Source organism: Coprococcus sp. AM97-35, from assembly GCF_027697525.1.
In the GTDB taxonomy this organism is placed as follows: domain Bacteria; phylum Bacillota; class Clostridia; order Lachnospirales; family Lachnospiraceae; genus Allocoprococcus; species Allocoprococcus comes.
Genome location: NZ_JAQESL010000015.1, coordinates 4,869 through 61,841 on the forward strand (window position 1 = coordinate 4,869; position 56,973 = coordinate 61,841).

At 42.1% G+C, this 56,973-nt stretch carries 51 protein-coding genes and 1 pseudogene; 44 read left to right on the top strand and 8 right to left on the bottom strand.

Translation table 11 applies throughout. The annotated features are described in order from the left end of the window. Nucleotides 1-46 precede the first annotated feature (46 nt). The 11 genes from thiD (at nt 47) to PG840_RS11095 (ending at nt 14,683) form a co-directional block, all read left to right on the top strand. Nucleotides 47-859: a bifunctional hydroxymethylpyrimidine kinase/phosphomethylpyrimidine kinase gene (gene thiD / locus PG840_RS11045; protein WP_022220835.1), complete on the top strand. Its 813-nt coding sequence runs from the start codon at nt 47-49 to the stop codon at nt 857-859. Between the two features lie 4 nt (nt 860-863). Then, the gene (gene cytX / locus PG840_RS11050; RefSeq protein ID WP_118219817.1) at nt 864-2,036 is read left to right on the top strand and encodes a putative hydroxymethylpyrimidine transporter CytX; all 1,173 of its coding nucleotides are present in this window, start codon (nt 864-866) and stop codon (nt 2,034-2,036) included. Nucleotides 2,037-2,126: 90 nt separating this feature from the next. Further along, entirely contained in the window at nt 2,127-2,309 is a 183-nt protein-coding gene (locus tag PG840_RS11055) for a hypothetical protein (protein WP_117824734.1), read from the top strand. Nucleotides 2,310-3,530: 1,221 nt separating this feature from the next. Beyond that, nucleotides 3,531-4,235, top strand: a complete 705-nt coding sequence (locus PG840_RS11060; RefSeq protein WP_022220838.1) for an ABC transporter ATP-binding protein — start codon at nt 3,531-3,533, stop codon at nt 4,233-4,235. Nucleotides 4,236-4,251: 16 nt separating this feature from the next. Next, complete coding sequence (locus PG840_RS11065; protein WP_270205465.1) at nt 4,252-7,881, top strand: FtsX-like permease family protein; 3,630 nt, start codon at nt 4,252-4,254, stop codon at nt 7,879-7,881. A gap of 230 nt (nt 7,882-8,111) precedes the next feature. After that, entirely contained in the window at nt 8,112-10,175 is a 2,064-nt protein-coding gene (gene htpG, locus PG840_RS11070; protein ID WP_022220840.1) for a molecular chaperone HtpG, read from the top strand. Between the two features lie 175 nt (nt 10,176-10,350). Next, complete coding sequence (udp, locus tag PG840_RS11075) at nt 10,351-11,124, top strand: uridine phosphorylase (RefSeq protein ID WP_270205466.1); 774 nt, start codon at nt 10,351-10,353, stop codon at nt 11,122-11,124. After that, nucleotides 11,125-12,321, top strand: coding sequence for a phosphopentomutase (locus PG840_RS11080; protein ID WP_270205467.1), 1,197 nt, complete (start codon nt 11,125-11,127; stop codon nt 12,319-12,321). A 24-nt stretch (nt 12,322-12,345) separates the two neighbouring features. Continuing rightward, nucleotides 12,346-12,768, top strand: coding sequence for a cytidine deaminase (locus tag PG840_RS11085; protein WP_055249114.1), 423 nt, complete (start codon nt 12,346-12,348; stop codon nt 12,766-12,768). 61 nt (nt 12,769-12,829) lie between these two features. Then, the gene (add, locus tag PG840_RS11090) at nt 12,830-13,801 is read left to right on the top strand and encodes an adenosine deaminase (protein WP_270205468.1); all 972 of its coding nucleotides are present in this window, start codon (nt 12,830-12,832) and stop codon (nt 13,799-13,801) included. A 57-nt stretch (nt 13,802-13,858) separates the two neighbouring features. Beyond that, nucleotides 13,859-14,683 carry a purine-nucleoside phosphorylase gene (locus PG840_RS11095; RefSeq protein ID WP_270205469.1) on the top strand — a complete coding sequence of 275 codons (825 nt, stop codon included), beginning with the start codon at nt 13,859-13,861 and terminating at the stop codon, nt 14,681-14,683. A gap of 195 nt (nt 14,684-14,878) precedes the next feature. Here PG840_RS11095 and PG840_RS11100 read toward each other — a convergent pair whose 3' ends face one another. After that, complete coding sequence (locus PG840_RS11100) at nt 14,879-15,373, bottom strand: DUF5721 family protein (protein WP_022220846.1); 495 nt, start codon at nt 15,371-15,373, stop codon at nt 14,879-14,881. A 104-nt stretch (nt 15,374-15,477) separates the two neighbouring features. Here PG840_RS11100 and PG840_RS11105 point away from each other — a divergent pair, with 104 nt between their 5' ends. The 13 genes from PG840_RS11105 to PG840_RS11165 all read left to right on the top strand — a co-directional run bounded on the left by PG840_RS11105 (nt 15,478) and on the right by PG840_RS11165 (nt 29,225). Beyond that, nucleotides 15,478-16,188 carry a TraX family protein gene (locus PG840_RS11105; protein ID WP_270203233.1) on the top strand — a complete coding sequence of 237 codons (711 nt, stop codon included), beginning with the start codon at nt 15,478-15,480 and terminating at the stop codon, nt 16,186-16,188. Nucleotides 16,189-16,288: 100 nt separating this feature from the next. After that, nucleotides 16,289-17,071 (top strand): GDSL-type esterase/lipase family protein, encoded by a 783-nt coding sequence (locus PG840_RS11110; RefSeq protein WP_270205470.1) that lies wholly within the window; start codon nt 16,289-16,291, stop codon nt 17,069-17,071. Then, nucleotides 17,068-17,562, top strand: coding sequence for a DUF4358 domain-containing protein (locus tag PG840_RS11115; RefSeq protein WP_270205471.1), 495 nt, complete (start codon nt 17,068-17,070; stop codon nt 17,560-17,562). The genes PG840_RS11110 and PG840_RS11115 overlap by 4 nt, the downstream gene beginning before the upstream one ends. A 21-nt stretch (nt 17,563-17,583) precedes the next feature. After that, complete coding sequence (locus tag PG840_RS11120) at nt 17,584-18,981, top strand: MBOAT family O-acyltransferase (RefSeq protein WP_270205472.1); 1,398 nt, start codon at nt 17,584-17,586, stop codon at nt 18,979-18,981. A gap of 141 nt (nt 18,982-19,122) precedes the next feature. Beyond that, nucleotides 19,123-20,190 (top strand): DHHW family protein, encoded by a 1,068-nt coding sequence (locus PG840_RS11125; protein ID WP_055249146.1) that lies wholly within the window; start codon nt 19,123-19,125, stop codon nt 20,188-20,190. 12 nt (nt 20,191-20,202) lie between these two features. Further along, nucleotides 20,203-20,979: a pseudouridine synthase gene (locus PG840_RS11130; protein WP_117835494.1), complete on the top strand. Its 777-nt coding sequence runs from the start codon at nt 20,203-20,205 to the stop codon at nt 20,977-20,979. 16 nt (nt 20,980-20,995) lie between these two features. Next, nucleotides 20,996-22,957, top strand: a complete 1,962-nt coding sequence (gene ligA / locus PG840_RS11135) for an NAD-dependent DNA ligase LigA (protein ID WP_270205473.1) — start codon at nt 20,996-20,998, stop codon at nt 22,955-22,957. 50 nt (nt 22,958-23,007) lie between these two features. Continuing rightward, nucleotides 23,008-24,441 carry an ATP-dependent Clp protease ATP-binding subunit ClpX gene (gene clpX / locus PG840_RS11140; RefSeq protein ID WP_055158510.1) on the top strand — a complete coding sequence of 478 codons (1,434 nt, stop codon included), beginning with the start codon at nt 23,008-23,010 and terminating at the stop codon, nt 24,439-24,441. A gap of 251 nt (nt 24,442-24,692) precedes the next feature. Next, nucleotides 24,693-25,949 (top strand): cation:proton antiporter, encoded by a 1,257-nt coding sequence (locus tag PG840_RS11145; protein ID WP_117824175.1) that lies wholly within the window; start codon nt 24,693-24,695, stop codon nt 25,947-25,949. Between the two features lie 102 nt (nt 25,950-26,051). Then, nucleotides 26,052-27,740 carry a S8 family peptidase gene (locus tag PG840_RS11150; RefSeq protein WP_270205474.1) on the top strand — a complete coding sequence of 563 codons (1,689 nt, stop codon included), beginning with the start codon at nt 26,052-26,054 and terminating at the stop codon, nt 27,738-27,740. 32 nt (nt 27,741-27,772) lie between these two features. After that, nucleotides 27,773-28,060, top strand: a complete 288-nt coding sequence (locus PG840_RS11155) for a hypothetical protein (RefSeq protein ID WP_270205475.1) — start codon at nt 27,773-27,775, stop codon at nt 28,058-28,060. 2 nt (nt 28,061-28,062) lie between these two features. Then, entirely contained in the window at nt 28,063-28,530 is a 468-nt protein-coding gene (locus PG840_RS11160; RefSeq protein WP_270205476.1) for a signal peptidase II, read from the top strand. A gap of 203 nt (nt 28,531-28,733) precedes the next feature. Beyond that, nucleotides 28,734-29,225, top strand: a complete 492-nt coding sequence (locus PG840_RS11165; RefSeq protein WP_270205477.1) for a DUF2798 domain-containing protein — start codon at nt 28,734-28,736, stop codon at nt 29,223-29,225. Nucleotides 29,226-29,492: 267 nt separating this feature from the next. Here PG840_RS11165 and PG840_RS11170 read toward each other — a convergent pair whose 3' ends face one another. Both PG840_RS11170 and PG840_RS11175 read right to left on the bottom strand, forming a co-directional pair. Next, complete coding sequence (locus tag PG840_RS11170; protein ID WP_022220860.1) at nt 29,493-30,857, bottom strand: MATE family efflux transporter; 1,365 nt, start codon at nt 30,855-30,857, stop codon at nt 29,493-29,495. A 2-nt stretch (nt 30,858-30,859) separates the two neighbouring features. Further along, nucleotides 30,860-31,303 (bottom strand): MarR family winged helix-turn-helix transcriptional regulator, encoded by a 444-nt coding sequence (locus tag PG840_RS11175; protein ID WP_270205478.1) that lies wholly within the window; start codon nt 31,301-31,303, stop codon nt 30,860-30,862. 285 nt (nt 31,304-31,588) lie between these two features. Between PG840_RS11175 and PG840_RS11180 the strand changes: the two genes are divergently transcribed. After that, a complete protein-coding gene (locus PG840_RS11180) occupies nt 31,589-33,139 on the top strand; it encodes an L-glutamate gamma-semialdehyde dehydrogenase (RefSeq protein WP_117835485.1) in 1,551 nt (516 codons plus the stop codon). A 206-nt stretch (nt 33,140-33,345) separates the two neighbouring features. On the opposite strand, the gene PG840_RS11185 is transcribed toward PG840_RS11180, so the two are convergent. Continuing rightward, entirely contained in the window at nt 33,346-34,209 is an 864-nt protein-coding gene (locus PG840_RS11185) for a YitT family protein (protein ID WP_117824170.1), read from the bottom strand. Nucleotides 34,210-34,451: 242 nt separating this feature from the next. Between PG840_RS11185 and PG840_RS11190 the strand changes: the two genes are divergently transcribed. Beyond that, entirely contained in the window at nt 34,452-35,387 is a 936-nt protein-coding gene (locus tag PG840_RS11190) for a D-2-hydroxyacid dehydrogenase (protein ID WP_118198516.1), read from the top strand. Nucleotides 35,388-35,453: 66 nt separating this feature from the next. Here the strand turns inward: PG840_RS11190 and PG840_RS11195 are convergent, their stop codons facing one another. The 3 genes from PG840_RS11195 to pepT all read right to left on the bottom strand — a co-directional run bounded on the left by PG840_RS11195 (nt 35,454) and on the right by pepT (nt 39,002). After that, nucleotides 35,454-36,806, bottom strand: coding sequence for a DUF4367 domain-containing protein (locus PG840_RS11195; RefSeq protein ID WP_181988890.1), 1,353 nt, complete (start codon nt 36,804-36,806; stop codon nt 35,454-35,456). After that, on the bottom strand, nt 36,787-37,326 hold the full coding sequence (locus PG840_RS11200) for an RNA polymerase sigma factor (RefSeq protein WP_118217458.1): 540 nt from the start codon (nt 37,324-37,326) through the stop codon (nt 36,787-36,789). The genes PG840_RS11195 and PG840_RS11200 overlap by 20 nt, the downstream gene beginning before the upstream one ends. Before the next feature lie 455 nt (nt 37,327-37,781). Next, the gene (gene pepT, locus PG840_RS11205; protein WP_270205479.1) at nt 37,782-39,002 is read right to left on the bottom strand and encodes a peptidase T; all 1,221 of its coding nucleotides are present in this window, start codon (nt 39,000-39,002) and stop codon (nt 37,782-37,784) included. A 327-nt stretch (nt 39,003-39,329) separates the two neighbouring features. On the opposite strand from pepT, the gene PG840_RS11210 reads away from it, so the two are divergent. From PG840_RS11210 to feoB, 7 genes are all read left to right on the top strand, one after another. Next, nucleotides 39,330-39,914 carry a 50S ribosomal protein L25 gene (locus PG840_RS11210; protein WP_118217460.1) on the top strand — a complete coding sequence of 195 codons (585 nt, stop codon included), beginning with the start codon at nt 39,330-39,332 and terminating at the stop codon, nt 39,912-39,914. Between the two features lie 283 nt (nt 39,915-40,197). Continuing rightward, a complete protein-coding gene (locus PG840_RS11215) occupies nt 40,198-40,356 on the top strand; it encodes a hypothetical protein (RefSeq protein WP_008374277.1) in 159 nt (52 codons plus the stop codon). Beyond that, nucleotides 40,353-41,693, top strand: coding sequence for a TrkH family potassium uptake protein (locus PG840_RS11220; protein WP_117556823.1), 1,341 nt, complete (start codon nt 40,353-40,355; stop codon nt 41,691-41,693). Before PG840_RS11215 ends, PG840_RS11220 begins: the two co-directional genes overlap by 4 nt. Nucleotides 41,694-41,708: 15 nt before the next feature. Further along, a complete protein-coding gene (locus PG840_RS11225; protein ID WP_117556825.1) occupies nt 41,709-42,362 on the top strand; it encodes a potassium channel family protein in 654 nt (217 codons plus the stop codon). Between the two features lie 20 nt (nt 42,363-42,382). Next, a complete protein-coding gene (locus tag PG840_RS11230; RefSeq protein WP_227084649.1) occupies nt 42,383-43,450 on the top strand; it encodes a sensor histidine kinase in 1,068 nt (355 codons plus the stop codon). After that, on the top strand, nt 43,440-44,141 hold the full coding sequence (locus tag PG840_RS11235; protein ID WP_118198520.1) for a response regulator: 702 nt from the start codon (nt 43,440-43,442) through the stop codon (nt 44,139-44,141). Before PG840_RS11230 ends, PG840_RS11235 begins: the two co-directional genes overlap by 11 nt. Nucleotides 44,142-44,269: 128 nt before the next feature. Continuing rightward, a complete protein-coding gene (feoB, locus tag PG840_RS11240; protein ID WP_270205480.1) occupies nt 44,270-46,615 on the top strand; it encodes a ferrous iron transport protein B in 2,346 nt (781 codons plus the stop codon). A gap of 43 nt (nt 46,616-46,658) precedes the next feature. Here the strand turns inward: feoB and PG840_RS11245 are convergent, their stop codons facing one another. Next, entirely contained in the window at nt 46,659-47,558 is a 900-nt protein-coding gene (locus PG840_RS11245; RefSeq protein WP_118217462.1) for a LysR family transcriptional regulator, read from the bottom strand. A gap of 270 nt (nt 47,559-47,828) precedes the next feature. Between PG840_RS11245 and PG840_RS11250 the strand changes: the two genes are divergently transcribed. From PG840_RS11250 to PG840_RS16860, 11 genes and pseudogenes are all read left to right on the top strand, one after another. Then, nucleotides 47,829-48,950, top strand: a complete 1,122-nt coding sequence (locus tag PG840_RS11250) for a 5-methyltetrahydropteroyltriglutamate--homocysteine S-methyltransferase (RefSeq protein WP_118217463.1) — start codon at nt 47,829-47,831, stop codon at nt 48,948-48,950. Nucleotides 48,951-49,040: 90 nt separating this feature from the next. Continuing rightward, nucleotides 49,041-49,565 carry a nitroreductase gene (locus tag PG840_RS11255; protein WP_022220868.1) on the top strand — a complete coding sequence of 175 codons (525 nt, stop codon included), beginning with the start codon at nt 49,041-49,043 and terminating at the stop codon, nt 49,563-49,565. Nucleotides 49,566-49,576: 11 nt separating this feature from the next. Continuing rightward, nucleotides 49,577-50,527: a radical SAM protein gene (locus PG840_RS11260; RefSeq protein ID WP_270613652.1), complete on the top strand. Its 951-nt coding sequence runs from the start codon at nt 49,577-49,579 to the stop codon at nt 50,525-50,527. A gap of 776 nt (nt 50,528-51,303) precedes the next feature. Then, nucleotides 51,304-52,611, top strand: coding sequence for a putative ABC transporter permease (locus tag PG840_RS11265; protein ID WP_270540597.1), 1,308 nt, complete (start codon nt 51,304-51,306; stop codon nt 52,609-52,611). Between the two features lie 141 nt (nt 52,612-52,752). Further along, the gene (locus PG840_RS11270; RefSeq protein WP_270613653.1) at nt 52,753-53,754 is read left to right on the top strand and encodes a permease; all 1,002 of its coding nucleotides are present in this window, start codon (nt 52,753-52,755) and stop codon (nt 53,752-53,754) included. Between the two features lie 260 nt (nt 53,755-54,014). Next, nucleotides 54,015-54,356 (top strand): ArsR/SmtB family transcription factor, encoded by a 342-nt coding sequence (locus tag PG840_RS11275; protein ID WP_270613654.1) that lies wholly within the window; start codon nt 54,015-54,017, stop codon nt 54,354-54,356. Beyond that, a complete protein-coding gene (locus PG840_RS11280) occupies nt 54,349-55,281 on the top strand; it encodes a CobW family GTP-binding protein (RefSeq protein ID WP_117556840.1) in 933 nt (310 codons plus the stop codon). The genes PG840_RS11275 and PG840_RS11280 overlap by 8 nt, the downstream gene beginning before the upstream one ends. Nucleotides 55,282-55,296: 15 nt before the next feature. Then, entirely contained in the window at nt 55,297-55,542 is a 246-nt protein-coding gene (locus tag PG840_RS11285; RefSeq protein WP_270613655.1) for a thioredoxin family protein, read from the top strand. Beyond that, a pseudogene (locus PG840_RS11290) lies at nt 55,509-56,576 on the top strand (ATP-binding protein); the annotation flags it as partial. The gene PG840_RS11285 and the pseudogene PG840_RS11290, both read left to right, overlap by 34 nt. A gap of 6 nt (nt 56,577-56,582) precedes the next feature. Further along, complete coding sequence (locus PG840_RS16855) at nt 56,583-56,789, top strand: hypothetical protein (RefSeq protein WP_330674132.1); 207 nt, start codon at nt 56,583-56,585, stop codon at nt 56,787-56,789. A 1-nt stretch (nt 56,790) separates the two neighbouring features. Continuing rightward, nucleotides 56,791-56,973, top strand: a 183-nt coding sequence (locus PG840_RS16860) for a hypothetical protein (RefSeq protein WP_330674133.1), incomplete at its 3' end; no start/stop codon positions are given.

Below are 56,973 nucleotides of genomic sequence, written 5' to 3' on the forward strand. Positions count from 1 at the left end.
TAGTTACAAAATATTTAGAATTATGAAAAGAGAGGAAGAGAGTCAAATGAGAACAGCACTTACAATTGCAGGAAGCGATTCAAGCGGAGGAGCAGGTATCCAGGCAGATATCAAAACAATGATCAGTAACGGAGTCTATGCTATGAGCGCAATTACGGCTCTTACTGCACAGAATACAACCGGAGTTACCGGAATTATGGAGGTAACGCCGGAATTCCTAGGAGAACAGCTGGATAATATTTTCACGGATATTTACCCGGATGCAGTGAAGATTGGAATGGTATCTTCAAGTGGTCTGATCACAAAGATCGCAGACAAATTAAAAGAATATGATGCGAAAAATATTGTAGTTGATCCGGTTATGGTAGCAACAAGTGGAGCAAGACTGATCAGCGAGGAAGCGATTGATGCGCTGAAGAGCTGCCTGCTTCCGATGGCAACCGTTCTGACTCCGAATATCCCGGAAGCAGAAGTGCTTGCAGGTATGAAAATCCAGTCGCAGGCGGATATGATAAGAGCAGCAGAAGAGATCGGCACCAAATATCACTGTGCAGTTCTTTGTAAGGGCGGGCATCAACTGAACGATGCCAATGATCTGCTGTGGAGAGATGGTGGATATAAGTGGTTCTACGGAGAGCGAATCGACAATCCGAACACGCACGGAACAGGATGTACTTTATCCAGTGCGATCGCATCAAATCTTGCAAAAGAATATGATTTGGATGAGTCAGTAGAACGTGCGAAGAAATATATTTCCGGAGCACTTGCAGCAATGCTGGATCTCGGTAAGGGCAGTGGTCCGATGAATCACGGATTTGCAATTAAAAATGAATATACAGAAAGCAAAGTGGAGGAATAGAAGTATGAATGAAAAGAGAACCTCTATCTTTGAAAATGGACTGATCTGGTTTGGGGCAGGCGTGTCCCTTGCAGAGATCCTGACCGGTACTTACTTTGCGCCGCTTGGATTCGGAAAAGGAGTTCTGGCGATTATTATTGGTCATATCATAGGATGCATGATGCTTTTCCTTGCCGGAGTAATTGGTGGAAAGACCAGACGAAGTGCAATGGAAACAGTAAAAATGAGTTTTGGCGAGAAGGGAGGAATCTTCTTCTCCTTCCTGAATGTGCTGCAGCTGGTTGGCTGGACAGCGATTATGATTTATGATGGAGCACTTGCAGCAAATGGTGTTCTTCATACCGGCAGATGGGTATGGTGTCTGGTGATCGGTGTACTGATCATCTTATGGATTGTGATCGGAATCACAAATCTTGGCAAGATCAATACGGTTGCAATGGCTGCTTTATTTATCCTGACACTGGTACTCAGCGGAGTGATCTTTGGTGACGGATCGGTAGCAGGCGCAGGTGGGGATGCCATGACGTTTGGTGCAGCAGTAGAGCTTTCTGTTGCCATGCCACTTTCCTGGTTGCCACTGATCAGTGACTATACAAGAGAAGCAAAAGAACCGGTAAAAGCAACCGCAGTCAGCACCGTTGTTTATGGAGTTGTCAGTTGTTGGATGTACGTGATCGGTATGAACGCTGCAATTTACACAGGAGAGTCTGATATTGCAAGTATCATGGTAAAAGCTGGACTTGGAATAGCAGGACTTCTGATCATTGTATTTTCTACCGTTACGACAACCTTTCTGGATGCTTACTCAGCAGGAATTTCGTCAGAGTCAGTATTTTCAAAAATCAATGGGAAATATGCAGCAATTGTTGTAACTGTGATCGGAATGATCGGAGCAATCATTTATCCGATGGACAATATTACCGATTTCCTGTACCTGATCGGTTCTGTATTCGCGCCGATGATCGCAATCCAGATTGCGGATTTCTTCATTCTGAAGAGAAAGGACAGCCTGGAAGTATCTCTGGATGTCATGAATGGTGTGATCTGGGTGATCGGTTTTATACTTTACCGTATTCTGATGAATGTGGATATTCCGCTTGGAAATACACTCCCGGATATGGTCATTACCATCGTGATCTGTATTCTTGCAAGAAAATGTATAAAGACAGAAAAATAGCTTTGAAAGAAAATGGAAATGCCGTGTTGACATTTCCATTTTCTTTTGACAGAACATGTAGCGATCTACAGAAGAGAGGCGGAAAAATGAATGCTGATGCCTGGAAACGTGGTAAAAGTTTATAAGAAAGAAGTTTTGGATAATTTAGTTAGCGGATGGAATAAAGTGGGATTTTTATCCTGCAAAATATATATGGAAAAAGAGTTGGGTAGAATGAAAAAAGAGCTTACGACATATGATCGGGGGAAATGTCGTAAACTCTTTTTTCTGTAATTTCATTAAAGGAGAAATGAAAATAAAAAGTATCAAAATACTGAAAACGTCTTATTTGGTTTTGATTCCTAATCAAGTGGGGCAATTGTGACTGACTAAGATGCCGCCCCACCGAGGAATTCTTATCTAGTTGTTATCTTCAAGCTGATATTATAATACCAAGAGGCTTGGAATTTGTATATTCGCAAAAAAAACAAAAGAAAAATGCTTTGAAAAATAAAATTGTGCAAAATAACAGGGGTAAAATCAATTTATACAAAAGGTTATTTGGAATTTGGAAATTGATAATAAAATTTGCATAAATGCAAAAAAAATGAGTGCAAATGATTTTTTTTCTAAGAACAAATGTGTTTTCAAGAAGGAATTATGAATGCTTATTATAAATGTCAATATAAAAAATTTTTCGAACATGAGGAGACCGATATGAAAATCCTGAAATAGAAAAAGAGCTTACGACATATGATCGGGGGAAATGTCGTAAACTCTTTTTCCAATAATTTCATTAAAGGAGAAATGAAAATAAAAAGTATCAAAATACTGAAAACGTCTTATTTTGTTCGGTTAAGTGTTATCCTTAACTTGTTTTTATAATAGCATTTGCAGGGAGTTTTGTATATTCGCAAAAAAAACTAAAAGAACTGCAAAGTTAAAATAAAATTGTGCAAAATAACGAAGTGCAAAACAAGATTGACAAAAGAATGTAAAAAAAGGAAATTTTAACGGTAAAAATATATAATGTCTAATAATTAACAAGAAGTTACAGAAAGTTACAAGGAAAACTGTAATTTTTGAAAGTATATTCCGGAAGCAGGGTGGGAAAAACAGAGGAGGATACTGTTTGTGAATGCCGGAAAGATTCAGATAATGGAAAAAGAGCTTGCGACATATGATCGGGGGAAATGTCGTAAGCTCTTTTTCTGTAATTTCATTAAAGGAGAAATGAAAATAAAAAGTATCAAAATACTGAAAACGTCTTATTTAGTTTCGTTAAGTGCTATCCTTAACTTGATATTATAATACCATGTGTATGCTCTTCTGTAAATTCGCAGAAAAGACAAATGTTACAAAAATGATACTGTAAAATTGTGCAATATAGCCAAAAACGGTGCAAAAAATGGAAAATGTGAAAGTTTTATAATCTTACGACTTCATATTTGATTTGCTTTTTCAATATGTTAAAATTAAAAAAAGCAGAAAATTTTATAGATAAGGGGAAAGATGATGAAAGAATTTGTTGAAATGCGGGATGTCCGTAAGATTTACCGTATGGGTGAAGTTGAGATTGCCGCAGCAGATGGAATTGATTTTCAGATAAAAAAAGGTGAATTTGCAGTTGTGGTAGGCCCAAGTGGTGCGGGAAAAACGACAGTGCTTAACATTCTGGGGGGAATGGATACGGCAACAAGTGGAGAGGTCTGGATCGATGGAAAGAATATTGTAAAGTATTCGCCGAGGCAGCTTACTTCCTATAGAAGGGATGATATTGGATTTGTATTCCAGTTTTACAACTTGATTCCGAACCTGACGGCGCTTGAAAATGTAGAGTTGGCACTGCAGATCTGTAAGGATCCGTTGGATGCGGAGATGGTTCTTAGGGAAGTGGGACTGGCAGATCGTATGAAGAATTTCCCGGCACAGCTTTCCGGTGGGGAGCAGCAGAGGGTATCGATTGCACGTGCACTGGCAAAGAACCCGAAGCTTCTTTTGTGTGATGAGCCGACAGGGGCGCTGGATTACAATACCGGTAAGGCAATATTAAAGCTTTTACAGGATATGTGCCGTGAACGAGGGATGACAGTGATCCTGATCACACACAACTCAGCGATCACGCCGATGGCAGATCGTGTAATTAAGATGAAGAATGGAAAAGTCGGAAGCATGAAGCTGAATGAAAGACCGGTTCCGGTAGAGACGATTGAATGGTAGGTGGACGTAAAGACCGATGAAGAAAAATATTTTACGCAAAGATTTTATAATAGAAATAAAAAAGACGATGGGACGGTTTGTATCAATCTTTTTTATCGTAGCATTGGGTGTCGCATTTTATTCGGGAATCCGTGCATCAGAGCCAAGTATGCGGATCACTGCAGATCAGTATTTCGATGATTCAGAGCTGATGGATCTGAAGGTAATGGGAACCATGGGACTTACCAAAGCGGATATCAAAGCAATTGGAAAGGTATCAGGAATTGAAGCTGTAGAAGGCGGATACAGCAAAGACGTGCTTTGCCCGGTTGGAGACAATGAAAAGGTTGTCCATATGCTGAGTATGCAGAAGAATTTTGATCAGGTTTCGGTTGTGGAAGGCAGGCTGCCGGAAAAAGCCGGAGAATGTCTGGTGGATGAAGATTTTCTGAGCTATACAGACCTGAAGGTTGGCGACACGGTAACTTTCCATTCCGGCGATGGAGAGGCATTGACGGATTCGCTGGTTACAGATACATACAAGATTGTCGGGATCGGGAACAGTCCGCTGTATATTTCATTTGGAAGAGGAAGCAGTACGATCGGAACCGGAGAGATCAGTGGATTTGTTGTAGTGGATAAAGCTTCTTTTGACATGGATGTTTATACGGAAGCTTATGTGAAAGTGAGCGGTGCAGAAGAGAAAACTGCATTTACGGATGAATACAATAATCTGTCGGATGCAGCAAAGGAAGCCGTGAGTGCAATCGAAGAGGAACGCTGTGCAGCCCGCAAACAGGAGATCGTAGATGAGGCAAATGAAAAGCTTGCTGATTCGGAGAAGACAGTGAATGAAAAATCGCAGGAACTGGAGGATGCGAAAAAAGAGCTGGAGAGTGGGAAAAGCAAGGCAGCCGAAGAACTGGAAAAAGCAAAGCAACAGATTACGGATGGAGAAGCGGAGCTTGCGGATGCAAAGCAGCAGATCGCAGACGGCGAGACACAGCTTGCCGATGCAAAAGCGCAGCTGAATGATAAGCAGGCACAGCTTGATTCAGCGGAGGCACAGTATGAATCCGGAAAAGCACAGTTGGATCAGAAAGAACAGGAGCTTGCAGATGCGGAACAGGTTTATCTGAGCAATTACTCGAAATATATGCCGATCATTACGGCGGGGAAGGAACAGATTCCAGCAGGAAAGTCACAGATCGCGGATGGGAAGAAACGGTTGGACGAGGGACTTGCACCGCTTAATCAGCTGAAAGACGAACTGGCTGGGATTGAAGATGAAATCAGTCAGTGTGATTCAAAAATTGCAGGATTGAAGACGCAGCTGGACGGAATGGACAGCGAGGTATATCGGAAATATGTAAATATTCCTAAAGAGAATAGAAATGAAGAAGAACAAGCTTATGTAGAAAAATGGGAGAATTTAAATACAAAGCTTGCCGGTATGCAGGAACGGAAGACACAGCTTGAAAATACAAAGCAGGAGAAACTGAACAAGGCAGGTTTTGCCACAGAAGCAGACCTGGAGGCACAGATTACTAGCCTGACTAAGCAAAAAGAAGATCTGGATGCAAAAGAGACGGCACTTCTTCAGCAGGAGCAGACACTTGCCGCACAGGAAGAAGAGCTGTTAAGTGCAGGCAGACAGATTACAGACGGCAAGAGTCAGATTGCAGCAGCCAGATCCCAGCTTGACAGTACAAAATCACAGATCACGGACGGAAAAGCACAGATTCAGTCTGCATGGGCACTTCTGAATGAAAAAGAGGGCACTTTAAATGCAAGTAAAGCACAACTTGCATCCGGTGAACAGGAGCTTGCGGATGGTCGGAGTGAATATGAGCAGGCAGCAAAAGAAGCTGAAGACCGGATCACGGACGGGCAGGTGAAGATCACAGACGGAGAAAAGCAGCTTGTGGATGCAAAGCAGAAGATCGCAGACGCAAAGGCTGAGATCAAAAAGATTGAGAATCCGAAATGGTACGTGCAGACGAGAGAGGATGCGCTGACAGAATATCAGGGCTATGGGGATAATGCAGACCGGATGCGTTCCATTGGAAAAGTATTTCCGGTACTCTTCTTCCTGGTGGCAGCACTGATCAGTCTGACGACGATGACACGAATGGTAGAGGAGCAGAGAGTCCAGATCGGAACGATGAAGGCACTCGGTTACGGAAAAGCTGCAATTGCAGGGAAATACATTGGTTATGCTCTGATTGCAACGCTTGGCGGAAGTATTTTCGGAGTACTGGTCGGGGAAAAGATCCTGCCGTTTATCATTATTTATGCTTATATGATCTTGTATAAGCATCTGCCGGCGATCCTGGTACCGTACCATATGATCTATGCACTCCAGGCTTCGGGAATCGCAGTTGCCTGCACACTGATCGCTACGATCGCATCCTGCTACAAAGAGCTGGCAGCAGAACCGGCAGAGCTGATGCGTCCGGCAGCACCGAAGCAGGGGAAGCGGATTCTTCTGGAGCGGATCGGAATTATCTGGAAGCATCTGAATTTTACATGGAAATCGACCGTGCGGAATCTGATCCGGTATAAGAAGCGATTCTTTATGACCATTTTCGGAATCGGCGGCTGTATGGCACTGATGGTAGTCGGATTCGGAATGAAGGACTGTATCTATGAGATCGTCAGCCTGCAGTATGAGAAGGTGCAGTTCTATGATGCGGCAACCTACATGAGTGACGACATATCCGAAGAGAACAGACAACAGCTCCATGATTATCTGGATCAGAATGCAGATATAAAAGAGACGATCGAAGCGCGGATGCAGAAGACCGATGTAAAATCTGCATCCGGTAAAAAGACACTTTATCTGATGGTGCCATCGGATAATGAAAAGATTGAGAACTTTTTAAGCTTCCACAGCAGGACCAATAAGGACGAGGTTTATTCACTGAAAAAAGACGAAGTGATTCTGACTGAGAAAATGGCATCCCTTCTGAATGTAAAGGTGGGAGATGAGCTTACGATCGAGGACGAGGACAGGGGAGACCAGACGGTGACGGTTGGCGCCATCTGCGAGAACTATATGAGCCATTACCTGTATCTGTCACCGGAAAAATACGAGGAATTATATGGTGTACCGGCAGAATATAACACGATCATCTACAGTGTAAAGGACGGAAAGGATGATCAGATCGAGAAGATCGGAACAAAGCTTCTGTCGATGGATGGAGTACTGAATGTAAGTTATACCAGCAGTATTGAAGGAAGGCTGGATGACATGCTGCGAAGCCTGAATCTGGTCATCGTGGTACTGATCGTATCTGCCGGAATGCTGGCATTTGTGGTACTGTACAATCTGAACAATATCAACATCACCGAGCGTCAGAGAGAGCTTGCAACCTTGAAGGTTCTGGGATTCTACGACGGAGAGGTTGCCTCTTATGTATACAGAGAGAATATCCTGCTGACGATCATTGGATCGGTTGTGGGTATGGTGCTTGGTAATCTGCTTCACCGGTATATCATCCTGACGGTTGAGGTGGAAGAAGCGATGTTCGGACGTCAGATACACTGGCAGAGTTATCTGTACAGTTTCTTGTTTACTGTAGCATTTTCTTTATTTGTAAATTGGGTAATGTTCTACAAGCTGAAGAAGATCGATATGGTGGAATCTTTGAAGAGCGTGGAGTAAAAGCTTTTGCAAGTGTATGTCAAAGATTTCTTATAGACGGTACACAAAGAATCGGAAAATATATTTCACAGAAAGTTTATATTCTTCACAGAATTATTAGCACTCTTGTCAAAAGAGTGCTAATTTTCTATTGACATTTAGAAATCAGGGTATTAAGATATTTCATAGACAGAAAAATACGGTATTTGAAACCGTAAAAAGATAGAATATGAAATTTAGGAGTGATAAAAATGGCAGCAAAAAAAGGTAGTCTTTCAATCAGCAGCGAAAATATTTTCCCGATTATCAAGAAATGGGTATATTCTGATCATGATATTTTCGCAAGAGAGCTTGTTTCCAATGGATGCGACGCGATCACAAAATTAAAGAAGCTGGACATGATGGGAGAATATACACTTCCGGATGATTATAAAGGAAAGATCCAGGTTATTGTAAACCCGGAAGAGAAGACTTTGAAATTCATCGATAATGGTCTTGGTATGACTGCTGATGAAGTAGAAGAATATATCACACAGATCGCATTTTCAGGAGCAACCGAATTCCTGAACAAATACAAAGATAAGACAACAGAGGACGATATGATTGGACACTTTGGTCTTGGATTCTACTCTGCCTTCATGGTAGCTGATGAAGTTCATATTGATACCCTTTCTTATAAAGAAGGTGCAAAACCGGTACACTGGGTAAGTGAAGGCGGTACAGAGTATGAGATGGAAGAAGGGGATAAAGAGGAAGTTGGTTCTGAAATCACCTTATTCCTGAACGAAGATTGTGTAGAATTTTCAAATGAATACAGAATCCGCGAAGTCCTTGAGAAATACTGTTCATTCATGCCGGTAGAGATTTTTGTATCCAAAGCAAATGCAGAACCGGAATATGAGACGATCCCGGAGGATGAAGTCCTGGATACCGATACGGTTGTTGAACATATCCATGAAGACGCCAAGATGGAAGAAAAAGAAAATGAGAACGGTGAAAAAGAAATGGTTGAAGTTTCACCGGCATCCGACAAAGCAAAGATCGTGAAACGCCCGGTATCGATCAGTGATCCGGCACCGCTGTGGACAAAGCATCCAAACGAATGCAGCAAAGAAGATTATATTGATTTCTACCGGAAAGTATTTATGGATTACAAAGAACCTCTGTTCTGGATTCATCTGAACATGGATTATCCATTCAACTTAAAGGGTATCCTGTACTTCCCTAAGATCAATACCGAATACGATTCCATTGAAGGAACCATCAAATTGTACAACAATCAGGTATTTATCGCAGACAATATCAAAGAAGTTATTCCGGAATTCCTGATGGTATTAAAAGGAGTCATTGATTGTCCGGATCTGCCGCTTAACGTATCACGAAGCGCACTGCAGAATGATGGATTCGTACAGAAGATCTCCGAATACATTTCCAAGAAAGTTGCCGACAAGCTTTCAGGAATGTGCAAGACAGATAAAGAAAACTATGAGAAATACTGGGATGACATCAGCCCATTTATCAAATTCGGCTGCCTGAAAGATGAAAAATTCTGCGAGAAGATGAGCGATTATGTTCTGTTCAAGAACCTGGATCACAAGTATATGACACTCAAAGAATGCATCGAAAAAAATGGCGGAAAAGCAGAACCGGAGGAAAAGACCGAGGGTGAAAATGCAGAGCAGTCAGCAGAAAAGAAAGAAACAGAGAAGACAACAATTTACTATGTAACAGATGAACAGCAGCAGAGCCAGTATATCAATATGTTCAAAAAAGAGGGACTGGACGCAGTGATCTTGTCACATAATATTGATTCTCCATTTATTACTCAGATGGAGCAGAAGAACGAACATATCAAGTTCCAGAGAATCGATGCAGATCTGACTGATCACTTCAAAGAAGATGTATCTGAAGAAGAAAAAGAAGCATTCAAAGAAAAAACTGACAGTCTGGTCGAAATCTTCCGCAAAGCACTTGGCAATGACAAACTGGAAGTAAAAGTGGAAAAGATGAAAGATGAAAATGTGGCATCTATGATTACACTTTCCGAAGAATCACGCCGTATGCAGGAAATGATGAAGATGTATGGAATGTCAGGCATGGATCCGTCTATGTTCGGAACAAATGCAACCCTGATCCTGAATGCAAATCATCCGCTGGTAGAATATGTTGTAGCACATAAAGATGGCGAAAATACAGAAATGTTCTGCCATCAGTTATATGACCTGGCAATGCTGGCACACAAGCCACTCAGCCCGGAAGAGATGACAGAATTTGTGAAACGCAGTAATGAAATTATGATGAAATTGGCAAAATAATCTTGTTGTAGATACCCGGAAAAGTCTGAACCATTCAGATTCCCATTTTCGCTTATGCGAAAAGGTCTGAATGGTCAGGCTTTTTTTGCTGTATTTGGAAACACTTTCCACAAAGTGTTGATGAACTTCCCGGCCTTTTATAGTATAATATAACAAAAGAGAGGCGGTGGATACGATGAAGAATTATTCAAAGGATATAAGCAGACAATATCATATTCAGGTGGCCAACGGGGAAATCGGCCGTTATGTCATTCTCCCGGGAGATCCAAAGCGCTGCAAAAAAATAGCACAGTATTTTGAAGATCCTGTGATGATTGCGGATAACCGGGAATTTATCACTTATACAGGAACTTTAGATGGCGTAAAGGTAAGTGTCACATCTACCGGAATTGGGGGACCATCAGCAGCAATTGCGATGGAAGAATTAGCCAGATGTGGAGCTGATACGTTTGTACGGATTGGAACCTGCGGTGGGATACAGCCGGAAGTAAAAAGTGGGGATATAGTAGTTGCTACGGGTGCCGTCAGAATGGAAGGGACTAGCAAAGAATATGCGCCGATCGAATATCCGGCAGTGGCAGACCTTATGGTGGTGAACGCACTGGTCAGTGCTGCGAAGGAAAAGGAATGTGAATTTTATACCGGAGTGGTACAGTCAAAAGATGCATTTTACGGACAGCATGAGCCGGAGAAGATGCCGGCAGGTTATGAACTGATCAATAAATGGGAAGCCTGGAAGAAACTGGGATGTCTGGCATCAGAGATGGAGACGGCAGCACTTTACATTGTGGCAGCAAAGCTTCATGTACGCGTGGGTGCGTGTTTCCTTGTAATGGCAAATCAGGAAAGAGAAAAACTGGGACTTGAAAATCCGGTAGTACATGATACAGATATGGCAGTACAGGTGGCAGTGGAAGCCATCAGAAAGTTGATCAAAGAGGATCGGTAAATGAAAGAAACAATATATAAACGAATCTTTGTGATCGTTCTGGATTCGCTCGGAATTGGTGCAATGCCTGATTCTGAGAAATTCGGTGACAGGGATGTAGATACATTTGGTCATATTTTAGACAGAATGGGAACACTGGAGATTCCAAATCTTCAGAAGCTTGGTATGCTGAATCTGCATACCGGGGGAAAGATGTATGGAATCGAGAATCCGGTTGGAAAAATTACCAGACTGAAAGAGGCGAGTAACGGAAAAGATACGATGACCGGACACTGGGAAATGATGGGAATTTATACAAAAAAACCATTTAAAACCTTTACCGAACATGGATTTCCACCGGAACTGATCGCAGAACTGGAAAAACGTTGCGGGAAAAAAGTGATTGGAAACCGTAGTGAGAGCGGAACAAAGATCATTGAAGAACTTGGGGAAGAAGAAATTGAAACAGGTGCAATGATTGTCTATACCTCTGCGGATTCTGTATTGCAGATTTGTGGAAATGAAGAGACATTTGATCTGGCAAATCTGTACCGGTGTTGTGAGATCGCAAGAGAGATCACGATGAAGGATGAATGGCGCGTGGGACGAGTCATTGCAAGACCGTATGTAGGAAAGAAAAAAGGTGAATTTAAAAGAACCAGCAACCGCAGGGATTATGCACTTGAGCCGACCGGAAAGACTGCACTTGACGCACTGAAAGATGCGGGAAAGGATGTGATCGCAGTCGGAAAGATCCATGATATCTTTTGCGGGGAAGGAATCACAGAATCGTATCATTCCAACAGCTCCGTGCATGGAATGGAGCAGACCATTGAGATTTGCAAAAAAGATTTTGACGGACTGTGCTTTGTAAATCTGGTTGATTTTGATGCACAGTGGGGACACCGGCGCGATCCGGTTGGCTACGGACATGAGATTGAGAGATTTGATAAAAATCTTGGAATTTTGCTGGATGATCTGCGGGAGGATGATCTTCTTATTATTACCGCCGATCATGGAAACGATCCGACCTACACAGGAACCGATCATACACGGGAATATGTACCGTTTTTGGCGTATTCCAAAAAGATGGATGAGGGTGGCGTGATTATGGAGGAAAATACCTTTGCAGTGATCGGGGCAACGGTCACAGATAATTTTGGTGTAAAAATGCCGGAAGGAACGATCGGGCATTCGATTCTGAATGAACTTATTTAGCAAGAAAAAGCAGGAAAAAAGAGAATGAAAAAAGAACAAATTAAAAAAATGATAGAAATCGCGCTTTCTCAGCTTGCATATTCTTATACCCCTTATTCTGACTTTAAAGTGGGAGCTGCGCTGCTTGGAAAGAATGGACGGATATATACGGGATGCAATATTGAAAATGCGGCTTATACACCGACAAACTGTGCGGAGCGTACCGCGTTTTTCAAGGCAGTCAGCGAAGGAGTAAAAGAATTTGATGCAATCTGTATTGTAGGAGGAAAGGGCGGTGTTGTGACAGAGTATGCACCGCCGTGCGGAGTATGCAGGCAGGTCATGATGGAATTCTGCGATCCGGAGACATTTCAGATCATTCTTGCAGTAGATGCAAAGCATTATGATATCTATACCTTGAAAGAAATGTTGCCAAAAGGTTTCGGACCATCTAATCTTACAGAATGAGAAAGGACTCAGACTCCAAAAGAAGATTTTTGAAGAAAAGGAAAAAGAGAAGGAATGAAAAATGACACAGGAAACCTTGAAAGAATTACCAAAGATTGAGCTTCACTGTCATCTGGACGGTTCTCTTAGCAGATCATTTATTGAAAAAAGGCTTGGAAGAACTGTAAGACCTGAAGAACTCAGTGTTTCAGAAAACTGTACAAGTCTGAATGAATATCTGGAAAAATTTGACCTTCCCGGCAGATGTATTATGGATGAAGAGGGACTTTCCGGAGCTGCGTATGATCTGCTCTCCCAGATGAACGAAGAAAATGTCTGTTATGCGGAGATCCGTTTTGCTCCGCTTCTGTCAGAGACAAAAAAGATGGACAGCCGGAAGGTGATCGAAGCAGTGATCAGCGGAATGGAGCGGGGGAAAAAAGATTTTGGAATCGAGTATGGTGTGATCATCTGTGCAATGCGACATCACAGCACTGAGGATAATATGCGGATGATCAAGACGGCAAGAGAATATCTGGGATCCGGAGTTTGTGCAGCAGATCTTGCAGGAGCAGAAGCATTGTATCCGATGTCTGAATTTATGGATATTTTTACAGAGACAAAGAAGATGGGAATGCCATTTACACTCCATGCCGGAGAATGTGGAAATCCACAGAATGTCATAGATTCGATAAACGTGGGAGCTGGAAGGATCGGGCATGGGATCGCGATGCGTGGCAACCAGGAGATCCGGAAAATGGCAAAAAAAGCAGATATTGGTATCGAGATGTGTCCGATCAGCAATTTACAGACCAAATCTGTAAACTGCATGGCGGAATATCCGATGCGGGAATTTCTGGATGCAGGGTTAAAAGTATCGGTCAACACAGATAACCGAACGGTAAGTAACACCAGTCTTACAAAAGAACTGGAATTTATTCAAAAAAATTATAGAATCCGGGACGAAGAAATCCTTCAGATGATGAAAAATGCAATTGATACTGCATTTGCCGATGATTCTATAAAAGATAAAATTTGCAAAATGCTGAAATAAAGAAACTACAAACAGAGAGGATTGACTCTGAAGAATAAGAGAAAAGAGGAATTCTGTATGAGCAATGAAATTTATGAAAAGCTGGAAATATGCCGGAAAAGCATTCTCCAAAAAACGAATTTTAAACCGGAAGTGGCAGTGATTCTGGGCTCCGGTCTTGGCGAATACGCATCAAAAATCAAGATAGAACAGATCATTCCATACACAGAAATTGAAGGTTTTCCGGTGTCGACAGTTGTGGGACATAAAGGACAATTTGTATTTGGTTATGTAAAAGAAGTTCCGGTTGTGATCATGCAGGGACGTGTGCATTATTATGAAGGGTATCCGGTAACAGATGTGGTGCTTCCGGTGCGGCTGATGGGAATGTTAGGCGCAAAGAAGCTGATTCTTACCAATGCATCAGGCGGAATCAATACCGGATTCCATCCGGGCGATCTCATGCTCATCACAGACCAGATTATGAGTGGAATCCCTAATCCACTGATCGGTGCCAATGTTGAAGAACTTGGAACCCGTTTTCCGGATATGAGTGAAGCCTATAGTGAACGGATGCAGCAGATCATAAAGAAAGAAGCCCAAAAACTCGGCATTCCTCTGAAAGAAGGTGTATACCTTCAGCTTACCGGTCCATCTTATGAAACTCCGGCAGAAATCCGTATGTACCGCACCTGTGGGGCTGATGCCGTAGGCATGAGCACCGCCTGCGAGACGATCGCTGCCCGCCACATGGGAATCGAAGTCTGCGGCATCTCCTGTATCACCAACCTCGCCTCCGGCATGACATCACAACATCTGAACCACCAGGAAGTTCAACAAACCGCCGACCGGGTGGCTGAGCAATTCCAGGAATTACTGACAGCAATCATTACCCACGTATAAGAAACGGAACATATATCTGAATTTACCCAGAACCAGGTCCAAGGTTCCAGATTTTCCGGAACCCGCCGACCGTCCTCTTGCAATTCCGAGTTGAGGCATTGTGTAAGAATTTTGCCAACGAGATAGAAAGACAAAGAGCATAAAATACTGCATACAGTATTTTATGCTCTTTGTCTCATCACTATTTTCAAAATTTTACTCAACCTCAAACGGAATCTCGTACTTCGCAAAAATCCGCTGCGCCATCTTGTCCCATGCCTGCTCCAGTGATTTGTCCAGCGTGAACAGGTTCATAGATGTTCCTGTCGTACAGCTAAGTTTTGTCCCGTCATATTTAAAATTCAGGTACAGTCCCTGCACATCTGCCGGAGCAAAGGAAAGATGTTCCTGTTCGAGAAGCCGTGCAATATTCGGTGCTGACATAGAAAGAACAAAATGAAATCCCAGCGGAGTACGCTTTCCTTTGATCAGAGAAAGACAAAACTCGCGAAGTTCCTTCCAGAGAGCATATTCCCGGTCATCCAGAGCTTCTTTTTCTTCAGCACTGAAGAAATCTTTTTTCAGTCGTCCGTTAAATTGAAAGGTATTAAAAGTTGTGATATCTCCTTCAATAAATAAAAAGGAGTCAAATGCAGGATGCAGTAAAAGTGCGTTCATGCATTTTTTTGTATCCAGAGAAAAAATAAGCATAGACTTCCTCCCGTCATCAGTGTAATAGTATCAGTATAGCATAAATCTTGAGATATGTATAAGAATTTGATACAATACGGGAAAGAAGAAGGATGGATGACAAGATGAAAATAGAATTAAACCGGGATCAGATCAAATACATTGCAGTGTTTACTATGCTGCTCAATCACGTTGCAAATATATTTCTGCAACCAGGAACCTTTGCCTGCGAAGCGCTAAAGGATATCGGTTATTTTACAGCACCGGTCATGTGCTGGTTTCTGGTTGAAGGATACCGTTATACAAGGTCAGTAAAAAAATATGCCGGAAGACTGTTGATCTTTGCTGTCATTTCACAGCTTCCGTATTATCTGGCATTTGCGCGGAATCATCTGGCACCGTGGTATACTTTAAATATGATATTTACACTTTTTCTGTGTCTGTGTCTGATGATCGCAGAGGAAAAAATATCAGATCCGGGAAAGAAAAGTCTGGTTGTACTGGGAATTATAGCAGTAAGCAGTATCTGTGACTGGGCAATTCTGGCTCCATTGTATACGCTTTGGTTTTACCGGGCAGGAGAGGATCCAAAGCGCCGGAAAAAGGCTTTTTTTATTGCAGCACTTGTTCTGGGGATTACGGTGACAGCAGAACTTCCGGGAGTTGCAGGAATCGCAGCGGGAGCAGGGGCAATGATTGCAGTACTGGCAGCGGGAGTCTGTGTTTTGGTATTTTATAACGGAAAAAAATCACAGAAACATTTTCTTGTGAAAAAGTATTTTTTTTACGTGTTTTACCCTGCACATTTGGTGATTTTGGCATTATTAAAGATTTGACTTTTATAATAGAAGAAAGTAAAATGAATAGGTTAGAGTATTTATCACATGATTCAATGAAAATGAAACTCATATTTTAATAAAAGATAGGATGCATAGCATGAAGAAAAGAACGATGGAGAAAGAACATCAGGCAGAAGAAAGAAGAAAAAAAGTTCTGATGGAAATTGCAGGAGCGGTTGTTGTACTGACGGTAATCGTAAGTATTGGTCTTTCGCATCTTGGAACAGATAAGGTGAATACATCAGCAGGAGTAAAAGCAATCAAGAAGTTAGAAAAAGCAGATGTATCTGAGGTGGAGACCAAAATTTCAAATATTGAGAAAGAAGAAAAACAGGCGACAGAGGACTGGCAGAACCGTCCGTTGTCCGAAAAATTTGCGCATGCGGTGATTCTCGGAGATTCGATCACAACCGGTTTTACCGTATATGATGTGCTTGATACTTCTAAGGTTGCAGCGGAAAAAGGAATGCACCTTGATCAGACCGGTGATCTGATCAGGACAGCAGCAGAGTTAAAGCCGGAAGTCCTCTTTCTGGCACTTGGACTGAATGACATTTCCGGAACAGATGGAGATACAGATGCATTTATTGAAAAATACAAAGCGGTACTTGCAAATGTGCGTGAGCAGATGCCCGATGCAGTGCTCTATATCAACTGTATTCTTCCTGTTTCCGCTCAAAAAGAAGAAGAAGAGCCGGTTTATGCCAAGATTCCGGATTATAATACCGCACTTAAAGCAATGTGTGATGAAGAAGGAATTACATTTATCGATAATACAGAGATCGTAAAAGATGAGTATTATGAGCAGGATGGCGAGCATATGAAGGCGGAGTATTATCCAATCTGGGCAGAACATATGGCGGAGGTGGCCGGAATATGACAAAGAAAAAAGGGGAATTTACAGTTCTGCGTAATATCAGAGCTGGGATGGTAATTATTTTGCTTATCTATATCGGTCTGATCTTTCAGTCTAAGGGAGACAGCGATACACCGTTTGCAGATGTACAGAAAGCGGCTGTGGATGCGGCAGATGACAAGAACATGACACTTGCCGGAACCCAGGAAATCAAGAGATTCTATGGGATCAATCCAAAGGATTATGAAGATATAACACTGTATTATACGAATGAAACAATGGGAGTCAACGAGCTCCTTCTGGTGAAAACAAAGGACGAGAATGAGGCAGAGGCAGTTGAAAAAGCCGCAGAACAGCGAAAAAAGACACAGCTCGATAATTTTGAAGGATATGGGGCCGAGCAGGTAAAGCTTCTGGATGCTTCGATCATTAAGACGAAAGGTACATACGTGCTTTTTGTTATTTCACCAAAAGCTGAAACTGTAGAAAAGGCGTTTACAAAGAGCCTGAAGTAGATAAAAGGAAACGAAAAAGTTATGTTATTTAGTAGTCTGGTATTTTTGTTTACATTTTTGCCAATTACACTGTTGGTATATTATTTGGTGTCGCGTAAGGTAAAAAATGTGGTACTTTTGATCGCTTCCCTCATATTTTATGCGTGGGGAGAGCCGGTCTATATCTTCCTGATGCTGATTTCCATTCTGTTCAATTATTTTTGCGGAATGGACATTGCATTAAAAGCAGGAAGAAAATCGCAGGTGCGCAGTCTGATCTTTACGATCGTTGTAAACCTGTTTATTCTTGGATTTTTCAAATATTACGGATTTATCGTAACAAATTTAAATGCGATCCTTCCGTTCTATATTCCATATAGAAAACTGGAACTCCCAATCGGAATTTCTTTCTATACTTTCCAGACATTGTCTTACATCATTGATGTATATAGGGGAAATGTAGACGTACAGGTAAATCTGATTGATTTCGGAACCTATGTTACAATGTTCCCACAGCTGATCGCAGGTCCGATCGTACAGTATGCAGATGTGGAGAGACAACTGCGTGAAAGAAAGGAATCACTGACGAAGTTTGGATACGGTGCCTGGTTCTTTGTGATGGGACTGGCAAAGAAGGTGCTTTTGGCGAATACGATTGGTTCGATTTATGAAAATATCGCGGCGATGGATGGAATGTCAGTAGTGACTGCGTGGCTTGGATGTCTTGCCTACACTTTCCAGATTTATTTCGATTTCAGCGGTTATTCGGACATGGCAGTCGGACTTGGAAAGATGTTCGGATTTGAGTTTATGCAGAACTTCAATTATCCGTATATTTCCAAAAGTGTTACCGAGTTCTGGAGAAGATGGCATATTTCGCTGGGATCATGGTTCCGCGAGTATGTGTATATTCCGCTTGGAGGAAACAGGGTAACGGTTCCGCGGCATTTACTGAATCTTCTGATTGTATGGTTCCTGACCGGTCTCTGGCACGGGGCAAGCTGGAACTTTGTAGTATGGGGGCTCTTCTACGGAGTGATCCTCATTACTGAAAAATATTTTACAGGAAAAATACTTGCAAAGCTGTCGGGGGCAGTCCAGACACTTTACACAATGATTCTGGTCATGCTCGGCTGGGTACTGTTCTTCAGCCCGACACTCGGAAGCGCACTTACCTGGATCGGCAATATGTTCGGACAGGGTGCAACCGGATTTATGGATAGCCAGGCATTGTATCTGATCATGCGAAACTGGCTCTTCTGGGTGGCAGGGATCATAGGAAGTACACCGTTTATGCATCTGCTCGGAAAGCGGCTGGTATTTAATGAAGAAAGACCGCATACGGTTCTGGCAGGCTGCCTGATGACAGGACTGTTTGTACTGTGTGTGGCATATCTGGTGACAGAAAGTTACAATCCATTTTTATATTTTAGATTTTAAGGAAAGACAATGGTAGAAAGAAAGAATAATAAACAAAAAAACAGAACAAAGTATTTTCTGCCAGGAGGGAAAAAACAGATCCAGGCAGTATGTGCGTTTTTATTTTTGGGAGTCCTTATTCTCAGCTGCGGAGTAAACCTTATGCATAAAGACAGGCAGATGTCAGAAAAAGAAATGCGTATGCTGGCGCAGAAACCGGAAATTTCTCTTTCCGGAATTGCTTCCGGAAGGTTTATGGAGCAGTACGAGGAGTATGTATCGGATCAGTTTGCAGGAAGAGATACCTGGGTAAGAATTAAGACATTCGCGGACAGTGTGGCGGGGAGGACAGAAGAAGGTGGTGTTTTCAAAGGAAAGGATCATTATCTGATGGAAGATGTTGCTGTGGCAGATGAAAGTGATCTGAAAGAGAATCTGGATGCAATGAAGAATTTTAAAGAGCGTTATCCGGATATCCAGATGCATATGATGCTGGTCCCGAATGCGGCAAATGTTATGGAGGACAAGCTTCCGGCATTTGCGGTGACTGCCAGTCAGAGCAGACAGATCAGCCGTGTAAAGGCAGAACTTGGAGATTCTTATGACTGGATCGATGCAGAAAAAGTATTGGATGCTCACAAGGATGAAGCAATTTATTATCACACGGATCATCACTGGACTTCTCTTGGTGCATGGTATGCATTCCAGGGAGCAAAGACGCAGCTTGGACTGGATAAGAGTGAAGAAATTAAGATGAAAGCCTATGCGGTATCGGATTCTTTTAACGGAACGTTATCCGCAAAGAGTGGATATGAGACAGATTATAAGGAACCAATCTATATTTATCTGCCAAAGAGTGCGGATGCACCACAGGTTGCAGTCAATTATGTGGAAGAACAGAAAAAGAGTGCTTCTATGTATGATTCATCCAAACTGGATGAGAGAGATCAATATTCCGTATTCTTCGGTGGAAATCATGCAATGATCGATATCCAGTCAACACAGACAGAAAAACGCAGACTTCTGGTGTTCAAAGATTCATATGCAAACTGTTTTCTTCCGCTTCTGGCTCCGTATTACCGGGAAATCGTTGTGATCGACCCTCGTTATTATACCGGTAAATTAAGTTCTGTGATGTCAGATAAACAGTTTGATGATGTGCTGTTCCTGTATAATGCCAATACATTCTTTGAAGACCGGATGCTGGCGGGGGTACTGGATGAGAATTAACAGGAGAAAAACATGGCAAATAAAATAGAAAAGCAGTTTCTGGACACGGAAAATAAAGGACCGGTCCGGCTGAACAAATATTTAAGTGAAGCTGGTGTATGTTCCAGAAGGGAAGCGGACAAACTGATAGCAGCCGGACAGGTGACGGTTGACGGTGTGCGTGCAGAGACCGGAATGAAGGTAGAGCCGTGGCAGGTTGTCCGGATTGGGAAAAAGCAGGTATCCAGACAGGAAGAGATGATCGTGCTTGCGGTCAATAAGCCACGTGGAATTGTCTGTACTGAGGAAAGACGGGAGAGAGACAGTATTGTACGATTTCTTAACTATCCGGTACGGATTACTTATGTAGGACGTCTGGATAAGGATTCGGAAGGACTGCTTCTGATGACGAACAACGGTGACATTATCAACCGGATGATGCGTGCGGCAAATAAACATGAAAAAGAATATAAAGTTACAGTTGATAAGCCGGTAACAGATGAATTTCTCAAGGAGATGGCGGGTGGTGTCCCAATCCTGGATACTGTCACAAGACCATGCCAGGTGGAAAAGCTTGGAAAATATAAATTTAAGATCATTCTGACACAGGGACTCAACCGGCAGATCCGCCGGATGTGTGAGGTACTTGGCTACGAGGTAAAGGAGCTTCGGAGAGTGCGGATCATGAATATCGAACTTGGTAATTTAAAGCCGGGAGAATACCGGAAGGTTACGGATCAGGAACTGAATGAACTCTATGAGCTGATCAGGGATTCAAAGTCAGAGCCGACACCGTGGAACAATAATTAAAAGTGTGGATTTGGATATGGATAAGATGAAAAGGATGCAGGAGCTGGTAGAGCTTCTGAATAAAGCCGGAAAAGCTTATTATCAGGATGCGCAGGAAATTATGAGCAATTATGAGTATGATGCGCTGTATGATGAACTGAAAGGTCTGGAAGAAGAGTTGGGAACCGTTATGGCTTCCAGTCCGACTGTGAATGTAGGATATGAAGTATTAAGTGAGCTTCCGAAAGAACGTCATGAGTCACCGATGCTTTCTCTTGACAAGACAAAAGAAGTGACAAGGCTGAAGGAATTTGTTGGAGACCAGACGGCTGTGATCTCATGGAAGATGGATGGTCTGACGATTGTTCTGACCTATCGTGACGGCGAGCTTTTTAAGGCAGTTACAAGAGGAAATGGAGAAGTCGGTGAGGTCATTACCAACAATGCGAAAGTATTTAAAAATGTGCCGCTTCATATTCCGTATAAAGGGGAACTGATCCTGCGAGGGGAAGCGGTGATCGGTTACAAAGATTTTGAGCGGATCAATGAAGAAATTGATGACGTGGATGCAAAATATAAAAACCCACGGAATCTGTGCAGTGGTTCTGTCCGCCAGCTGAACAACAAGATCACGGCACAGAGAAATGTAAAATTCTATGCATTTACCCTGGTACGTGCAGAAAATGTGGATTTCCACAATTCCAGAAAAGAACAGCTTGACTGGCTGGAACAGCAGGGATTTGATGTGGTGGAGCATTATCTGGTGACAAGAGAAGAACTGGATGAGAAGGTTGCATTTTTTGCAGAAAAGATCGTAGAAAATGATTTTCCGTCAGATGGTCTGGTCCTTGTATATGATGACATTGCGTATGGGCAGTCGCTTGGGAGAACGGCAAAATTCCCACGTGATTCTTTTGCTTTCAAATGGGCAGATGAGATCCGAGAGACGCACCTTCTGGAGATTGAATGGAGTCCGTCAAGGACAGGGCTTATTAACCCGGTAGCGATCTTTGAACCGGTAGAGCTGGAAGGAACAACGGTAAGCCGTGCAAGTGTACACAATTTAAGTATTATGGAGGAGCTGCATCTGGGAATCGGGGATACGATCGAAGTCTATAAGGCGAATATGATCATTCCGCAGATCGCGAAGAATCTGACCGGCAGTGACAATATTGAGATCCCGAAAGTCTGTCCGGTTTGTGGTGGAGCTACGGAGATCCGTCAGATGAATGATGCAAAGTCGTTGTATTGCACAAATCCGATGTGTCAGGCAAAAAGAATCAAATCCTTTGCATTGTTTGTCAGCAGGGATGCACTCAATATTGACGGGCTTTCTGAGGCGACACTGGAGAAATTTATTGCGAGAGGATTCATTCACAAATACAGAGATATCTTCCATCTGGATTCCTATCAGGAAGAAATTCAGACGATGGAAGGCTTTGGAGAAAAATCCTATGCGAACCTGATCGCAAGCGTGGATAAGGCGAGAAGCACAACACTTGCTAAAGTGGTATATGGACTTGGGATTGCAGGAATCGGTCTCGCAAATGCAAAACTGATCTGTCGCCATTTTAAAAATGATGTGGAAAAAATGACAGGAGCATCTGAAGAAGAACTGAGTGATATCCAGGGTGTAGGTCCGGTGCTTGCAGCGGCATTTGTAAAATATTTTGTATCAGAGGAAAGAAAAAAGGAATTTAAGCTCCTTCTTGGAGAACTGGAGATCCAGCCGGAAGAGATGGCAGAAGAACAGAAATTTGCAGGTATGAGTTTCGTTGTCACTGGCAGCGTGAATCATTTTGCAAACCGGAATGAGGTAAAAGAACTGGTTGAGAAGATGGGTGGAAAAGTGACCGGATCTGTAACGAAGAAGACAAATTATCTGATCAACAATGATGTAGAGTCTGCTTCTTCCAAGAACAGAAAGGCGAAAGAACTTGGAGTGCCGATCATTTCAGAGGAAGAGTTTATAGAACTTGCAGGGGTGGAAATCGAATAAGAAGGACAGAGGAATCGTCTGAATACGACCGAGAAAAGGAGGACCAGCCAATGGCAGAAAATGACCAGAAGGACAAGACAGTTGAGAAAGTAACCGGTGAGGTAGAAAATACAGACAAAAAAGAAAATAATGAAGACCGCTATGAAAAGGTCTGCTTCATCTGTCACAGACCGGAGAGTGTGACCGGAAAGATGATCGATCTTCCGAACAATATCTGCGTGTGTCCGGACTGTATGCAAAAAAGCTTTGATGCAATGAACAATATGAATTTTGGCGGGATGGATTACAGCCAGTTTATGAACATGGGACCGATGATGGGATTTGGAGACATGGATGCACAGATCCCGAAGAGCCAGCGTGTGAAAAAGAAAAAGCCGGAAGAAGAAAAAGAACCGATCCTGAATATCAAGGATATTCCTGCTCCGCATAAGATCAAAGCGAAACTGGATGAATATGTAGTAGGACAGGAATACGCCAAGAAGGTAATGTCGGTTGCTGTATACAATCATTATAAAAGAGTGGCAACGGATACAATGGATGAGATTGAAATCGAGAAATCCAATATGCTGATGATCGGACCTACCGGCTCTGGAAAGACGTATCTGGTAAAGACACTGGCAAAACTTTTGGATGTGCCGCTTGCAATTACAGATGCGACCTCTCTTACCGAGGCCGGCTACATAGGGGATGATATTGAAAGTGTAGTATCAAAGCTCCTTGCAGCTGCGGACAACGACGTAGATAAGGCGGAACAGGGAATTATCTTTATCGATGAGATCGACAAGATTGCGAAGAAAAAGAATACCAGCCAGAGAGATGTCAGCGGAGAATCCGTACAGCAGGGAATGTTAAAGCTGTTAGAAGGCAGCGAAGTGGAAGTGCCGGTAGGAGCCAACAGTAAGAATGCGATGGTTCCGCTCACTACAGTCAATACAAAGAATATCCTTTTTATCTGTGGCGGTGCGTTCCCGGATCTTGAGCAGATCATCAAGGAAAGACTGATGAAGAATTCTTCTATCGGGTTTGGAGCGGATCTGAAAGACAAATATGATCATGATAAGAAAATACTGGAGAAGGTGACGACAGAAGATCTGCGTAACTTCGGAATGATTCCGGAATTTCTGGGACGTCTCCCGATCGTATTTACGCTTCAGGGACTGGATGAAGAGATGATGGTTCAGATATTAAAAGAGCCGAAAAATGCGATCCTCAAGCAGTATCAGAAGCTTCTGGCACTGGATGAGGTCAATCTGAAATTCGATGATGGTGCACTTCATGCGATCGCAAGAAAGGCAATGAAGAAGGATACCGGAGCCCGTGCACTGCGTGCGATCATTGAAGAATTCATGCTGGATATTATGTATGAGATTCCGAAGGATGACAGCATCGGGGAAGTGACGATCACGGAGGCATATATCGAAGGAACCGGAGGACCGCTGATCGAGCTGAGAAGCCAGTCTGTACCAAGGCTTGAGCATCATTAAGTATAACAATAACCTGAGGATTGCGAGGGTGCAAAGCACGTAGCAATCTGGTATCAAAGGGGTCAAAATACCTTTTGCCCCAACATCATAACCTTCATATATCAAAAAAACATGGCGATCATACAAAAATAGAATGGGAAATATCCGTAAATTTAAGATTTACGGGTATTTTTTTGTTGAAAAATTGTATTAAAAGGTGTACATTAGACAATGTGTCTAAAAAAACAAGATATAAATAGGAGAGAGAGAGAATGGAGACTTATAAGTATTTACTGGATCTTGCAATTATTTTACTTTGTACTAAAGCACTTGGTCTTGCGACCAGAAAGGTACAGATGCCGCAGGTTGTAGGGGCACTTCTTGCAGGAGTTCTTCTTGGACCGGCGATGCTTGGGATCTTGACAGAGACAAGTTTTATACATAACGTTGCAGAGATCGGTGTTATCGTGCTGATGTTTTGTGCAGGTCTGGAAACTGATATACAGGAATTGAAGGCAAGTGGAAAAGCATCCTTCGTTATTGCACTGATAGGTGTTATCGTTCCACTGATCGGCGGTTATGCGACTGCAATGTTCTTTAACCGTCCAGGTGTGATCACATCCGATGCATCCTGCAGCGTATTTCTGCAGAATATCTTTATCGGTGTTATCCTGACAGCAACTTCCGTAAGTATTACGGTAGAGACATTAAAAGAACTTGGTAAATTAAAAACCAAATCCGGAAATGCGATTCTTGGAGCTGCGATCATTGATGACGTGCTTGGTATCGTTGCACTGACACTGGTAACAAGTATGGCAGATGAATCGGTAAAGATTTCAGTTGTATTACTGAAGATCGTTGCATTCTTCGCATTTGCAGGTGTGATTGGATTTATCTTTTACAAGGTATTTAAAAAGTGGACAGATCAGGCGGAAAAGGGACTCAGACGTCATGCGATCATGGCATTTGTATTCTGTCTGCTGATGGCTTATGTGGCAGAGAAATTCTTCGGTGTTGCAGATATCACCGGTGCATTTATCGCAGGGCTGATCATTTCCAATACAAGTAAATCTGATTTCGTGCTGAAGAAATTTGATACCATGTCTTATATGCTGCTTTCACCGGTATTTTTCGCAAGTATCGGACTGAAGGTAGAACTTCCGAAGATGAGTACTGCAATTGTAGGCTTTGCAGTGGTTCTTACCATTGTTGCAATCCTGACAAAGATCGTTGGCTGCGCCCTTGGTGCGAAGATGTGTGGATATAAGAATTATCAGTGTGCACGAATCGGTGTCGGAATGATCTCCCGTGGTGAGGTTGCGCTGATCGTTGCCAGCAAGGGAGAAGCACTCGGTATGATGGGCGGCAATTTCCTCGGACCGGTTATCATTGTGGTAGTGATCACGACGATCATCACACCAATTCTGCTGAAGATCGTATTCAAGAGCGGTCCGAATGTAAGTACCCTGGAAAAAGGAAAAGAAGTGACTTCCTTCTACGAGGATATTGAAAAGAAACGTACCGAATAAAGAATGGATATGGAGTGCAAAATGCGTAACCGTCCAGTATCATAGTATAAGAAAGAACAATCCCTCATATATTTTCCAAAAGAAAATATATGAGGGATTGTTATGCCACAGGAAGAATGTAAAGAAAAGATTCTGTCGGAAGAATACAGGGATTTTATGATGAGGGATACCGGTGCTCTCGGGGAAAATTTTCCTTTGGAAAACGGATGCCGGATACCGTTAAAATACGGTTTTGAGCTTCTTTATATTGACCAGAGTGAAGACAGAAAAAAGCCACTTGGCGATTATCCGTATACAATGGTTCCGAAGTGCTATACAACACTGGATATGGCAGCGATCCAACAGGCGGGAATTGCTGCGGTTCAGAATCTGACTGGTCTGGAATTAAGCGGTGAAGGAGTTCTAGTTGGGATCATTGATACTGGGATCAACTATCTGGATCCCATTTTCCGGAATCTGGATGGTTCGACCAGGATCCGGCGAATCTGGGATCAGGAAGAACAAAGTGGAACAGCGCCCCGGGAAATCGGATATGGAAGTGAATATACGAGGGAACAAATCAATCTGGCGATCCAGAGCGAGAATCCAAAGGAAACCGTTCCGTCATTTGATACGGACGGACATGGCACTTTTGTTGCAAGTGTGGCATGCGGAGGGGCAAATCCGGAGAATCTGTTTATTGGGGCAGCGCCGGAGGCAGAGATGGTGATCGTGAAGCTGAAGGAGGCAAAAGAATATTTACGGGAGTACTATTTTGTAGACTGTGATGCCAGATGCTATCAGGAAAATGATCTGATAGCGGCGGTTTTTTATCTGCAGAAGGTACAAGAAGAGCTGAAAAGACCATTGGTGATCTGTCTGGCAGTTGGAACAAGCTTTGGAGGACATGGAGGATATTCAATCCTGTCAGAGTATCTGCAAAATGTGGCGGCGAGCGAAGGAATCGGGATTGTGACCGGAAGTGGCAACGAGGCAGATAAAAGGCATCATTATCTGGGAATTCTGGAACAGGAAAATAATCAGCCGGTGGAGATCAATGTAGGGAATAATACCAGAGGCTTTGTGATGGAACTATGGACAGAACTTCCGAATCTTCTGGCACTTTCTATCGAATCTCCAACAGGACAGACAATAGGACCGGTCTCGCTCAGACGGGGAATAGGAGAATATGTGTTTGTATTCGAGCAGACCAGGGTAATATTTAATTACCGGGTTCTGGTAGAGACGACCGGGGCGCAGCTGGCATTTTTTCAGTTTGACAGACCGGGAAGCGGAATCTGGAAGATTATACCGGAAACACTGGAGCTGGGGAATGGAATCTTTCATATCTGGCTTCCAATGGAAGAGTTTCTGACGGGAAATGTCTATTTTATCCGTGCAAATCCGGAATATACGGTGATGGAACCAGGGGATACCGGGGCGGTGGTCTGTGCAGCGTACTATAATGGAAAGGAAAATAGCATTGCAGTCAGTTCGGGAAGAGGTTATACTAGAGATAACAGAATCAAACCGGATTTTGCTGCGCCGGGGATCAATGTGACAGGGATCAATTTAAAGGGGCAGTTTGTTGCAAGATCTGGTTCCAGTATAGCAGTTGGAATCACTTCCGGAGCACTGGCACTTTTTATGGAGTGGCTGGATAGGCATGGAGTGAATCTGGATGCATCACAGATGAAGAATCTGCTGATATTGGGAGCTTCACGGAAGACAGACATGAATTATCCGAACCAGGAATGGGGATATGGAGCATTGAACCTTTACCGTACTTTTGAGCAGATCAGGCGGTTCTGAAAAATACGCAGATGCGAAAGGGGAAAAAGTAAATGAGTGATTTTTTTGATACAATAGGAAAGCGGATTTCAGATACCGTGGATGATCTTGGAAAGAAGGCAGGAGATACGATCGATATTCAGAAAAAGAAAAATGAGATCTATGGTCTGAAGCGAGATAGCGAGCGGGATATGACAGAGATCGGACGATTGGTATATGAGCGTTTCAAACAGGGGGAAGTGGTAGATACCGATTTTATCGCACTCTGCGAAGCAATCGAAAAGCGTGGAGAACAGACAGAGGTATGCAAGCAGGAAATCGCGCGAATCAAAGGAGAATAATTATGGAAATCCTGAGCATTTTAACCGGAGCTTTTGTTGCCGGGGTCGATCTTGGAATTAAAAAATATACTGAAGAAAATGTAAGAGACGGGGAAGAACGCCGGATTTGGAAGGGAAAAGGAATCTACCGCAAAGTCCACAACAAAGGTCTGATGATGAATCATTTGGATTGCAGACCAAAGCTGGTAAAAGGCATGTCGGCGGCAGCACTTGGAATCCTGTTTTTCTGGGAGCACCTTCTTTGGAAAGAACCGGGACGCAAACTGGCAAAGCTTGGAACATCGCTGATGCTGGGCGGAGCAGTTGGTAATACTTATGACCGTTTCAAAAGAGGTTATGTGGTCGATTATCTGTCTCTGAAAACAAAGAACAGGAAACTCTCGGATATCACTTTTAATCTCTCGGATCTGGCTCTTTTTGCAGGAGCGATCCTGACGGTATGGAGTTCTTTATTTGGAAAAAAGAGATAAAAATGATTCAATGTATCTGAAAAAATACTTGACTGTTTTTAAAGAGTTGAGGTATTATAAACCTTGCTGATATGGCGTTGTCTGGCATATGCCATATAGAAAAAAGAATAGAATCTCGGTTATATTGGAAACGATACATTCCTCCGGAATGATGAACGAACAACACATTTTCTGTTACGCTTATTATGAAGGAGGATATTTTTATGCCAAAAAACAAATTTCAAGACGTTATTTTCACAATTATCATGGTGTTCGTGATGGTTTATACCATGATCTGTTACAACATTGCTCTCAACGTAGGAGGAATGAACAACCAGGTATTTTTAAATGCATTCCACGAGCTGGTCATTATGGGGCCAATTGCATTCATCCTTGATTTTTTCCTGATCGGACCATTTGCAAAGAAAAAAGCATTTTCCATTGTTAATCTGGAAAGAGATAATAACTTTCACCTGGTGATCGCCATTTCCGTAGTATCCATCATCGGAATGTGTCCACTTATGAGCCTTGCAGCAACCCTGCTCTTCAAGAATGCGGGAACTCAGTTCATATCCGTCTGGTTCCAGACCACAGTAATCAACTTCCCGATGGCATTCTTCTGGCAGCTCTGCTTCGCCGGTCCACTGGTAAGAAAGATTTTCGCATTATTATTCCCAGAAAAAGAAACCAGGCTCGCTGACGGTCAGGAGGCCTAAGCCTATTAAATTAGTGTAAAGAGTAAATCTATTTGAATATATATCCCATTGTTTATGGCTCCAGTTCAACACCCGGTCAAAGAAGTAAAACTCAGTCAACAACGTAAATAAAAAATAATCCCTGGTAGATGCGTCTTTGCACGATGGAAACGAGACTTAATCAATTGTGGAAGCCATTGCTGACACAATTGATGCTTTGAAAGGCTCGTTGGAATGGTTCGTGCAACTTAGCAGCTACCAGGGATTATTTTTTATGCCCTCTTGCAACTACCCCTCAAGTTCTTTCAACACTTTCCTAAACTGAAACGTAAACAAAACTGTCGTGAAGGATACAGCCAGGAAGTCTGCAATCGGTTCAGCCATATACACTGCATTGGTCTTGTTCCCGGTCAGAATATGCGGCAGCAGATAGATCAGTGGCAGCAACAGGATAAATTTACGTGTAACAGCGACAGCAATCGAAGCCTTTGCTTTTCCGAATGATGTAAATGCCATCTGGCATGCGATCTGGATTCCGAAAAGCAGCAGGCAGGCACAGTAAATCCGGAGTGCTGATTTAGTAAAACCAAGCAGTGCAGAATCGGAAGTAAACATTTCTGCAAACACCTGAGGGAAGAGCATAATAAATGCCCACAGAATTGTGGAATAACAGAGGCTTGCTGTTAAAAGAAGCCTGAAAGCTTTTTTTACACGATCTCTGTTTTTTGCACCGTAATTATAGCTCAGGACTGGTTGTGCACCCTGTCCAAGACCCTGCAGTGGCAGCATTGCGAACTGCATGACACTGGTAAGGATCGTCATGGCACCAACTGCGATATCTCCTCCGTATTTCAGCAGAGAAGAGTTGAAACATACAGAGATGATACTCTCACTAGCCTGCATGATAAATGTGGCAAGCCCGAGAGCGACACAAGGAAGAATAATCTCCGGTTTCAGGATGAGATTCTTTTTCCGGATGTGCAGGATCGTCTTTTTTCCGCAAAGGAAAGAAAGAACCCAGATGCAGGAGACTGCCTGTGACAGAATTGTGGCAAGCGCAGCACCTCTGACACCCAGATGGAATGCAAAGATAAACAGCGGATCCAGAACAATGTTCATCACTGCTCCGATCAGAACAGAGAGCATACCTGTTTTGGCAAAGCCCTGTGTGGTGATAAACATATTCATGCCAAGGGTAAGCTGGACGAAAATAGTGCCGACAGCGTAAATGTTCATATAATTTACAGCGTATTCAATTGTATTTTCACTGGCACCGAAGGCAAGAAGAAAAGTACGGTTACCAAACAGCAGGATGACTGTCAGGATTATAGAAATCAGAATCTGCAGGAAAAAGCAGTTACCCAGAATATGTTCTGCAGTATTAAGATCATTTTTTCCCATTGCAATCGAAGCATGCGGTGCACCACCGCCTCCAACCAGTGCGGCAAAAGCGGAAATGATCATAATCAGTGGCATACATACACCGACTCCGGTAAGGGCAAGTGCCCCATTACCAGGAATGTGTCCGATGTAAATACGGTCAATAATGTTGTACAGCATATTGATGAGCTGTGCGGTGATCGTCGGAAGCGCCAGCCGGAACATCAGCTTTCCGACGGGTTCAGTACCCAGAAAATCTTTGTCTTTGTTCATGTCTAATAATCTCCTTTGTGATAAATAGTTGCTACGTTTGATGCCAGACGTTCATTCAGCGAGGCGAACATCTGGAATTCTTCTAATGAAAATCCGTCAAACAGATTGTGGTAAAAAGCAGACTGAAACGTGTCGATTGCTCCGGTAACATTTTCGCATGATGGCAGCAGGGAAAGATGCGTTTTCCTGCGATCCGTCTGGTCTGCTGTTTTTGAAAGAAGCCCCTTCTGACATAAAAGATCAACTGCCTGGGATACATTCCCTTTTGAGAGCATCCGTAGCTCGACGATATCACCTGCGGTATCTTTTGTGGGGTTATTATGTAAGAAAGCAATGATCTTAGCCTCGATCAGCGAGAGATCATACTGGCGGCATAATTCTTTCAACTTCTGTTCATGCATTTTACCAATTCGCTGCATTAATACAAGCAGATTTGTAATGTTCATCCATACACCTCCGTTTTTTAATAAAAAAGAATGTGCCTTGACACATTCTCGCGCCGAGCGCAGTCACTTAAAAAATGGTTCTAAAAAGAACAATTTAAATAATATCTTATATCAATTGAGATAAAATGTCAATAGAACGAAAATATGCAAGTTATTTGTTAAAATATAAACGGTATAATTGTATACGAAAATACATTTTTTTACTTTAACATATTGACGTGGAGAAAATTTGCTGTTACAATAATAAACAATTTATAGACCATAGTTCAAGGAGGACATAAGTACATGCTTACAGGATTTAAAAACGCAGTAGAAGTTGATTTCACATTGGAAGAAAATAAAAAGAAAATAGAAGAAGCATTCAAACAGGCTCATGCAGAAGCAGGTGCTGTTTACCCGCTGATCATCGGTGGAAAAAAAGTTGAGACAGAAAAGAAGATCGCTTCTGTATCACCGGCTACAAAGGAAGTACTCGGATATGCATGCTCATGCAGTAAAGAACAGGCTGATGAGGCAATTAAGGCATCTTACGAAGCATTCAAAAAATGGAGCCTGACATCTGTAGAAGAAAGAGTACGTGTATTAAGAAGACTTGCAGCACTTCTGATCGAGAACCGTTTCATCATGGATGCATGGAACGTCCTTGAAAGTGGAAAGAACTGGGGAGAAGCTGACGGAGAACTTTGCGAACAGCTTGACTTTATCAATTCTTATGTGATGCATATCCAGAATCTGGAAAAAGGAAAAGAGCTGGTTCCTACAGATGAACTTACAAAATGCGTTTACATCCCGATCGGTGTAGGTGTGGCTGTTTCTCCATGGAACTTCCCACTCTCACTGTTTGGTGGAATGATCGTATCGGCAGTTGTTACCGGTAACACGATCTGCTGTAAACCGTCTTCAGACGCTCCGATCGTTGCATACAAATTCGTAGAACTCTGCCAGAAAGCTGGTATTCCGGCTGACGTAGTAAGTTACATTCCAGGATCAGGATCTGAGATTGGTGACTTCATCGTAGAACATCCGCTTACAAGATTTGTAAACTTCACAGGATCAAAAGCAGTTGGATGCAGAATCAATGAACATGCAGCCAAGATCGCTGACGGACAGAGATGGATTAAACGTGTTGTGGCTGAGATGGGTGGAAAGAATGCAATTATCGTAGATTCAACAGCAGATATCAAGAAAGCAGCAAATGGAGTTGCAAGCTCTGCATTTACATTCCAGGGACAGAAATGCTCTGCATGCTCAAGAGCAATTGTTCTGGCAGATGTATATGATGAGTTTGTAGATGAAGTTGTAAAATGCGCAGCAGAACTGAAGGCAAACCAGGGATCAGGCGAAAGCAATGCAACGATGGGACCGGTTATCAACCAGGGCGCTTATAACAGCATTACAAATTACATCGAGATCGGACGTAAAGAAGGAAATGTTGTATTCGGTGGTACATACAGTGACGCAGAAGGATATTATATTGATCCTACTGTAATCCGCGATATCAAGAGAGATGCAAGAATTGCCAATGAAGAAATCTTTGGACCAGTCCTTGCTGTTATCAAAGTAGATTCTTTTGATGAAGCACTTGATGTAGCAAACCAGACAGAATATGGTCTGACAGGATCTGTATACAGTGAGACACGTGAAAATATCCAGAGAGCAAAAGTAGAATTCCAGGTAGGTAACTTATACTTTAATAGAAAATCTACAGCAGCAGTTGTACTTCAGCATCCATTTGGTGGATTTAACATGTCCGGAACAGATGCGAAGACTGGTACAGCAGATTATCTGACAAACTTCATGAATCTTAAATCAATCACAGAAGATCTGAATTCATAGGAAGAGCCGGACTTAAAAAAGGACAGGGAATCAGAGTGTGTATAAAAGCGAAGTATTGGCTTGGCAGATTATAGAAAAACAGGAGGCTTGTGTAAAAAGACACATGAGCCTCCGGTTTTTATTATCAGGAATTCTATTTTTGATGCAAAGTGTCCAACAAGTGATACGGATGATTTGCTTAGCTGTCTGAAAAAGCTGACCGCAATTTACTCATCTTTAAATCCTTCACCCACTACATCATTCGATTCCATGATTACAAGGAAGGATTTTGGATCAATCGTTTTGATCAGCTTGCGGATTCCGTACATTTGCTTATTGTTGCAGGCGCACATTATGATGTGCTTATCATCTTTGGAATAACTTCCCATACCATTTAAAATTGTAGAGCCGCGTCCGAGAACTTCATCGATTTTGAAGCAGATTTCAGTACTGTGCTCGGGATCGGTTACGATCAGGGCAAGCTTTCCTTCATCAATTCCGTACATAACTTTATCCATAACAAGAGAGAGCAGATAGCTGACGATCAGACCGTAGATCAGACTGTCCACGTCACGGGATACAATTACGGTTCCGAGGATCACAATTACTGCATCCAGTGCAAATGCAATATTTCCAAGGGAAAGGTGAGGATTCAGTGCTTTGATCGACATCATGATAAAGTCAGAGCCTCCGGTTGAAGAATCCCGCATATAGATCATTGCATAACCAAGTCCGGAAAGGACACCGCAGCAGATGGCAGAAAGAAGTCTGTCACCCTGATAAACCGGGAACAGCGGTGCGATCGCGTCCATGATTATGGAAGTAATGATGATCGTCCGGACTGAATTCAGGAAAAATCTGCGGCCCAGAAGCCGAAAACAACAGATGGCGATCGGGATGTTAAGGATCAGGGCAACAGTACCGATCGGCAGTCCAAACAACTGGTAAAAGATCAGGGCGATTCCGTTTACCCCTACCATCGGAAACTTTGCGGCGGCAGCAAAATTATAGACACCGACAGCGATCAGGATTCCTCCGATAATATCAGTTGCGATATCTTTTGTAAGTTCCAAAGCTTTGTTCTGATTCATGATAGTATCCTCCTTGATGTTGATGGAATGTGATTTATAAAAAGCGAAGGCTTGCCAGAAAGACCAAAAAAAACATCTGCTAATTATATCAGGATATAATCGCAAATGCTCTTCATTTCTTTAGTATACGCGCCATAGGATAAGAATGTCAACGGTTGTTTGGGTTGTATCCGTAAAATAAATTTGTTATGATAATGAACAGGAAAAGTTGCAAATTACAGTGATAAAGTGAGGGACAGATTATGAAAATAGTTTTTTTAGATGTAAAAACAATTGGAGAAGATATTGATCTTTCTGGATTTGACAGGCTTGGTGAAGTCGTAAAATACGATTTTTCTACATCAGAAGAAGTAACGGAAAGAGTTCAGGATGCAGATGTGATTATTTTAAATAAAGTACAGGTCAATGAGCAGACGATTGGAAAAGCAGAGAAGTTAAAGCTGGTATGCGTGACGGCAACGGGGACCAACAATCTGGATAAAGAATATCTGGAAAAAAGAGGAGTTGCATGGAGAAATGTAGCTGGCTATTCGACAGAAACGGTGGCACAGCACACTTTTGCAATGCTTCTCTATCTGCTGGAAAAGATACGTTATTACGATGATTATGTAAAAGAAGAGCGTTACATCAATGATACAATATTTACGCATTTTGCAGAGCATTTTACGGAGATCAGTGGCAAAACCTGGGGGATCATAGGCCTGGGAACAATTGGCCGGAGAGTTGCGGATATCGCAAAAGCATTTGGAGCACAGATTATTTATTACTCGGCATCAGGGCGTCCGGCGCAGGAAGGTTACGAACAGGTAGATCTGGATACATTGCTTGCAAAATCTGACATTATATCCGTTCATGCACCGTTAAATGAACATACAGAGGGCTTAATGGATAAAGCAGCATTTGCAAAAATGAAAAAAACCTGTATTTTCCTGAATCTCGGACGTGGTCCGATCGTAGTCGAGCAGGATCTGTATGAGGCACTTGAAAATGACGAGATAGCTGCAGCCGGACTTGACGTACTTTGCCAGGAGCCGATGAGTGAGACGAATCCGCTGCGAAAAATAAAAGATAGCAAAAAACTGCTGATTACACCACATGTAGCATGGGCGAGTGTAGAAGCAAGGACAAAGCTGATGGGGATAATACTGGGACAGGTAAAAGAATATTTTCAAATTTAAGAAACCGGAGTTGGCGCATGGATTTTAGTGATATGCGGCAACTCCGGTTTTGTTTAAAATATTCGTTTACTTGTAAAGAGTCACAAACTGTCCAATCTGTCCGTCAAAAGAGGTATTGAGACAAAGCTGATCCAACAGATCTTCATCGACAATATAACCAAGATGGCAGGTGATGGTCTGTCCTTTTTCAAGACTGGTGAAAAAGTAATGATGGTCAGAGTTGTCGGAGCATACAGAGGCATCAAAATAAATTGGATAATTGATAACATCTTTGTATGTTGGATTATCGAACAATGCATTGTTATAATATCCGTCTGGATTTTCGGACGGAATGGTCAGATCATAATTTACACAGGATTCCGTATCGGAAAAAGGATTGTCGGATGGATTTGTAATCTCAAGAGTTACATATAATAATTTTCGATGAATCTGTGCAGTACCTGTTTGTGTATTGAGCGAGTCGGTTCCATTTCCGACCTGAATAATAGCACGATTATATGATATAAGATCTCCGTTGTCGTTAATCGAACCATCTGGAAGATTTTTACCATTATCAGTAAAGAAATCTGCGTTAAGTGAACGGATATTATCAAAAGCTTCTACTTTTTTAACAGTCATCTGATAGCCACAGGTTTCGTCGGTCCAGGTATCATTTACTTTAAGCCAGGTAGTCTGTAGTGCTTTTGGTGCAGCTGCATCTTCAGCTAATTCCGTTTTAAGTTCGGACAAAGAACCTGCAAAGGTAGCGTCAGAATCTGTAGCAGGCGTAAGTGTCACACCAGAAGCAATCTTTTTCGCTTCTTCATTGGTGATTGCATTTCCCATATTGATTTCAACAATATAGCCTGAATCCTGGAAGACGACGTAGGCATCCTTATCAAAGACTCCAGAAGAGTCGAAAGTCATCAGAACCGCATCATTTCCATTGGCATTAAATTCTTCACGAGAAGTCATATAGGAGTGCGAAAATGTAAAATCATCGGTATCCATCTTGTAGAGAGAAAATACAGTACCATGTGAAGAAGATTCTGTATCAGAAGGGACATAGTACTTGTCAGGTCCACGGTCTGAAGCAGCAATACTTCCATCAGGTAAATAAGTTGGAGTCAGCTTTACCGGAGAAAATACAGTATCTTTTGAGGTAGTCGTTAGAGAAAGATCACCGCTGTATGTTCCGGTACTGTTGTAATGCATTTGAAGCAGTCTGTCAGCTGCATATGCGGTTGCGGGAAGGAGGGAAAGGGCAACGATGGCAGCGGCAACACGGTAAAGATGGTTTCGATGCCGGTTATGTTCACTTTCCGAGACAGCATGCAGTAAGTTCTGCTTTTTTCGGTTATAGTTATCGGAAAAAGTGTGATCCATATTCATAGAATCAAATTCTTCAAGGCTTATTTGGTCAAATTTTTTGTTTTGCATACATATCATCTCCTATGATCAATCTGAGTTTTTTCAATGCTCTTTGCTGACGTTTCCGAACCAGAGATTCGCCGATTTCAAGGACGGAAGCTGTTTCTTTTACCGAAAGCTGGTGTACACAGCGGAACAGGATCACATCGCGATAAGAGTCGGGAAGTTTTCCAAGGATCTGCTCAAGGACAGAGTCACCGGCAAGACGGCTGACCAGCTTCATAATATCATCACGCTCATCAGCAAAATCCATATCTTTGATTGGAACCGTTGCATTGGACGTTATTTGATTTTTCCGGTACTGATCGAGGGAAGCACTTTGAATCGTCTGAAGAACATAGGACCGTGTTTTTTCATCTTCCAGATCCCGAAGCTTTCGTATATTCTTAAGCAACCGTACAAAAGCATCCTGCACCGCATCTTCAGCCTGCCACTCATTCCTCAGAATCGAAAAAGCCACCGCATACATCTTCTGCTCATACAACTCATACAATCGTTCCAACTTCTCACTGTCAGAAAACTCACGCATATAAAAATAACACCTTCTTTCATATCTTTATTGAACGTTCTATAAATAAAGACGAAATACAACCCTGAAATGTGACACTTTGAATAAAATATCCATTTAATGTAAAAAACAACAGCATAAAAATAAAGCTACATAACATAAAACTGAATAACCTGCAATATGGACATCCTAACCAAAAAAATTCACTTGAGCCTGGAACTCTTATCCATATATAAAACTTTTCGACAGTACAAGAAGAAATAATACAATAGGGATCACAGACATTTGCAGGAATCCTAAGCATCTTAGTCTGTAGCAGATTTGCGTTAGTAAGAAAAATGACACTGTCTGAGCGCCAGCGAGTTTGTCATTTTTCTTACTGCTTTTAGCAAATTTACTACAGACCTAGATGCTCTTGGATTCCGAAACGTCTGTGATCCCTATTGTATTATTTCTTCTGTCCGTCAGACAACCCTTTACATCTCCGCGTATAATTTCACAAGCTCAACTGCGATATCCACAGCCTTGTCCATTCCTTCTGCCGTGATGTGTTCATATGGTCCATGGAATGCATGTCCCCCTGTTCCAAGGTTCGGGCAAGGAAGTCCCATAAAGCTGAGCTGGCATCCGTCTGTGCCGCCACGGATCGGAAGCACAAGCGGTGCAACACCCGCATTTTCACAGGCTTTCTTTGCATTCTCAATCAGATGCATGCATCCGGCAATAATCTCAGCCATATTCTGGTACTGGTCAGTAATCATAAGCTTCACAGTGCCTTCTCCCCATTTTTCATTGAGGTTCTTTTCAATATGGCGAAGAGTTTCTTTTCTGGCTTCAAACAGATTCTTGTCATGATCTCTTACAATATAATGAAGCTCTGCTTTTGCCACATCTCCACTCATACCGGTCAGATGGTAGAATCCTTCATAATCCTCCGTTTCACGTGGGATTTCAAGTCCTGGAAGCATGTTATTGATTTCAGCGGCAACCAGGCACGCATTGATCATCGTATCCTTGCTGGAACCGGGATGCACAGCAAAGCCGGTAATTTCAAAATCTGCCTTGCATGCATTGAAATTTTCATACTGAATTTCGCCTTCGGTATCGCCATCCAGAGTGTAGGCAAACTGTGCACCAAATTTTTCCACGTTAAAATGATCAGTTCCACCACCGACTTCTTCATCTGGTGTAAAAGCGATTGAGATCGGTCCATGAGGAATATTTTCTTTGATCAGTGCTTCAGCCATGGTCATGATCTCGGCAACTCCGGCTTTATCATCGGCACCAAGAACAGTTGTACCGTCTGTTGTGATCAGGGTGCGTTCGGCAAGAGATGGAAGATGCGGGAAATCTTTTACGGTAAGGGTACGTCCGCTTGTGCCAAGCGGCAGATCACCGCCATCGTAGTTCTTGTGTACGACCGGGATGATGTCATGGTCACAGTAATCGGAAACGGTATCCATGTGTGCGATAAATCCGATAGATGTTTTATTCTCGTATCCCGGTGTGGCAGGAATCTTTCCATATACATAACAGAATTCATCCAGACTTACGTCAGAAATCCCTAGGGCAGTCATCTCATCTGCCAGAATACGTGCCAGGTCGAACTGACACTGGGAAGAAGGAGAAGTCGTACTGTGTTCATCACTTGGAGTACGGACTACTACATAATTTAAAAGTCGTTCATATGCTCTCATAATAAAACCTCTTTTCATTAACATTTCTTATCCGAGTATAGCATTTTGCAGGTGAATATGCAATTGTGGCAGCAGGTTCTTTTTTGGTGTGAAATTTAACATAACGTAAGAAAAAACCAAGGGATGAAAATGTGAAAATTTTTGAAAAATGAAAAAGTAAAAAATAAAAAATTGCACAAAACAAAGAAAAAAGTTTGAAAAACAGCAAAAATATTGGTTAAAAAAGATGTGATTTTGGTTAATCTTGATAATTCATGAGTGCTATAATACAGCTGTAACAAGGAAATAGGTACTTTACCAGAAGTCAGTGATTGGAGGAAAAGATAAATGAATACTTTAAAAGCTGAAAAAAGAAACATGCAGACAAAAGCCAAAAAACTCAGAAGAGAAGGTTATGTAACCGGCAATGTATTCGGACGTGAGATTGAAGGCTCCATTCCGGTACAGATGACACAGAAAGAAGCGGAAAAGTTCCTGAAAGCTAATGGCAAAGGAAGCCAGATCATGCTGGATTTGGACGGAGAGCAGATGGATGTGCTGGTAAAAGAAGTCGATTATGATTCTATGGGTTCAAAAGTACTTGAAATAGATTTTCAGGCACTGGTAAGTGGAGAAATGGTACATTCTGTAGCAGAAGTTGTGATCCACAATCAGTCAAAGGTTGTCACAGGTGTTGTGGAGGAACTGCTTGGTGAAATTGAATACAAAGCACTTCCATCTGCACTTGTTGAAAAAGTAATTGTTGACGTTGGAGATTTGAAAGTTGGAGAAACCATTAAAGTCAAAGACCTTGACATTGCAAAGGATAAAGATGTCAAACTGATCACAGATCCGGAAGCAGATGTAGCAGGTGTGGCTGCCGTTCATAATGATGTTCCGGAAACAGATGAGGAAGAAACAGCAGCTGAATAAAAAGATTTTGTAAAAAAGGCGGACGCTTTGCAGAAAGAACTGCAAAGTGCCCGTTTTTTACTTCATAGAAAATCCCGAAGGAACTTCCTATGAAACAAAAGGCACTGCGTGCTGGAGATGCACATTCTTTCTATTTAATGAAATTCCTAATCCCATTTTTCAGCAGGAAATTATAACGGAATATTTACATAAAATCAGGAATCTTTATACAATCTTTATACTAAAAATACTATCATTGATTTACAAAACAGGAGAGGAAAAACAGTGAGAGGAAGGAAAGGTTATGTTCGAGATTGAGAGTATTATTTTATTTACAGGGATCCTGAGCTTTCTGCTGATCGCCGGATTGCATCTGATGCGTGAACTCGACATTTTTCTGAAGAAGGATAAAAAAGAGAGAGAGGAAGAAAGATATAGAGGAGAAAGGAAACGAAACAAATGACAGTAATATATAAAAAGATGACACAGACACAGATGATTGTTGTCGGGTATTTGTTGTTGATCCTTTTGGGAAGTATTCTCTTAATGCTTCCGGTTTCATCAAGGGATGGAAATATGACATCTTTTGCAGATGCATTATTTACCTCGACATCCGCATCCTGTGTGACTGGGCTGGTTGTACAGGATACATATCTGCACTGGTCTTTTTTTGGACAGCTTATCATTTTGATCCTGATCCAGATCGGCGGTATGGGATTTATGACAATTGGTGTCTGTGTGGCGATTCTGTTAAGAAGAAAGATAGGGCTTAAAGTCCGTGGAATTTTGCAGGAGAGTATCAATAGTATTCAAATTGGTGGAATTGTAAAGCTTACGAAGAAGATTATAAAAGGAACACTTTTTTTTGAAAGCATTGGAGCTGTATTGCTGATGATCCGGTTTATTCCGGAATTCGGAATAGGAAGAGGAATCTGGTACGGGATCTTTCATTCTATATCAGCCTTTTGCAACGCCGGGTTTGACCTTATGGGAGAAAATGGTGCCTATCAGTCACTGATCAGATATTCGGATGACTGGCTGGTAAATACAGTGATCATGCTGCTGATTATAATCGGTGGAATCGGTTTTTTGGTGTGGGATGATCTGTCTGTGAAAAAATTTCAATGGAAAAAATATCATCTGCATACAAAGATTGTATTATCAACAACAGGTTTTCTGATTATAGGAGGAGCAGTTTTATTCCTGATACTGGAAAAAAATAATGTACTGGCAGGGATGCCTGTGAAAGAACAGATACTCTGTTCTTTATTTCACTCGGTGACAGCCAGAACGGCAGGATTTAATACAACCGATACAGGAGCGTTGACGGAAGGCAGTAAACTTGTTACTATGATTCTGATGTTCATAGGAGGAAGCCCGGGATCTACAGCAGGTGGAATTAAGACGACAACCGTAGTGGTTCTTATTGTATTTGTGCGTGCAAATCTGATGGAAGCAGCCGGTTGTAATGTATTTAACAGAAGACTGGATGAAACTGCGATCAGAAAGGCCAGTGTTGTAATGTGTACGAATTTGTTCCTTATACTAACAGGAACGATCTTCATGGAAATTATGCAGCCGTTTTCTTTGTCGGATGTGATGTTTGAAGTCTTTTCTGCAATGGGAACAGTGGGAATGTCTGCGGGAATCACAAGAGATGTATGTATGGCATCAAGAATGGTGCTGGTATTTCTGATGTTTTGCGGAAGAATAGGAAGTCTGACATTTGCGCTTTCATTGAAAGGGCACAGACATGAAGCACCGATCCGGAAACCGGTAGAAGAAATTACGATAGGATAGAATAAGGAGTAGAAAATGAAATCAGTATTGATTATTGGACTTGGAAGATTTGGTCATCATCTGTGTATTGATATGGCAAATCGGGGAAATGAGGTAATGGTCATCGATAAAGATGAGAAAAAGACACCGGATTTGTTGGAATACGCAACAGCAGTACGGGTAGGGGACTGTACAAATGAAGAAGTATTAAGAAGTCTTGGAGTAGGAAATTTCGATCTTTGCTTTGTGTGCATCGGATCAAATTTCCAGAGCAGTCTGGAGATAACAAGCCTGGTAAAAGAGCTTGGAGCCAAACATGTTGTCAGTAAGGCAAACAGGGATATCCATGCAAAATTCTTATTGAGAAATGGAGCGGATGAAGTCTTTTATCCGGATCGGGATATTGCAGAGCGACTGGCTGTAAAATACAGTGCAAATCATGTTTTTGACTATTTTGAACTCAGTAAGGATTATTCGATTTTTGAAATCCAGCCGAAGGCTGCATGGATCGGGCGGACGATAGAAGAAGCGGATATAAGGGCAAACTATCATATAAATGTATTTGGAATAAAGAAAAATACAGAGGTGGTGGTCCTTCCGAGAGCGGATTATGTGATGCATGAGAAGGATCATCTGCTTGTAGTAGGTCTTACAAAGGATATTGACCGTCTGCTTGCAAGTATAAAATGATGAATGATGGGGGAAAGAAAATGACAAAAAAGAGAGTAAAATATATGGTGCAGTCGATTGCGATCATGGCGGTTGCAACATTTTTGTCTTTTTTTCTCCAGAGTTATGGAATTCGAAAAGAAAATATTCTGATGATCTATATTGTGGGTGTACTGGTCATAACAGTTACAACTACCGGTTATCTGTATGGAATGATGGCTTCTGTATGCAGTGTGCTGCTGTTTAATTATTTTTTTACAGTGCCGGTGCATACATTTGCGATGACGGATCAGAATGATGTGGTACGTCTGGTATTTTTCCTTATCACAGGATTCATTTCCGCAAGTATTATGGTACGATTTCATAATCAGGTGCGTATTGCAGAGGAAACAAGGGCACAGATGGAAAGAGAAAAGCTGAAAAGCAATATGCTGAGAAGTATATCCCATGATTTCAGGACACCTTTGACCGGAATTATGGGAGCTGCAGGACTCTTAAAAGAGGCGGATGAGTTGGATGCCGGAGTCAGAAAGGAACTGGCAGGAGAGATACAGGAGCAGTCTGTATGGCTGATGCGCCTGATGGAAAATATTTTGAATATGACAAAGCTGGAAAGTGAAGAATTTGAGATCCGGAAAAACCAGGAAGTAGTGGATGATCTGATCTATGAAGCCGTATCACATATCATAGGACTCCGGGAAAAGAGGAGGTTTGAAATTAAACTTCCGTCGGAGCTGATTGTTGTAAATGTAGATGGAAAACTGATGGTCCAGGTGCTGGTCAATCTTCTGGATAATGCGATGAAGCATACAGGGGAAAATGGATGGATCTGTATAGAAGCCAGATATGATGCAGGGAAAGTGTGGATCAGTGTAGAAGATGACGGAGACGGGATTCAGGAAGATCTGAAAGAAAATATTTTTGACGAATTTGTTACAAGGTCAGATGAAAAAGGGGACAGACAAAGAGGAATTGGACTGGGACTGGCTATATGTAAAGCGGTAGTAAATGCACATGGTGGAAATATTTGTGCAGAGAACAGAAAAGAAGGCGGAGCAAGGTTCATGTTCTGGTTGGAGGCAAGGCAGGTAAGTACAGATGGCAGATAAGCATAAAATTTTAATTGTGGAAGACGATAAATATATTATTAACTTTATCTCGATGAGTCTTAAGAAAGAAGACTATGATTATGTGATTGCGAAGACATGTGGAGAAGCAAATGCACTGTTCTATGCAAACAGACCAGATATGATCATTCTGGATCTTGGACTTCCGGATGGTGACGGGATTGAGATTATAAAAAATGTAAGAGAAATCTCGAAGATACCGATCATTGTGGTCAGTGCAAGACAGGAAGAGGAAGAAAAAATACAGGCACTGGATCTGGGGGCAGATGATTATGTGACAAAACCGTTTTATATGGGCGAACTGCTGGCCAGAATCCGCGTGGCGCTCAGAAAGAGTAACCAGATTCCGGAGGAAAAGAAAGAAAAAATCTTTCAGTGTGATTATCTGAAAGTGGACTGGGAAAAACATCAGGTATCGATAGATGGGAAAGAAGTTCATCTGACTCCGATGGAATATAAAATTTTGAAACTATTGATCGACAACAGGGGAAAGGTACTGACACATAATTATATTCTCGGTCAGATCTGGGGCAGTGCACAGGGAGTAGAAGCAGCCAACCTGAGGGTATTTATGGCAGCACTGCGAAGGAAGATAGAAAAGGATCCCGGAAATTGCAGATTTATTCTGACAGAAATCGGAGTAGGGTACCGGTTTAGAGAGGCTACGGAATAAAACAATTTGCAGACGATGAAATTAGTTAGAAAAAACGAATGTTATTCTTGAATGACTACCTACAGGACTGATATGATAATGATATAAATTATCAATAAATGGTTTTGCCAAAGGAGACAGATAGAGGAATGACATTAAAAGAATTACAAGTCGGAAAGACAGCTACGATTCTTTCCGTAGGAGGAAATGGTGCACTCAGGCAGCATTTTCTGGATATGGGATTGATCCAGGGAACAGAAGTAACGATTGTAAAGTATGCGCCGATGGGGGATCCGGTTGAGATCAGGATCCATGGTTATGAACTTACGATCCGTCTGGAGGATGCCGGACAGATTGAAATTACGCCGGCCCATGAGCCGCATTATAAGAAGAAGGAAGGCAGACAACCGTTAGGAGATGCACAGCATCCGGGGTATGGAGAAGCAGGCATTTTTCATGAGAAGAAAACAGAGCATCCGTTACCAGAGAATACGACACTTACGTTTGCATTGGTTGGAAATCAGAATTGTGGAAAAACAACGCTGTTCAACCAGCTGACCGGATCGAATCAGCATGTGGGAAATTTCCCAGGTGTTACGGTTGACAGAAAAGACGGTGTGATCAAGGAACATCCCAATACCCGTATCACCGATCTTCCGGGAATTTATTCTATGTCTCCGTATAGCAGTGAGGAAATTGTTACAAGAGAATTTCTGCTTCAGGATAAACCGAAAGGAATCATCAATATTGTAGATGCAACCAATATTGAACGGAATATGTATCTGACGATGCAGCTTATGGAACTTGAGATCCCAATGGTTGTTGCACTGAATATGATGGATGAGATGCGTGTGAACGGTGGCTCTGTGCGTGTGAATGAGCTGGAAGCATTTCTCGGAGTACCGGTTGTACCAATCTCGGCAGCAAAGGGAGAAGGAATTGCGGAACTGGTAGAACATGCACTGCATGTCGCAAAATATCAGGAAGCACCGGAGGAAGTGGATTTTTGCTCTGCTGAAGGTCAGGAAAGTGCGGTTCACAGATGCATTCATGCGATCATGCATCTGATTGAAGATCATGCAAAGGAAGCAGGGATCCCGGTCAGATTTGCAGCAAGCAAACTGGCAGAGAATGATGAGCTTGTCCTGGAAAAATTAAAGCTGAGCCAGAATGAAAAGGAACTTCTGGAACATATCAATCTGCAGATGGAAGAAGAATGCAAGGTAGACCGTTCATCGGCAGTAGCGGGAATGCGTTTTAACTATATCCAGCGTGCCTGTGAAGATACGGTCTTAAAGCCACATGAGAGCAGGGAGCGGGTGCGAAGCAGGAAGATTGATCAGGTTCTGACAGGAAAATATACCGGGATTCCGGCATTTATCGCAATTATGGGACTGGTATTCTGGCTCACATTTAATGTGATCGGAGCATTTTTGCAGGATCTTCTGCAACAGGGAATTGACCAGGTGATTGTAGCCTGCAGTCAGGCACTGGATGCGGCAGGAGTCAATGGCGTATTAAAGTCACTGATTGTAGATGGAATCTTTCAGGGGGTTGGAAGCGTGCTGAGTTTCCTGCCGATCATTGTTACACTGTTCTTTTTCCTTTCGATGCTGGAGGACAGTGGATATATGGCAAGGGTTGCGTTTATTATGGATAAACTTTTGCGAAAGATTGGTCTTTCCGGAAGAAGTATTGTACCGATGCTGATCGGATTTGGATGTACAGTACCGGGAGTTATGGCGAGCCGGACACTTTCTTCAGAGCGTGATCGTAAAATGACGATTATGCTGACTCCGTTTATGAGTTGTTCAGCAAAACTTCCGATCTATGCATTCTTTACAGCGGCGTTTTTCCCGGGGAAGGGTGCAATTGTAATGATTGGTCTCTATTTCTTCGGAATCCTGATGGGAATCCTTACTGCACTTGCAATGAAAGGGACGATGTTCAAAGGAGAACCTGTTCCGTTTGTTATGGAGCTTCCGAATTATCGTATGCCGGGAGCGAAAAATGTTGGTCAGCTTCTCTGGGAAAAAGCAAAGGACTTCCTGCAGAGAGCATTTACCGTTATTTTTGGTGCAACGATCGTGATCTGGTTCCTGCAGAGCTTTGATCTGCATCTGAATATGGTGACAGATTCACAGGCAAGTATCCTTGCAACGGTAGCAGGTATGATCGCACCTGCATTCATTCCACTTGGATTTGGTGATTGGAGAATATCAACGGCACTGATTTCCGGATTTATGGCAAAAGAGAGTGTTGTCTCCACTCTTTCGATTTTGTTTGGGTCAACAGCAGCACTGACAGCGGTGATAAATACAGCCGGTGCAGCAGCACTTTTGATTTTCTGTCTTTTGTATACACCGTGTGTGGCAGCGATTGCTTCTATTAAAAGAGAACTTGGTGGTAAATGGGCGATCGGTGTTGTGATCTTTCAGTGCGTGATTGCATGGGTTGCTGCATTTATTGTGCATGGAATTGTATGTTTGTTTTAAAACAAAAACTTCTGGAAACAGGAAAACTGCTTCCAGAAGTTTTTTATTGCAGATATTTTTTCAAGGCATCCAGATAAGTTGTCCCTAATCTGCTTAACATCCTTTTTTTATGTGTAATATACCCAATCCGCATATCACTTTCGTCAGCAAGAGGAACGGAAATGATATCTTTTCCATTCAACTTTTTGTCAATTACACCACTGCATACTGTGTAACCATTTAGCCCGATCAGAAGATTAAATAAGGTGGCACGATCCCGTACACGGATATTTTTTTTGCGTTCAGATACAGAAAAGATTTCTTCTGAAAAATAAAAAGAATTGTGTTCACCCTGTTCAAAGGAGAGATATGGATAATCGTCCAGTTCTTCATTGGTGATTATTTTGTGATCGGCGAGAGGGTGACGTCTGCTGATAAATACATGTGGTTTTGCAACAAACAGCTGATGAAAAATAAGCCCGTTGGATTTTAAAATTTTTTCCAGAACCGTTTCATTAAAATTATTTAAGAAAAGAATTCCAATCTCGCTGCGCATTTTTGCTACATCTTCGATGATTTCGTATGTCTGGGTTTCGCGGAGACTGAAATCATATTCATCCTGTCCGTAGGTTTTGATCAGATCGACAAAAGCATTGACAGCGAAAGAATAGTGTTGCGTGGATACACAGAATTTCTTTTTTCCGCCGGAAGTTCCTTTGTATTTATCTTCGAGAATAGCGGCCTGTTCCAGCACCTGTCTGGCGTATCCTAAGAAATCTTCGCCTTCTTTTGAAAGGATGATCCCTTTATTAGTCCGGAGAAAAATGGTAATCTTCATTTCTTTTTCCAGTTCACGGATTGCGTTTGTCAGGCTTGGCTGGGAAATATAAAGACGATTTGCGGCTTCGGTAATTGTTCCTGTTTCAGCAACAGTTACGACGTATTTTAATTGTTGAAGAGTCATATTTTTCACTTTCTATAAAGAATATTGTTTTTGGGTTTGGGATATCAGAAAAGTATCTGGAAAATGTATCTTAGCGGAAAATACTTCTGGCCAGATATCCTGGTAATATTGTAGCATGGAAGCAGGGAGCGTGAAACATTTTTTTGATATTGCTATAGTTTTAAACTATGGCAAACTGTATTTTTTTTGTATTTTTCAGATGCAGAATACTCTGCTATACTTTCAAACATAAAAGACAGACAGTACGAAAGAGAAAAGGAGAGCTATATTATGAGTAAAAATACACCATTTCGTTATGATTATGTAGGAAGTTTTTTAAGACCGGAAACACTGAAAAGAGCAAGAAGAGATTTTGAAGAAGGAAAGATTTCAAAAGAAGAACTGACAAAAGTAGAGGATGCTGCAATTTTAGACCTGGTAGAGAAGCAGAAAAAAGCCGGATATCATGTGATTACAGACGGCGAGTTCAGAAGAGCAACCTGGCATCTGGATTTTATGTGGGGATTTAATGGGGTGGGACATGAACCGACCAAGACCGGACTTCCGTTCCACGGAGAAGCTGCAATGATCGATGATACTTATCTGACTGGAAAAATTTCCGTAGATCAGCATCCATTTGTAGAACATTTTAAATTTGTAAAGGCACTGGAAGATGAAAATACAGTAGCAAAGCAGACGATTCCGGCACCGGCACAGTTCCTGGAACAGTTTATTATGCCGATGTACATTCAAAATACGAATAAGTATTATCCGGATGTGGAAGAACTGGCAGAAGATATCGCAAATGGATATAAGAAAGTTATTCGTGACCTGTATGATGCGGGCTGTAGAAACATTCAGTTGGATGACTGTTCATGGGGAATGTGTGTAGATCCACATGCTACAGCAATTTTCGGAACCGATGAAGCCGGACTTCAGAAAATCATGGAACAGCTTCTTGCTATCAATAACCGTGCAATTGAGGGATCGCCGGAGGATCTGGTGATCAACACTCATGTATGCCGTGGAAATTTCCATTCTACTTATGCAAGCAGTGGTGCATATGACCGTGTGGCAGAAGCTTTATTCGCCCGTGAAAATGTAAGTGCATATTATCTGGAATTTGATGATGCACGTTCTGGTGGATTTGAGCCGTTGAAGAGTGTAAGTGGTGATAAAAAAGTGGTTCTCGGTCTGATCACAACCAAGTCACCAAAGCTGGAAGATAAAGAAGACGTAATTAAGAGAATCCATGAAGCAGCGAAATATGTCCCGCTCGACAGACTGTATTTGAGTCCACAGTGTGGATTTGCTTCCTGTGAAATCGGAAATAAACTGACAGAAGAAGAACAGTGGAAGAAGCTTGCACTGGTAAAAGAAATCGCGGAAGAAGTCTGGGGCGAAGAAAAATAAGCCAGATATAAAAATTTAATAAATAAGATACATACAGCTCCTTTCAAATCGTGCTACAATAGAAGCAGATTTGAAAGGAGCTGAAAATTTATGAATGAAGTAATCAAAAATATGGAAGAACGCAGAAGTGTCCGTGGATACAAACCGGATATGATCAGAAAAGAGGATCTGGATACGATCATTGAGGCCGGAACTTATGCGGCAACGGGAATGGGAATGCAGTCACCGATCATCGTGGCAGTGACGGATAAAGCAACAAGAGATCAGCTTTCAGCAATGAATGCAAAAATTATGGGAACCGATACAGATCCGTTTTATGGTGCACCGGTAGTTCTTATTGTACTTGCAGATAAGGCAAGACCGACATATCTTTATGATGGAAGTCTTGTGATGGGAAATCTGATGAATGCAGCGCATTCGCTTGGAATCGGAAGCTGCTGGATCCACCGGGCAAAAGAAGAATTTGAATCCGAGGAAGGAAAGGCTCTTCTGAAAAAATGGGGAATCGAAGGAGACTATGAAGGAATCGGTCATTGCGTACTTGGATATGCGGCAGCAGAACTTCCTGCAGCAAAACCAAGAAAAGAAAATTATGTCTATTATGTAGAAGCATAGGAGTGTGACATATGGATTACGAAGGACAGATTTGCCGGGCTCCGATGGAAAGAAGCTCTTTCATGCTTCCGGTTATGGTTGGATGCTCATATAATCAGTGTAAATTCTGTAATTTATTCCGGCATCTGAAGTATCGGGAACTTCCGATGGAACAGATTGAAGCGGAACTAAAGAGAGTGCGGGAACTGCATGGGAAGCCGAAGAAGATCTTTCTGGGGGATGGTAATGCATTTGGTCTGAAGACAGAAAAATTGTATGAGATTCTGGATCTGATCGCATATTACTTCCCGGAATGTGAAGGGATTAATATGGATGCGACTGTTACGAGTATTTTACATAAAAGCCAGGAAGAGCTGGAAATGCTTGCTAGAAAAAAGGTAAAGCATCTGTATATTGGAATCGAGAGCGGACTGGATGATGTGCTGAAATTTATGAAAAAAGATCATGATCTGGCACAGGCATATCAGGCAATCGACAGGCTTCATGAAGCAGGACTGATCTATGATGCACATATTATGACTGGAGTCGCAGGAAAAGGAAGAGGAATGGAAAATGCAGAAGCACTGGCGCAGTTCCTGAACAGGACCAATCCGGCGCATGTAGTGAATTTTTCCATGTTTCTGCATAAAGAAGTTCCGTTATATCAAGATATACGGCAAGGTATTTTTGTTCCGGCAGATGAGCTGGAAACAATTCGGGAAGAATATCATCTGATCGAAAGGATCGCACCGGAAAAAGCAGGAGCAAATATTTTATATGATGGTTTTCATGACTTTATCCATGTGAGAGTCAGAGGACATCTTCCGGGTGATAAAGAAAAAATGCTTGCCAAATTAAATGGTATCATTCAGGAATATGAAGGAAAAGAGCCGGTTTATTCCTTTGTACAGGGGGAATGCCCGGATCTGGAATACTGTGATGATGGTAAAGCAGTATGGGATATGGACCGGAAGACTTCATAGAATCCGCTGTACTATGAATCTGCAGAAATTGAGCGCGTCAGCAGGCGCGCTCTTGAACTTTGGAACAGAAAATATGTCATAAAAAATCCACTGTATCTGATCTTTCAGCTACAGTGGATTTTAATTTGATCCATCCATTGGATTATCCTCCTTATTCACTTCTTATCTATCTGAAACTATTATCTCAAATAGTTTTTTCTATGTAAATTTCAATAATTATTATGCCATTGGTCTGCACCTCTTACTCTTATTGATTTGATATTGTATAAATTATCTTGCCATTGGTCTGTACCTCTTGCTTTCATCAGATTTATTCTGGTTTTAAATTATGTTCCTTTTGGTCCGTACCTCTTACTTTCTTAGACTTTGGAGTTAAAATTAAGTTTCTGGTGGTCCGTCCTCCTTTTGTTTTGTTGATATTATAATATCTCATAAAATGCAAAATGTCAATAAAAATTCTGAAAAAAATAAAATAATTTTAAATATATGAAATAAATCAGGAATACAGATAAAAAATAGAGAAATATATATGATAAACAAATAAATATACAGAAAAAGCAGAAGGCGCAGTCCGAATTTCGACTACAGGAAATGAAATGACGATGTGGATATGCGGAATCTGCAGATCATCGAGACGGTATGGGGAGTCGGATACCGGTTTAACCGGCTGTAAAAAAACGATTGGTGTTATATAATATCTTTACGGATAAAATCCCAATTGTAAGTTCATGGTTGGCATGATAAGATGATACCATGAATTTACAAAGGAGAAGACTATGAATCACTATACTGGATATGAATTACTGTGGCTCTTTTTTATTTATTCTTTTGGTGGCTGGGTATTGGAAACGATATCGGCAACTTTGAAGCAGAGAAAGTTTGCTAACCGAGGCCTGGTAAATGGACCGTTCTGTGTGCTCTATGGTCTGACCGCAATTGCGATGACAGTGGGATTACAGGAACTTCGGGGAATCTGGCTATTTATCTTTGCAACGGTCTATGCAACAGTTGCAGAATGGGTCAGTGGACATCTGATCGAAAAAGCATTCAAGGCAAGATGGTGGGATTATTCAAATATCAAATGGAACCTGGATGGATATATTTGTCTTCCGGCTTCACTATTTTGGGGTGTGCTCGGTTATCTGGCAGTGAGATGGTGCAATGGGATCATGTTGATTTTATTACATATTCTGCCGAAGCTTCTGATGCATATTGTGCTGCTGACACTGATCGGTGTACTTTTTGTGGACATCTTTGGTTCCTTTATGCTTCTTACCGGAAAGAGTAAGAATCCGGAGCGCTGGATCGCAACGGATGCCGGGATGGATAAGATCAGCACAAAAATTGCGGGAAAGATTGCCGGAAGTCTGGAAAAGCGTCTGAAAAAAGCATATCCAAAGGCAAGAAAAATTGAAGAGGAAATCCGGGAAGAGAACAAAGAAAAGATATTTGCAAAAGGGTGCGGCTTTTATAAGATCGTGATGCTGTTTATGATCGGTGCTTTTCTAGGAGATATCACAGAAACGCTTTTCTGTCGTGTGACGGCTGGAGTATGGATGAGTAGAAGCAGTGTGGTCTGGGGACCGTTCAGCATTGTCTGGGGGCTTGCAATTGCACTTGTCACAGCACTTTTGTATAAATATAAGGATAAAGGGGATCGTTTTCTTTTCCTTACAGGAACATTGCTTGGTGGTGCTTATGAGTATTTCTGCAGTGTGTTTACGGAACTTGTATTTGGAAAAGTGTTCTGGGATTACAGTAAGATCCCGTTTAACCTGGGAGGTCGAATCAATCTGCTTTACTGCTTTTTCTGGGGAATTGCTGCGGTTGTGTGGTTTAAAATATTATTTCCACCTGTGGAAAAATGGATTGAAAAAATACCGGCAGTTGCAGGAAAGATTCTGACCTGGGTTTTACTGGGATTTATGGTTTGCAACATTCTGGTATCCTGTGTGGCACTGGTAAGATATGATGAGAGAGGAAATGGTGTGCAGGCGACAAATGCCGTCCAGAAGTGGGCGGATGCACATTATGATGACGCAAAGATGAAGAAAATCTATCCAAATGCGAAGGGGATAAATTAGAAAAAAACGGGAACATATTGACAAAATTCTATATGAAGAGTAAGATGTAGTTAGAAAACCGGTGTGAGAAATAGATTGCACCGGTTAAAAAATGAAAAATATATAGAAATATTTCTATATTTCTATGGGAAGGGAGAGAGAATGAAAATCATAAAAAACGGATGGGATTTCTTTCAGGACCAGATTCTTGGAATGCACTGGCTGAAAGATCTGATCGGAAAACTTCTTGTTAAAGCCGGATTGGGAGAGGGGAGGTTTCCAGGAGAATTTCTTCACTTTTTCCTGTATGATATCATAAAAATTTTTGTGCTGCTTGCGGTGCTGATCTTTGTGATATCCTATATTCAAAGCTATTTTCCGCCAGAGAAAAGCAGAAAGATTATGGGAAGATTTCATGGAATCTGGGCGAATCTGATCGGAGCACTTCTAGGAACAGTGACTCCGTTCTGCTCCTGCTCATCGATTCCGATCTTTATGGGATTCACCAGTGCGGGATTGCCGCTGGGAGTTACTTTCTCGTTTCTGATTTCATCTCCGATGGTGGATCTGGGATCTCTGGTTCTTCTGATGAGTGTCTTTGGAGGGAAGATCGCATTTGCTTATGTGATTGTTGGACTTGTCATAGCTGTTATAGGGGGAACGATCATTGAGCGGCTGCATATGGAAGACCAGGTGGCAGATTTTATCCGGCAGGCACCGAATGTGGAGGTAGCTTCGCCGTCGCTTACAATAGCAGACCGTATGGATTATGCAAAAAATCAGGTTGTGGTTACTGTCAAAAAGGTAGCTCCGTATATCGTTGTCGGAGTCATCATCGGGGCAGCTATCCACAATCTGATCCCAGAGCATATCGTCCGAAGCATTCTTGGAAAACAGACCTGGTACGCCGTGCCACTGGCGACAGCAGTAGGCGTTCCCATGTATGCAGATATTTTCGGAACCATCCCAATTGCAGAAAGCCTGCTCGCAAAAGGGGCAGGACTTGGAACGATTTTATCCTTTATGATGGGAGTGACTACACTTTCCCTTCCATCCATGGTAATGCTGTCCAAAGCGATTAAGAAAAAGTTACTCGGAACATTCATTGGAATCGTGTGTATCGGAATCATCATTGTGGGGTATGGGTTTAATGTGATAATATAGGGTAGCAAACTCATATGCCGTTCGTGCTTGCACGTAAAGGCATATGAATTTGCTACCCGCCGGACATGAGGAAGGAGCGATTTACGAAGGAAATCAGCGGATTCCGAATGGACGAAGGATTGCGGGAGCAGCAACGCTGCGGAGCAATCCGTAATATTATCAAAGTAGTGGGGCAAATTTAAATATCATTCGTGCTTGCACGAAAAGGCATATGAATTTGCTACCCGCCGGACATGAGGAAGGAGCGATTTACGAAGAAAATGCAGATAGACTATGAAAAATATGCCCGTATATTCAAAGTGATGTCGGATCCGAAACGCCTGAAGATCATCGACATGTTATCCGAAGGAGAATTATGTGCCTGTAAGATCCTGGAGGAATTTCATATTACACAGCCGACCTTATCGCATGATATGAAGCTGATGTGTGATCTGGGAATCGTAAAGGCGCGCAAAGAAGGAAAATGGATGCAGTATTCTCTGGACATAGACGTAATGAATGAGGTTTATAAGACAGTGGGGCGTCTGATGATTCCGGGAGATTATGCCGGACTTTTAAATTGCAATTGTAATACGGAAAAGGAGAAAATGAATCATGAGTAAAATTAAATTATATTTTCTGACAGGGTTCTTAGGAGCTGGGAAAACGACAATCTTGAGAAATCTGCTTGAAAACATGGAAGGAACAAAGGTTGGGGTAATCCAGAATGAACTGGGAAAGATCAGTATTGACGGAACGGTGCTTCAGAATAATGATATCCAGATGATAGAATTGAACAGAGGCTCTATTTTTTGCAGTTGCCTTCGTTTATCCTTTGTGGATGCACTGACGCAGATGGCACAGAAAGGTCTGGAATATGTGTTTGTGGAAAGCTCTGGATTCGGGGACCCGTCTAATGCAGAAGAAATTCTTGCAGCCACAGAAGTAATGGCGCCTGGGGCATATGACTTCAGAGGATGCATCTGCCTGGTGGACTGTTATAATTTTCTGGATCAGATCGGGGATTCAGAGACAATTGACCGTCAACTTAAACACTGCAATCTTGCGGTTCTGACAAAGGTTGATCTGGTGGGTAGCGAGCAGATTGAACAGGTGAAAGACAAAGTGCGTGAAATTAATCCGGTATGCCCAATTACAGAGAGTGCGAATGGAAATATTGACCGTTCGTTTTATGATATGGATCTGATGCTGTACAAATGGGCAGAATGTGAGGATACTACGAATTCATCGAAAAATAAACCGAAAACATTTTCCATGGATTTTACAGGAGAGATCCAGAAGGAAAAGCTGGAAGCTTTCCTTGCAAAGATTGAACCGGATGTTTTCCGTGTAAAGGGATTCTTTAAAGTAGAAAAAGAAGGATGGGAAAAGGTTGACGTAGTTGGAAAAAAACGGGATTATGCACCTTACGAACCACAGCCGAAGTCTCAGCTTGTTTTTATTTCCAAAATCGGAATTGCACTGATCCGCGAAATCGCGGCAGCGTGGGAAGAATGTGTGGGACTTCCTATGAAACTGAATAATTAAATCTGGAGGCAGGATATGAATATAAAAGTAATCGGAAGTGGCTGTGAAAATTGTGATAAGACAAATGCGGTTGTGAAGGAGTGTCTTGAAGAACTCGGGATGGATACGGAAATCGAGAGAGTGACAGACCTGGTTGAGATCGTAAAGCTGGGAGTGATGACGGCTCCTTCGGTGATGATTGACGGGAAACTGGTTGTTGCCGGTCAGGTGCCATCGAAAAAACAGATGATGAAGATATTGATGCTCTTTGCAAAGCTATGAAAGAGCAGGCTGTCAAAAATGCCCGTACAGAGGAACAGAAAGCATCGATTAAAGATGTAGGCAGACAGCAGTTGCGCTCCTGGGGTATTTTGATTGAGCGTGATGAAAAAGATTATCCGTCTAATGCTTTTGCTATTTTGACTGGCAACGGAGGACTTCATGTTGCAACGCAATGTGGTGTGTTCAAAGGTACAACAAAAGCGGTATTTGTTGACCGCAGAGAATATACCGGTCCGCTTTGGGAGCAGATAGATGAAGCATTTCAGTTTGTTCTGAGAAATATTCATTTCGGTGCTACCATTGTGGGAATTTATCGGCAGGATGTTTATGAGATTCCACCGGATGCCATTCGTGAGTTGATTATCAATGCCATGGTACATCGTAGTTATCTGGATCATGGTACGATACAGGTTGCCGTATATGACAACCGATTGGAAATTACTTCTCCTGGAAAGTTGCCAATGGGACAAACTATGGAGCGTATGAAAGAAGGCTATTCTAAAATTAGAAATGAAGCCCTTGCTCATGCGTTTGCCTATATGAACCTGATTGAGCATTGGGGAAGCGGCATTCCGAGAATTATTGATAAAGTAAAAGCTGCCGGACTGCAGGAGCCGGAGTTTATTGGTGGCGAAGTTGATTTGCGTATCAATATTTATCGAGGACAGGTTGACGGCACTGTTGACCTCAATAACGCCATTAAAGTGCCGGATACTATTGACAAAATGCCAGATAGTGACAATAAAGTGCCGGATAAAACAGAAATAGTGCCAGATAATATGAAAAAAATGCCGGATAGTGGCAATGAAGTGCCAGATACGACTGAGAAAATGCCGGATAGTGAACAGGAACAACAAATCTATAAATATGTATTGGAAAATGGCTCTATTACTACTGCTGAAACAGTAGAGATTTTAGATGTAAAACATCGTAGAGCCAGAGCTGTCTTGTTGAATATGGTTAAGGACGGTTATTTGAGAAAAGAGGGTGCGGCACGAAGCACTATTTATGTAAAAAGTACGGAAGGGAGATAATGCAGCATGGATACAGATAAAATAATACAAGATTTAAATCGCAGATTTGCTGCACCTCTGCCTGAGTTTTATCAGCGTCGTATCATTTTCTGGTATGATGAAGATAAGGAATTTGAGGATAAACTGGATGAAGTGGTTTTGGAAAATGCAAAGGTGATTGCGCTGACAGGAAATAATGCGTTTTCTGTAAAAAAAACTGCTTTCAGTAGATGATTTGACCACAAATTATCTGGTTTACAGTCCGTGTGTCTATAATCGCCCGGATGATAACTGGATTCTGGATGTAGAGCTTTACAGTGAAGAGTTTCGGGCAGATCTGATTTCTATCTGGATGGATGAGATGGGACTTATATCAAATGCAGTATGTTATGGGCCATTCAGATGCACAGATTACAAT

Bases quoted from the DNA above. Each gene is read 5' to 3' on its own strand.
- PG840_RS11100 (WP_022220846.1), bottom strand. From the start codon at position 15,373: ATGCTTATTTTTTCTCTGGATACAAAAAAATGCATGAACGCACTTTTA.
- PG840_RS11105 (WP_270203233.1), top strand. From the start codon at position 15,478: ATGAAAATAGAATTAAACCGGGATCAGATCAAATACATTGCAGTGTTT.
- thiD (WP_022220835.1), top strand. From the start codon at position 47: ATGAGAACAGCACTTACAATTGCAGGAAGCGATTCAAGCGGAGGAGCA.
- PG840_RS11185 (WP_117824170.1), bottom strand. From the start codon at position 34,209: ATGAATCAGAACAAAGCTTTGGAACTTACAAAAGATATCGCAACTGAT.
- PG840_RS11095 (WP_270205469.1), top strand. From the start codon at position 13,859: ATGAGCAATGAAATTTATGAAAAGCTGGAAATATGCCGGAAAAGCATT.
- PG840_RS11150 (WP_270205474.1), top strand. From the start codon at position 26,052: ATGCCACAGGAAGAATGTAAAGAAAAGATTCTGTCGGAAGAATACAGG.
- PG840_RS11250 (WP_118217463.1), top strand. From the start codon at position 47,829: ATGAGTAAAAATACACCATTTCGTTATGATTATGTAGGAAGTTTTTTA.
- PG840_RS11080 (WP_270205467.1), top strand. From the start codon at position 11,125: ATGAAAGAAACAATATATAAACGAATCTTTGTGATCGTTCTGGATTCG.
- add (WP_270205468.1), top strand. From the start codon at position 12,830: ATGACACAGGAAACCTTGAAAGAATTACCAAAGATTGAGCTTCACTGT.
- PG840_RS11155 (WP_270205475.1), top strand. From the start codon at position 27,773: ATGAGTGATTTTTTTGATACAATAGGAAAGCGGATTTCAGATACCGTG.
- PG840_RS11210 (WP_118217460.1), top strand. From the start codon at position 39,330: ATGAATACTTTAAAAGCTGAAAAAAGAAACATGCAGACAAAAGCCAAA.
- PG840_RS11085 (WP_055249114.1), top strand. From the start codon at position 12,346: ATGAAAAAAGAACAAATTAAAAAAATGATAGAAATCGCGCTTTCTCAG.
- PG840_RS11235 (WP_118198520.1), top strand. From the start codon at position 43,440: ATGGCAGATAAGCATAAAATTTTAATTGTGGAAGACGATAAATATATT.
- PG840_RS11065 (WP_270205465.1), top strand. From the start codon at position 4,252: ATGAAGAAAAATATTTTACGCAAAGATTTTATAATAGAAATAAAAAAG.
- PG840_RS11115 (WP_270205471.1), top strand. From the start codon at position 17,068: ATGACAAAGAAAAAAGGGGAATTTACAGTTCTGCGTAATATCAGAGCT.
- PG840_RS11175 (WP_270205478.1), bottom strand. From the start codon at position 31,303: ATGAACATTACAAATCTGCTTGTATTAATGCAGCGAATTGGTAAAATG.
- PG840_RS11285 (WP_270613655.1), top strand. From the start codon at position 55,297: ATGAATATAAAAGTAATCGGAAGTGGCTGTGAAAATTGTGATAAGACA.
- cytX (WP_118219817.1), top strand. From the start codon at position 864: ATGAATGAAAAGAGAACCTCTATCTTTGAAAATGGACTGATCTGGTTT.
- PG840_RS11215 (WP_008374277.1), top strand. From the start codon at position 40,198: ATGTTCGAGATTGAGAGTATTATTTTATTTACAGGGATCCTGAGCTTT.
- PG840_RS11060 (WP_022220838.1), top strand. From the start codon at position 3,531: ATGAAAGAATTTGTTGAAATGCGGGATGTCCGTAAGATTTACCGTATG.
- PG840_RS11145 (WP_117824175.1), top strand. From the start codon at position 24,693: ATGGAGACTTATAAGTATTTACTGGATCTTGCAATTATTTTACTTTGT.
- PG840_RS11255 (WP_022220868.1), top strand. From the start codon at position 49,041: ATGAATGAAGTAATCAAAAATATGGAAGAACGCAGAAGTGTCCGTGGA.
- udp (WP_270205466.1), top strand. From the start codon at position 10,351: ATGAAGAATTATTCAAAGGATATAAGCAGACAATATCATATTCAGGTG.
- ligA (WP_270205473.1), top strand. From the start codon at position 20,996: ATGGATAAGATGAAAAGGATGCAGGAGCTGGTAGAGCTTCTGAATAAA.
- PG840_RS11160 (WP_270205476.1), top strand. From the start codon at position 28,063: ATGGAAATCCTGAGCATTTTAACCGGAGCTTTTGTTGCCGGGGTCGAT.
- PG840_RS16855 (WP_330674132.1), top strand. From the start codon at position 56,583: ATGGATACAGATAAAATAATACAAGATTTAAATCGCAGATTTGCTGCA.
- PG840_RS11200 (WP_118217458.1), bottom strand. From the start codon at position 37,326: ATGCGTGAGTTTTCTGACAGTGAGAAGTTGGAACGATTGTATGAGTTG.
- PG840_RS11280 (WP_117556840.1), top strand. From the start codon at position 54,349: ATGAGTAAAATTAAATTATATTTTCTGACAGGGTTCTTAGGAGCTGGG.
- clpX (WP_055158510.1), top strand. From the start codon at position 23,008: ATGGCAGAAAATGACCAGAAGGACAAGACAGTTGAGAAAGTAACCGGT.
- htpG (WP_022220840.1), top strand. From the start codon at position 8,112: ATGGCAGCAAAAAAAGGTAGTCTTTCAATCAGCAGCGAAAATATTTTC.
- PG840_RS11165 (WP_270205477.1), top strand. From the start codon at position 28,734: ATGCCAAAAAACAAATTTCAAGACGTTATTTTCACAATTATCATGGTG.
- PG840_RS11120 (WP_270205472.1), top strand. From the start codon at position 17,584: ATGTTATTTAGTAGTCTGGTATTTTTGTTTACATTTTTGCCAATTACA.
- PG840_RS11245 (WP_118217462.1), bottom strand. From the start codon at position 47,558: ATGACTCTTCAACAATTAAAATACGTCGTAACTGTTGCTGAAACAGGA.
- PG840_RS11110 (WP_270205470.1), top strand. From the start codon at position 16,289: ATGAAGAAAAGAACGATGGAGAAAGAACATCAGGCAGAAGAAAGAAGA.
- feoB (WP_270205480.1), top strand. From the start codon at position 44,270: ATGACATTAAAAGAATTACAAGTCGGAAAGACAGCTACGATTCTTTCC.
- PG840_RS11225 (WP_117556825.1), top strand. From the start codon at position 41,709: ATGAAATCAGTATTGATTATTGGACTTGGAAGATTTGGTCATCATCTG.
- PG840_RS11220 (WP_117556823.1), top strand. From the start codon at position 40,353: ATGACAGTAATATATAAAAAGATGACACAGACACAGATGATTGTTGTC.
- PG840_RS11195 (WP_181988890.1), bottom strand. From the start codon at position 36,806: ATGCAAAACAAAAAATTTGACCAAATAAGCCTTGAAGAATTTGATTCT.
- PG840_RS11055 (WP_117824734.1), top strand. From the start codon at position 2,127: ATGCTGATGCCTGGAAACGTGGTAAAAGTTTATAAGAAAGAAGTTTTG.
- PG840_RS11125 (WP_055249146.1), top strand. From the start codon at position 19,123: ATGCATAAAGACAGGCAGATGTCAGAAAAAGAAATGCGTATGCTGGCG.
- PG840_RS11180 (WP_117835485.1), top strand. From the start codon at position 31,589: ATGCTTACAGGATTTAAAAACGCAGTAGAAGTTGATTTCACATTGGAA.
- PG840_RS11190 (WP_118198516.1), top strand. From the start codon at position 34,452: ATGAAAATAGTTTTTTTAGATGTAAAAACAATTGGAGAAGATATTGAT.
- PG840_RS11130 (WP_117835494.1), top strand. From the start codon at position 20,203: ATGGCAAATAAAATAGAAAAGCAGTTTCTGGACACGGAAAATAAAGGA.
- PG840_RS11270 (WP_270613653.1), top strand. From the start codon at position 52,753: ATGAAAATCATAAAAAACGGATGGGATTTCTTTCAGGACCAGATTCTT.
- PG840_RS11230 (WP_227084649.1), top strand. From the start codon at position 42,383: ATGACAAAAAAGAGAGTAAAATATATGGTGCAGTCGATTGCGATCATG.
- PG840_RS11170 (WP_022220860.1), bottom strand. From the start codon at position 30,857: ATGAACAAAGACAAAGATTTTCTGGGTACTGAACCCGTCGGAAAGCTG.
- PG840_RS11265 (WP_270540597.1), top strand. From the start codon at position 51,304: ATGAATCACTATACTGGATATGAATTACTGTGGCTCTTTTTTATTTAT.
- pepT (WP_270205479.1), bottom strand. From the start codon at position 39,002: ATGAGAGCATATGAACGACTTTTAAATTATGTAGTAGTCCGTACTCCA.
- PG840_RS11275 (WP_270613654.1), top strand. From the start codon at position 54,015: ATGCAGATAGACTATGAAAAATATGCCCGTATATTCAAAGTGATGTCG.
- PG840_RS11260 (WP_270613652.1), top strand. From the start codon at position 49,577: ATGGATTACGAAGGACAGATTTGCCGGGCTCCGATGGAAAGAAGCTCT.